Source organism: Methylobacterium currus, assembly GCF_003058325.1.
GTDB lineage: Bacteria > Pseudomonadota > Alphaproteobacteria > Rhizobiales > Beijerinckiaceae > Methylobacterium > Methylobacterium currus.
Genome location: NZ_CP028843.1, coordinates 769,284 through 826,538, shown reverse-complemented (window position 1 = coordinate 826,538; position 57,255 = coordinate 769,284). Strand labels below are relative to the sequence as shown.

The 57,255-nt window shown below is 72.4% G+C and carries 46 protein-coding genes (2 of these 46 running past the window's edge); 22 read left to right on the top strand and 24 right to left on the bottom strand.

The window, feature by feature from the left end:
• Positions 1–1,875 carry the 5' portion of a glycogen/starch/alpha-glucan phosphorylase gene (locus tag DA075_RS03760; protein ID WP_174800051.1) on the bottom strand. Its footprint begins 660 nt before the window's first position, so only the first 1,875 of its 2,535 coding nucleotides appear in the window; its start codon is at positions 1,873–1,875; its stop codon lies off the left edge, out of view.
• 710 nt (positions 1,876–2,585) lie between these two features.
• Here DA075_RS03760 and DA075_RS03755 point away from each other — a divergent pair.
• From DA075_RS03755 to DA075_RS03730, 6 genes are all read left to right on the top strand, one after another.
• Positions 2,586–4,256 carry an alpha-amylase family glycosyl hydrolase gene (locus tag DA075_RS03755; RefSeq protein ID WP_420813107.1) on the top strand — a complete coding sequence of 557 codons (1,671 nt, stop codon included), beginning with the start codon at positions 2,586–2,588 and terminating at the stop codon, positions 4,254–4,256.
• 205 nt (positions 4,257–4,461) lie between these two features.
• Complete coding sequence (gene glgA, locus DA075_RS03750; protein WP_099952072.1) at positions 4,462–6,006, top strand: glycogen synthase GlgA; 1,545 nt, start codon at positions 4,462–4,464, stop codon at positions 6,004–6,006.
• Positions 6,007–6,183: 177 nt separating this feature from the next.
• Complete coding sequence (locus DA075_RS03745) at positions 6,184–6,477, top strand: hypothetical protein (RefSeq protein ID WP_099952071.1); 294 nt, start codon at positions 6,184–6,186, stop codon at positions 6,475–6,477.
• 100 nt (positions 6,478–6,577) lie between these two features.
• Complete coding sequence (locus DA075_RS03740; RefSeq protein WP_232386380.1) at positions 6,578–6,922, top strand: ArsR/SmtB family transcription factor; 345 nt, start codon at positions 6,578–6,580, stop codon at positions 6,920–6,922.
• On the top strand, positions 6,919–7,092 hold the full coding sequence (locus tag DA075_RS03735; protein ID WP_099952069.1) for a metallothionein: 174 nt from the start codon (positions 6,919–6,921) through the stop codon (positions 7,090–7,092). The genes DA075_RS03740 and DA075_RS03735 overlap by 4 nt, the downstream gene beginning before the upstream one ends.
• Positions 7,093–7,190: 98 nt before the next feature.
• The gene (locus tag DA075_RS03730; RefSeq protein ID WP_099952068.1) at positions 7,191–10,736 is read left to right on the top strand and encodes a PAS domain-containing hybrid sensor histidine kinase/response regulator; all 3,546 of its coding nucleotides are present in this window, start codon (positions 7,191–7,193) and stop codon (positions 10,734–10,736) included.
• 152 nt (positions 10,737–10,888) lie between these two features.
• On the opposite strand, the gene DA075_RS03725 is transcribed toward DA075_RS03730, so the two are convergent.
• A complete protein-coding gene (locus DA075_RS03725) occupies positions 10,889–11,515 on the bottom strand; it encodes a S24 family peptidase (protein ID WP_099952067.1) in 627 nt (208 codons plus the stop codon).
• Between the two features lie 147 nt (positions 11,516–11,662).
• Between DA075_RS03725 and DA075_RS03720 the strand changes: the two genes are divergently transcribed.
• Both DA075_RS03720 and DA075_RS03715 read left to right on the top strand, forming a co-directional pair.
• A complete protein-coding gene (locus DA075_RS03720) occupies positions 11,663–12,010 on the top strand; it encodes a DUF952 domain-containing protein (protein WP_099952066.1) in 348 nt (115 codons plus the stop codon).
• Positions 12,011–12,012: 2 nt separating this feature from the next.
• Positions 12,013–13,086 (top strand): quinone-dependent dihydroorotate dehydrogenase, encoded by a 1,074-nt coding sequence (locus DA075_RS03715; RefSeq protein ID WP_099952065.1) that lies wholly within the window; start codon positions 12,013–12,015, stop codon positions 13,084–13,086.
• Between the two features lie 90 nt (positions 13,087–13,176).
• Here DA075_RS03715 and DA075_RS03710 read toward each other — a convergent pair whose 3' ends face one another.
• The 4 genes from DA075_RS03710 to DA075_RS03695 are packed head-to-tail and all read right to left on the bottom strand — an operon-like array spanning position 13,177 to position 16,230.
• Complete coding sequence (locus DA075_RS03710) at positions 13,177–14,001, bottom strand: class I SAM-dependent methyltransferase (RefSeq protein WP_099952064.1); 825 nt, start codon at positions 13,999–14,001, stop codon at positions 13,177–13,179.
• Between the two features lie 46 nt (positions 14,002–14,047).
• Positions 14,048–14,455, bottom strand: coding sequence for a GFA family protein (locus DA075_RS03705; RefSeq protein ID WP_244936498.1), 408 nt, complete (start codon positions 14,453–14,455; stop codon positions 14,048–14,050).
• A complete protein-coding gene (locus DA075_RS03700) occupies positions 14,452–15,825 on the bottom strand; it encodes an MATE family efflux transporter (protein ID WP_099952062.1) in 1,374 nt (457 codons plus the stop codon). The genes DA075_RS03705 and DA075_RS03700 overlap by 4 nt, the downstream gene beginning before the upstream one ends.
• Positions 15,826–15,840: 15 nt before the next feature.
• A complete protein-coding gene (locus DA075_RS03695; RefSeq protein ID WP_099952061.1) occupies positions 15,841–16,230 on the bottom strand; it encodes a DUF6460 domain-containing protein in 390 nt (129 codons plus the stop codon).
• Positions 16,231–16,498: 268 nt separating this feature from the next.
• Here DA075_RS03695 and DA075_RS03690 point away from each other — a divergent pair, with 268 nt between their 5' ends.
• Together DA075_RS03690 and DA075_RS03685 are read left to right on the top strand one after the other, a co-directional pair.
• Positions 16,499–17,449, top strand: coding sequence for an alpha/beta hydrolase (locus DA075_RS03690; RefSeq protein ID WP_099952060.1), 951 nt, complete (start codon positions 16,499–16,501; stop codon positions 17,447–17,449).
• Positions 17,450–17,481: 32 nt separating this feature from the next.
• The gene (locus DA075_RS03685; RefSeq protein ID WP_099952059.1) at positions 17,482–18,393 is read left to right on the top strand and encodes a DMT family transporter; all 912 of its coding nucleotides are present in this window, start codon (positions 17,482–17,484) and stop codon (positions 18,391–18,393) included.
• Between the two features lie 3 nt (positions 18,394–18,396).
• Here the strand turns inward: DA075_RS03685 and DA075_RS03680 are convergent, their stop codons facing one another.
• Positions 18,397–19,443, bottom strand: coding sequence for a CorA family divalent cation transporter (locus DA075_RS03680; RefSeq protein WP_232386390.1), 1,047 nt, complete (start codon positions 19,441–19,443; stop codon positions 18,397–18,399).
• A 128-nt stretch (positions 19,444–19,571) separates the two neighbouring features.
• Positions 19,572–21,440 (bottom strand): M3 family oligoendopeptidase, encoded by a 1,869-nt coding sequence (locus DA075_RS03675; protein ID WP_099952058.1) that lies wholly within the window; start codon positions 21,438–21,440, stop codon positions 19,572–19,574.
• Positions 21,441–21,736: 296 nt separating this feature from the next.
• Between DA075_RS03675 and DA075_RS03670 the strand changes: the two genes are divergently transcribed.
• From DA075_RS03670 to DA075_RS03650, 5 genes are all read left to right on the top strand, one after another.
• Positions 21,737–23,224 carry a sigma-54-dependent transcriptional regulator gene (locus DA075_RS03670; protein ID WP_099952057.1) on the top strand — a complete coding sequence of 496 codons (1,488 nt, stop codon included), beginning with the start codon at positions 21,737–21,739 and terminating at the stop codon, positions 23,222–23,224.
• 263 nt (positions 23,225–23,487) lie between these two features.
• A complete protein-coding gene (locus tag DA075_RS03665) occupies positions 23,488–25,641 on the top strand; it encodes a L,D-transpeptidase family protein (protein WP_244936497.1) in 2,154 nt (717 codons plus the stop codon).
• Between the two features lie 221 nt (positions 25,642–25,862).
• Positions 25,863–26,249: a response regulator transcription factor gene (locus DA075_RS03660; protein ID WP_099956381.1), complete on the top strand. Its 387-nt coding sequence runs from the start codon at positions 25,863–25,865 to the stop codon at positions 26,247–26,249.
• Positions 26,246–26,899, top strand: coding sequence for a chemotaxis protein CheX (locus tag DA075_RS03655; protein ID WP_099952056.1), 654 nt, complete (start codon positions 26,246–26,248; stop codon positions 26,897–26,899). The genes DA075_RS03660 and DA075_RS03655 overlap by 4 nt, the downstream gene beginning before the upstream one ends.
• 52 nt (positions 26,900–26,951) lie before the next feature.
• Complete coding sequence (locus tag DA075_RS03650; protein WP_099952055.1) at positions 26,952–29,381, top strand: PAS domain S-box protein; 2,430 nt, start codon at positions 26,952–26,954, stop codon at positions 29,379–29,381.
• A gap of 13 nt (positions 29,382–29,394) precedes the next feature.
• Here the strand turns inward: DA075_RS03650 and DA075_RS03645 are convergent, their stop codons facing one another.
• Together DA075_RS03645 and DA075_RS03640 are read right to left on the bottom strand one after the other, a co-directional pair.
• A complete protein-coding gene (locus DA075_RS03645; RefSeq protein WP_099952054.1) occupies positions 29,395–30,021 on the bottom strand; it encodes a Crp/Fnr family transcriptional regulator in 627 nt (208 codons plus the stop codon).
• A 12-nt stretch (positions 30,022–30,033) separates the two neighbouring features.
• Positions 30,034–31,605, bottom strand: a complete 1,572-nt coding sequence (locus tag DA075_RS03640; protein WP_420813106.1) for a peptidoglycan L,D-endopeptidase MepK — start codon at positions 31,603–31,605, stop codon at positions 30,034–30,036.
• A gap of 477 nt (positions 31,606–32,082) precedes the next feature.
• Here DA075_RS03640 and DA075_RS03635 point away from each other — a divergent pair, with 477 nt between their 5' ends.
• Both DA075_RS03635 and DA075_RS03630 read left to right on the top strand, forming a co-directional pair.
• On the top strand, positions 32,083–33,150 hold the full coding sequence (locus DA075_RS03635) for an extracellular catalytic domain type 2 short-chain-length polyhydroxyalkanoate depolymerase (protein WP_099952053.1): 1,068 nt from the start codon (positions 32,083–32,085) through the stop codon (positions 33,148–33,150).
• A 110-nt stretch (positions 33,151–33,260) separates the two neighbouring features.
• Entirely contained in the window at positions 33,261–33,788 is a 528-nt protein-coding gene (locus DA075_RS03630; protein ID WP_123834120.1) for a hypothetical protein, read from the top strand.
• Positions 33,789–33,920: 132 nt separating this feature from the next.
• On the opposite strand, the gene DA075_RS03625 is transcribed toward DA075_RS03630, so the two are convergent.
• Genes DA075_RS03625 through DA075_RS03600 form a run of 6 tightly spaced genes read right to left on the bottom strand, consistent with a single transcriptional unit; the run spans position 33,921 to position 41,548 of the window.
• Positions 33,921–34,184, bottom strand: coding sequence for a hypothetical protein (locus DA075_RS03625; protein ID WP_099952051.1), 264 nt, complete (start codon positions 34,182–34,184; stop codon positions 33,921–33,923).
• A complete protein-coding gene (locus tag DA075_RS03620; protein WP_099952050.1) occupies positions 34,181–36,232 on the bottom strand; it encodes a chemotaxis protein CheA in 2,052 nt (683 codons plus the stop codon). The genes DA075_RS03625 and DA075_RS03620 overlap by 4 nt, the downstream gene beginning before the upstream one ends.
• Entirely contained in the window at positions 36,225–37,085 is an 861-nt protein-coding gene (locus DA075_RS03615; RefSeq protein ID WP_174800050.1) for a CheR family methyltransferase, read from the bottom strand. Before DA075_RS03615 ends, DA075_RS03620 begins: the two co-directional genes overlap by 8 nt.
• The gene (cheB, locus tag DA075_RS03610) at positions 37,082–38,227 is read right to left on the bottom strand and encodes a chemotaxis-specific protein-glutamate methyltransferase CheB (RefSeq protein ID WP_099952048.1); all 1,146 of its coding nucleotides are present in this window, start codon (positions 38,225–38,227) and stop codon (positions 37,082–37,084) included. Before cheB ends, DA075_RS03615 begins: the two co-directional genes overlap by 4 nt.
• Positions 38,224–39,564, bottom strand: a complete 1,341-nt coding sequence (locus DA075_RS03605; protein ID WP_099952047.1) for a chemotaxis protein CheW — start codon at positions 39,562–39,564, stop codon at positions 38,224–38,226. Before DA075_RS03605 ends, cheB begins: the two co-directional genes overlap by 4 nt.
• A complete protein-coding gene (locus DA075_RS03600; RefSeq protein WP_099952046.1) occupies positions 39,557–41,548 on the bottom strand; it encodes a methyl-accepting chemotaxis protein in 1,992 nt (663 codons plus the stop codon). Before DA075_RS03600 ends, DA075_RS03605 begins: the two co-directional genes overlap by 8 nt.
• Positions 41,549–41,746: 198 nt before the next feature.
• Between DA075_RS03600 and DA075_RS03595 the strand changes: the two genes are divergently transcribed.
• Positions 41,747–42,067, top strand: a complete 321-nt coding sequence (locus tag DA075_RS03595; protein WP_099952045.1) for a DUF2934 domain-containing protein — start codon at positions 41,747–41,749, stop codon at positions 42,065–42,067.
• Positions 42,068–42,102: 35 nt separating this feature from the next.
• Here the strand turns inward: DA075_RS03595 and DA075_RS03590 are convergent, their stop codons facing one another.
• Positions 42,103–43,326, bottom strand: a complete 1,224-nt coding sequence (locus tag DA075_RS03590; protein ID WP_099952044.1) for an MFS transporter — start codon at positions 43,324–43,326, stop codon at positions 42,103–42,105.
• 53 nt (positions 43,327–43,379) lie between these two features.
• Complete coding sequence (arsC, locus tag DA075_RS03585; protein ID WP_099952043.1) at positions 43,380–43,805, bottom strand: arsenate reductase (glutaredoxin); 426 nt, start codon at positions 43,803–43,805, stop codon at positions 43,380–43,382.
• A gap of 262 nt (positions 43,806–44,067) precedes the next feature.
• Here arsC and gyrA point away from each other — a divergent pair, with 262 nt between their 5' ends.
• The gene (gyrA, locus tag DA075_RS03580) at positions 44,068–46,827 is read left to right on the top strand and encodes a DNA gyrase subunit A (RefSeq protein ID WP_099952042.1); all 2,760 of its coding nucleotides are present in this window, start codon (positions 44,068–44,070) and stop codon (positions 46,825–46,827) included.
• Positions 46,828–46,980: 153 nt separating this feature from the next.
• Here gyrA and DA075_RS03575 read toward each other — a convergent pair whose 3' ends face one another.
• Both DA075_RS03575 and DA075_RS03570 read right to left on the bottom strand, forming a co-directional pair.
• Complete coding sequence (locus DA075_RS03575) at positions 46,981–48,093, bottom strand: L,D-transpeptidase family protein (protein ID WP_099952041.1); 1,113 nt, start codon at positions 48,091–48,093, stop codon at positions 46,981–46,983.
• Between the two features lie 75 nt (positions 48,094–48,168).
• Positions 48,169–49,062 (bottom strand): extensin-like domain-containing protein, encoded by an 894-nt coding sequence (locus DA075_RS03570; RefSeq protein ID WP_232386401.1) that lies wholly within the window; start codon positions 49,060–49,062, stop codon positions 48,169–48,171.
• A 146-nt stretch (positions 49,063–49,208) separates the two neighbouring features.
• On the opposite strand from DA075_RS03570, the gene DA075_RS03565 reads away from it, so the two are divergent.
• A complete protein-coding gene (locus tag DA075_RS03565) occupies positions 49,209–51,266 on the top strand; it encodes a M3 family metallopeptidase (protein ID WP_099952039.1) in 2,058 nt (685 codons plus the stop codon).
• A 3-nt stretch (positions 51,267–51,269) separates the two neighbouring features.
• On the opposite strand, the gene DA075_RS03560 is transcribed toward DA075_RS03565, so the two are convergent.
• The 3 genes from DA075_RS03560 to DA075_RS03550 are packed head-to-tail and all read right to left on the bottom strand — an operon-like array spanning position 51,270 to position 54,113.
• Positions 51,270–52,037 (bottom strand): ABC transporter permease, encoded by a 768-nt coding sequence (locus tag DA075_RS03560; protein WP_099952038.1) that lies wholly within the window; start codon positions 52,035–52,037, stop codon positions 51,270–51,272.
• Positions 52,034–53,200 (bottom strand): ABC transporter permease, encoded by a 1,167-nt coding sequence (locus DA075_RS03555; protein ID WP_244936496.1) that lies wholly within the window; start codon positions 53,198–53,200, stop codon positions 52,034–52,036. The genes DA075_RS03560 and DA075_RS03555 overlap by 4 nt, the downstream gene beginning before the upstream one ends.
• 10 nt (positions 53,201–53,210) lie before the next feature.
• Complete coding sequence (locus DA075_RS03550; protein WP_232386405.1) at positions 53,211–54,113, bottom strand: glycine betaine ABC transporter substrate-binding protein; 903 nt, start codon at positions 54,111–54,113, stop codon at positions 53,211–53,213.
• 296 nt (positions 54,114–54,409) lie between these two features.
• On the opposite strand from DA075_RS03550, the gene DA075_RS03545 reads away from it, so the two are divergent.
• A complete protein-coding gene (locus DA075_RS03545; RefSeq protein WP_414468176.1) occupies positions 54,410–54,721 on the top strand; it encodes a response regulator in 312 nt (103 codons plus the stop codon).
• 484 nt (positions 54,722–55,205) lie between these two features.
• Here DA075_RS03545 and DA075_RS03540 read toward each other — a convergent pair whose 3' ends face one another.
• Positions 55,206–55,637, bottom strand: a complete 432-nt coding sequence (locus DA075_RS03540; protein ID WP_099952035.1) for a MarR family winged helix-turn-helix transcriptional regulator — start codon at positions 55,635–55,637, stop codon at positions 55,206–55,208.
• Positions 55,638–55,715: 78 nt separating this feature from the next.
• On the opposite strand from DA075_RS03540, the gene DA075_RS03535 reads away from it, so the two are divergent.
• On the top strand, positions 55,716–57,255 hold the 5' portion of the coding sequence (locus DA075_RS03535; protein ID WP_099956378.1) for a chloride channel protein. The gene runs 248 nt beyond the window's last position; 1,540 of the gene's 1,788 nt are visible here — the first part of the coding sequence; it begins with the start codon at positions 55,716–55,718; its stop codon lies off the right edge, out of view.

Below are 57,255 nucleotides of genomic sequence, written 5' to 3'. Positions count from 1 at the left end.
CGGGGCCGCCTTGCCGGCGAAGAGCTTGACCCGGGGCGTCCAGTCGCGGTGCGGCTCGGCCTTGATCGCCTGGTAGAGCGCGACCGTCTCCAGGATGTTGAGGAGCTGGCGCTTGTACTCGTGAATGCGCTTGATCTGGACGTCGAACAGGGCGTCCGGATCGAGGGTGATGCCGGTGCGGTCCTCGACCACCCGGGCGAGCGCCTCCTTGCGCTCGCGGCGCACCGCCGCGTAGCGCGCCTGGAAGCCGGCATCGTCGGCGAAGGCCGTCAAGCCCTCGAGGTGGCGCGGGTCGTCGAGCACCTTCGCGCCGACCGCCTCGACGGCGAGCCGGGTCAGGCCCGGATTGGCGTTGTGGAGCCAGCGCCGGAAGGTGATGCCGTTGGTCTTGTTGACGATCTTGTCGGTGTCGAGGGCATGGAGCGGCGCGAAGACCGTCTGGCGCATCAGCTCGGTGTGCAAGGCCGAGACGCCGTTCACCCGCCGGGCGCCGAGGAAGGCCAGGTGGCCCATCCGCACCCGCTTGCCGTGGCTCTCGTCGATCAGCGAGACCTCGGCGAGCTGCGCGACCGAGGCACCGTGCTTCGGCACCTCCTCCAGGTGCATCCAGTTGATCAGGTAGATGATCTGCATGTGGCGCGGCAGCAGCCGCTCCATCAGCTCCACCGGCCAGGTCTCCAGGGCCTCCGGCAGAAGGGTGTGGTTGGTGTAGCCGAGGGTCTGGGTGGTGACGTGCCAGGCATCCTCCCAGGACAGGCCGTGCCCATCGACGAGGAGCCGCATCAGCTCCGGCACGGCGATGGCCGGGTGGGTGTCGTTGAGCTGGATCGCCGCGTGGTCGGGCAGCGAGCGCAGGTCGCCGCGCTCGGCGACGTGCCGGCGCACCAGGTCCTGGAGCGAGGCCGAGGTGAAGAAGAATTCCTGGCGCAGGCGCAGTTCCTGGCCGGCCGGCGTGCCGTCGCTCGGATAGAGCACCCGCGAGATCGCCTCGACCCGGGCGCGCTCGGCCACCGCCCCGACATGGTCGCCGGCATTGAAGCGGGCGAGGTCGACGGGCTCGACCGCGCGCGCCGCCCACAGGCGGAGCGCGTTGACGTGCTTGGCGCCCCGGCCGATCACCGGCGTGTCGTAGGGCACGGCGCGCACGGTCTCGGCCGGGCGCCAGATGCGGCGCAGCGTGCCGTCCGGCTGCACGCTCATCGCCACGTCGCCGCCGAAGCCGACCTCGCAGGCGGCGTCCGCCCGCTCGAACTCCCACGGGTTGCCCTCGGCGAGCCAGGTCTCCGGCACCTCGCGCTGGACCCCGTCCTCGATCACCTGCCGAAACAGCCCGTGGTCGTAGCGGATGCCGTAGCCGTAGGCGGGAATGGCGAGGCTCGCCATGCTCTCCATGAAGCAGGCGGCGAGCCGGCCGAGCCCGCCATTGCCGAGCGCCGCGTCGGGCTCGGCGCCCGCCACCGCGTCGAGGTCGACGCCGAGGCCCGCCAGCGCCGCCCGCACCGTCTCGGCGACGCCGAGATTGCCAAGCGCGTCCGAGAGCAGGCGCCCGATCAGGAATTCGAGGGAGAGGTAGTGCACGCGCTTGGGCGGCACGATCCCGGCGGAGATCGCGCTGGCGGCGACCGCGCGGTCGCGCAGGGCCAGCGCCGTCGCCACGAACCAGTCGCGGTCGCGGGCGGTCGCGGGCGTCTTGCCCAGCGCATAGGCGAGCTTCGACAGGATCGCGGTGCGCATCACCGTGACCTCGTCGCCCGCAGGCGCGGCGGGCGCCGCCTGCGGCATCCAGGAGCGCGACGTATCGGCATCCTGCGGGGCTTGCGCCTCCCGCTGAGCCTCTTCGCGCTGGCGACCGGACAGAAGAACTTCGTTCAGCACCTTGGAACCCCCTTCCCTGCCGCAGGTCTTACGGTGCTGCAGCGCGATCTCACGTCGCGTGCTGTGCAGCAAACCTTCGGCCACGGCAGCATCGTGTGGCTGTGGGACGGCGATGTCGAGACGCCGAGACTAAGCTTGAGCACGCGGGACGGCACGTGTTGCTGCCCCGACACGTCTCATGGAAACGAGACTTGATTTTGGCGAAGCGGCCTGAAGCGAGTGTGAACGCTTTCGAGGCCACCCGCAGGCCGGACCTTCGGGTTAGGCAATGCCCTTGGGGAAGGAATAACCGTTAGGGCAGGGTTATGCCAAGAGCCTGACCTTCCGGAGCCTGACCTTCCGGTCGCGGCGCGTCGCTCTTCCGGCGGATCGGCCGCGGATCGTGCCGGCATGGGCGCGGCTGCGCCTCCCTCCCTGCCGACGACGTCATGATGATGTCGTGGCCACCGGTGATGCTGGCGGGCCACGCTTTGGGTTCCGCGCGCGGGAAGGCGGGAACCGGATGCGGCGAGACGGCTTCCCTGCGGGGCGCCCCACGCCGCGGGCGCTCATATAAGGGCGGCCGCCCGGCCGCTCAAGCCCAGTGCCGGCCTCGCCCGGCTCGCTCGCCCGGCTTGGCGGCGCCCTCCGGCGCCGATCGGACATTCCTCGTGCCGCCGATCGTCCCGAAACCGGCGGTCCTCGCCGCGAAACCTGCTCAGGAGCCCAGCATGACCGAGGACGCGAAGCCCGCACACCTGCTGGCGGGTGAGCTGTGGTGGAAGGCGGGAATCGTCTATCAGGTCTATCCGCGCTCGTTCCAGGACACGAACGGCGACGGCGTCGGCGACCTCAGGGGCGTGACCGCCCGGCTCGACTACCTGGCCTGGCTCGGGGTCGACGCCCTGTGGCTGTCGCCGGTCTGCCGCTCGCCGATGGCGGATTACGGCTACGACGTCTCGGATTACTGCGACATCGACCCGCTCTTCGGCACGCTCGCCGATTTCGACGCCCTGGTGGCCGAGGCGCATCGCCGACGCCTGCGGGTGATCATGGATTTCGTGCCGAACCACACCTCGCAAGAGCATCCGTGGTTCTGCGAGGCGCGGTCCTCGCGCGACAACCCGAAGCGCGACTGGTACATCTGGCGCGACCCGGCCCCCGATGGCGGCCCGCCGAACAACTGGATCAGCAACTTCGGCGGCCCGGCCTGGACCCTCGATCCGGCGACCGGGCAATACTATTACCACGCCTTCCTGCGCGAGCAGCCGGACCTGAACTGGCGCAACCCGCAGGTGCGCGCCGCGATGCACGACGTGCTGCGCTTCTGGCTCGACCGTGGCGTCGACGGGTTCCGGGTCGACGTGATCTGGCACTTGATGAAGGACGAGGCGCTTCGCGACAATCCGATGAACCCGGATTACGTGCCGGGCGAGCCCGAGATCAACACCCTCGTCCAGCTCTACTCCGCCGACCAGCCCGAGGTGATGCAGGTGATCGCCGAGATGCGAGCCGTGCTGGACGAGTACGACGCGCGGGTGCTGATCGGCGAGATCTACCTGCCGCTGGAGCGGCTGGTGGCGTATTACGGCGTCGACCTGTCGGGGGCGCATCTTCCGTTCAACTTCCAGCTGATCCAGACGCCCTGGCACGCCGCTTCCGTGGCGCGGCTGATCGCCGACTACGAGGCGGCCCTGCCCGAAGGCGGCTGGCCGAACTGGGTGCTCGGCAACCACGACCAGCCCCGCATCGCCGCGCGGGTCGGCGAGGCGCAGGCCCGGGTGGCCGCCGTGCTGCTCCTCACCCTGCGGGGCACCCCGACCCTCTATTACGGCGACGAGATCGGGCTCGGCCGGGTGCCGATCCCGCCCGAGCGCGTGCGCGACCCCTGGGAGCACAATGAGCCCGGCCGCGGCCGCGACCCGGAGCGCACGCCGATGCAATGGGCGCCGGGGCCGCAAGCCGGCTTCTCCACCGTCGAGCCCTGGCTGCCCCTCGACCCGGCAGCCCAGACCCGCAACGTCGAGGTGCTGCGCGACGATCCGAACTCGATCCTGACCCTGCACCGGCGCCTGATCGCGCTCCGGCGCGACCACCCGGCGCTCGGCATCGGGGCCTACCGGGCAGTGTCCTTGTCCGGCGACGTTCTCGTCTACGACCGCCTGCACGGCGACGAGCTGATCCGGGTCGCGCTCAATTTCGGGCACGAAGCTTGCAAGATCCCAGTGCCCTCCGAACCGGCGAGGGAGGGGCTTGCCTGGGAGGTGCTGCTGTCGAGCGCCGGCGGCCGGCGCGGCGAGGTCCCGCAGGAGGGGCACTTCGCACTTGCGGGAGACGAGGCCCTAGTGCTGATCCGGCGCGCTCCGGCGGCGAACGGCTCGACACACCCTTTACCCGCCTAAGCTCCGTACAGGGCACGGCGCAGCTTCGGGAATCGGCAAGAGACGGCATTTTTTCTTTCTGTTAATCTCTTTTGTCTTGCCGATCCCGTCGATCCTGATATTGTGCAGTGCACTGGAACCAGGGCAGGAATGGCGCGTTGTCGTGGCAGTACGCCGCGGCATCGTCCGATCGCAGTCCGTCCGGCTCGCGGCGTGGGGGCTCTTCATGACATTTCCGGCGTCGGCACGGTCGGCTTCACAGGCGCCGACTCTGCCGTCAGACAGTTCCCCCAGGGGAGCCGTCGAGGCGTTGCGCGGCTCGCTCAAGCCGCGGATCCTCTATGCCACGCCGGAGATGGCCGATTTCGTGAAGACCGGCGGCCTCGGCGAGGTCGCGGCCTCCCTGCCCCGGGCCCTGCGCCAGCACTACGACGTCCGCATCCTGATTCCGGGCTACCGCCAGGTCGTCGACCGCCACCCCGAGATCATGGTGGTCGCGCATCTCGCCGGCAGCGCCGACATGCCTCCCTGCGACCTCGGCCTGATCGAGACCGGCGACGGCCTGCCGGTCTACGTCATCCTCTGCTCGGCCCTCTACGAGCGCGACGGCTCGCCCTACGGCGACCAGGGCATCGATTTCCCGGACAACGACCTGCGCTTCGGTCGCCTCAGCCTCGCCGCGGCGGAGATCGCGCAGGGGATCGATCCCGAATGGCGCGCCGACCTGCTGCACCTCAACGACTGGCAGACGGCGCTCGCCCCGGCCTACCTGGCCTGGCGCGGCCAGCGCGTGCCGAGCGTGCTCACCATCCACAACCTCGCCTATCAGGGCCTGTTCTCGTGGGAGAATCTCGGCCGCCTCGGCGTGCCGGAGAGCGCCTTCCAGATCGACGGGGTCGAGTTCTACGGCAAGCTGTCCTTCCTGAAGGCCGGCCTGTTCTACGCCTCGCACGTCACCACGGTGAGCGAGACCTACGCCCACGAGATCACCACGCCGGAATTCGGCTGCGGCCTCGACGGGCTCCTGCGCACCCGCGCCCACCAGGGCCGGCTCGCCGGCATCCTCAACGGCATCGACGAGAGCTGGGATCCCCGCACCGATCCGCACCTCGCCACCCGCTTCGAGCCCGATGACTGGAAGGGCAAGCGCGCCAATGCCGACGCGGTGCGCACCCGCTTCGGCCTCGGCGTCTCGCGCGGGCCCCTCTTTGCCATCGTGTCGCGGCTCGTGCACCAGAAGGGCGTCGACCTGACGCTCGCCGCCGCCGAATCGATCGTCGCCGAGGGCGGCCAGCTCGTGGTGACCGGCCAGGGCGAGCCGCGCTTCGAGGCCGCCTTCCTCGACCTCGCCCGGCGTCATCCCGGCTCGGTCGGGGTGCGGGTCGGCTTCGAGGAGACCGACGCCCACCGGATGTTCGCCGGCAGCGACTTCCTGCTGATGCCGTCGCGCTTCGAGCCCTGCGGCCTCGCCCAGATGTACGCCCAGCGCTTCGGCTCCCTGCCGATCGCCCACCGCACCGGCGGCCTCGCCGACACGGTCGAGGACGGCGTCACCGGCTTCCTGTTCGGCGAGTCCTCGCTCAAGGGCCTGAGCGGCGCGATCCGCCGCGCCTTCGACGTCTTCGCCTCGAAGCGCCGCCTCGGCGCGATGCGCCGCAACGCCATGGCCCGCGAGTTCGGCTGGGACAGGGCTGCCGACGGCTATTCCTCGCTCTATACCCGCGTCGTCGGCAACGGGGCCGACCTGATGCGCGGCCGCGCGGCGGCCTGAACCGGCTTCCGCCTCCGACACGCGCCACCATCGACCCCGCGGTGCCGACGGCATCGCGGGGTCGATCGCGTTCGGGCGCCGCAGTGGCACCACCGAATGGGGCGGCAGACGGCCGTGCCGCCACCAGGCAGAGTGCGGGCTGCGGGGCGGCGCGCCCGGGCAGCCAGGGAGTCGGGGATGAGGGCGATGGTTGCGGCAGCCCTGCTCGGCGCGCTCTGTGTCGAATCCGCTTCCGCCCTGCTCGCGCAGGGATCGGACGACGTTCCGGTGCAGCGCGATCTCCGGCGCGAACGGCGCCTCGAGCGCCGGCTTCAGGACGGCCAGCCTCCCGCCTTCGACCCGAATGTCACCCCCGACAACCCGGACGGGGTCGTGGGGTTCGACGGACCGCCAGGCCTCTTCGACGACAACGACGTCGAGGAGAGCGGCCCGATGGCGCCGGGGTCGCCGGCCGATCTCGACGACGACTGAGCCTCGCGGTTCCGGCGTCCCGCCGACCCTGCCGCCCTTGACATCTGCCCGTGCGTCACAACACATGAGCATGTGTTCATGTGTTGAAGAGAGAACGGGCGTGCGGCTCCTGTCCCCGGAGCAGGTCGCGGACGTGGCGGAGGTCTTTCGGCTCCTCGGCGAGCCGAACCGCCTGCGCATCGTGCTCGCCTGCCTGGAGGCGGACCGCACGGTCGGGGAGATCGGCGAGGGCCTCGGCCTGTCGCAATCGCTGACCTCGCATCACCTGCGCCTGCTGCGGACCGCCCGCATCCTGCGCGCGATCCGCCACGGCCGGCACGTCGCCTACGCGATCGACGACGATCACGTGCGCGACGTGCTGCGCAACATGGTCGCCCATCTCACCGAGCCGCACGATCACCCCCACCCCTCCCACGACAACGCCGAAGAGGAACCGGAACCATGACCAGCACCACCGCCGAGACCGTGAAATGCGCCTGCGAGGACTGCGTCTGCGTGGTCCCGGTGGCGAAGGCCGTGTCCCGCGACGGCAAGGCCTTCTGCTGCGAGGAATGCGCCGAGGGCCACCCCCACCACGCCGGCTGCGACCACGCCGGCTGCACCTGCCACGGCTGAACGAGAGAGCGGGGTCGCGCTTCGGCCCCGACATGCTCTAAACCCCCGCATACGAGCAAAGCCCGGGCCCCCGCCCGGGCCGGGGATGGATTTCGCCGATGATCGCGGGCTGGACGGTGGTGCTGGCGGCCCTCGTCTATATCTGCGCCCTGTTCGCAGTCGCTCATTGGGGCGACGTGGCCGGGCGGACGCTGATGCGCGACGCGCGGGTGCGGCCGACGATCTACGCCCTGTCGCTGGCGGTCTACTGCACCTCCTGGACCTTCTTCGGCTCGGTCGGCCTCGCGAGCCATGCCGGCCTCGATTTCCTCACCATCTATGTCGGCCCGGTCCTGGTGGTGGGCTTCGGCTACCGGCTCGTCGCCCGGGTGGTGCGGATCGCCAAGGCCCAGAACTCGACCTCGATCGCCGACTTCATCGCCGCCCGCTACGGCAAGAGCGAGCGCATCGCCGCCCTGGTCTGCCTGATCGCGGTGGTGGGCGCGGTGCCCTACATCGCCCTGCAATTGCGGGCGGTGGCGGCCTCGCTCCAGGTCTTCCTTCGCGCCACCGACGGGGTCGGGGCACCGGCCGGGATGCTGGGCGATCTCGGCCTGTTCGTGGCCCTGGTGCTGGCGGGCTTCGCGGTCGCCTTCGGTACCCGCCATGCCGACGCCACCGAGCACCAGGACGGACTGACCCTGGCGGTGGCGCTCGAATCCCTGGTCAAGCTGCTCGCTTTCCTCACCGTCGGCGGCTTCGTGGTCGGGTGGATGCTGGGCGACCTGCCGGAGGCCTCGAGCGCGGTGCACGGGGTCGGGGCGCTGGTCGGGCAGACCTCCGGCCCCGCGACGCTGATCGTCCAGACCCTGCTCTCGGCGGCGGCGGTGCTGCTGCTGCCGCGCCAGTTCCACATGGCGGTGGTGGAGAACCGGTCGGTCGCCGATGTCGGGCGGGCGGCCTGGACCTTCCCGCTCTACCTCGTGCTCATCAACCTGTTCGTGGTGCCGCTGGCGCTCGCAGGACTCGCCCTCTTCCCGGAGGGGACCGTGCAGCGCGACATGACGGTCCTCGCCCTGCCGCTGCACGAGCGGGCCGACGGCATCGCCCTCATCGCCTTCATCGGCGGCCTCTCGGCGGCGACCGCGATGGTGATCGTCGAGTCGGTCGCGGTCGCGATCATGATCTCGAACCACCTCGTCATCCCGGTGGCCCTGCGACGGCGCAACCTCGTTCCGGGCGCCGCCCCCTCCCCCGAACCCGGCGCGCCGGATCTCGGCGGCTACGTGCTGGTGGTGCGGCGCGTCGCCATCGTGACGGTGGTGCTGGTGGCCTATGCCTATTCGCGGGTCGCCGGCGAGGTGGCGCTCGCCTCGATCGGGCTCCTGTCCTTCGCGGCGGTGGCGCAGATCGGCCCGGCCTTCGTCGGCGCGCTCTACTGGGGCCGGGGCACGGGCTTGGGCGCCGCGGCGGGGCTGATCGTCGGCTTCACGGTCTGGCTCTACACCCTGCTGCTGCCGAGCCTCGTGACGGGAGAGGGCTGGGCGGCGACGTTCATCACCGAGGGTCCGTTCGGCATCGCGGCGTTGAGCCCGACGGGGCTGATGGGCCTCGACGACGTTCCCCGCCTCGTCCACGGCACGCTGTGGAGCCTCGGCCTGAACACGCTGGCCTACATCGCCTTCTCGCTTCTGCGACCGCCGAACGCGATCGAGCGCCTGCAGGCCGAGGCTTTCGGCCAGGTCTCCGGCCTCGACGAGGCCGGGCTCGTGGCGCCGAGCTTCCGGCTGTTTCGCAGCGCCGTGACCTTGGCGGAGCTGCGCGCCACGGTGGCCCGCTTCCTCGGCGAGGAGCGGGCGGTGCGGGCCTTCGAGGAGTTCGCGCAGGCGCAAGGCCGCGGAGCCCTGGCCGACGACGCGATTGCGGGCCTGCCCGAACTGCGCCACGCCGAGCACCTGCTCGCCTCGGCGATCGGCGCCTCCTCGGCCCGGCTCGCCCTGTCGCTGCTCCTGCGCAGGCGCAACGTCTCGCCCAAGGCGGCGCTCAAGCTCCTCGACGATGCCTCGGCGGCGTTCCAGTACAGCCGCGACATCCTCCAGCACGGCCTCGACCACGCCAAGCAGGGCATCACGGTCTTCGACCGCGACATGAAGCTGATCGTCTGGAACCGCGCCTTCGCGGATCTCTACGACCTGCCGCCGGACATGATCCAGACCGGCATCGGGCTGGAAGCGATCGTGCGCTTCAATGCCGGCCGCGGCGCCTACGGGGCGCGGGACGCCGACACCCTGGTGCGGGAGCGCATCGCCGCCTTCCGGCTCGAATCCGGGCCGCAGCGCCTGCGGCTGCATCCGAGCGGCCGGGTGATCGAGATCCGCGCCAACCTCCTGCCCAATGGCGGCGTGGTGGCGACCTATACCGACGTGACCGACTCGGTCGCCGCCGAGGAGGCCCGCACCCGCCTCAACGAGGAGCTGGAGACCCGGGTGCGCGAGCGCACCGAGGAGCTGACCCGCCTCAACGCGGCGCTGACCCGCGCCAAGGCCGAGGCCGAGGAGGCCAACGCCTCGAAGACCCGCTTCCTCGCGGCGGCCAGCCACGACATCCTCCAGCCGCTCAACGCCGCGCGGCTCTATGCCAGCGCGCTGGTCGAGCGCGACCGGGGCACCGACCCGACGCTCGCCGAGAATGTCGACGCCTCCCTCGACGCCGTCGAGGAGATCCTGACCGCCCTGCTTGAGATCTCCCGCCTCGATACCGGGGCGCTCAAGCCCCAGCTCTCGATCGTGCGGGTGTCGGAGCTCTTTCGCCAGGTCCAGCGCGAGTTCGGCCCGCTGGCGCAGGAGAAGGGCTTGAGGCTGACCGTGATGCCCTCCTCGCTCGCCCTGCGCTCCGACCGGCAATTGCTGCGCCGGCTCCTGCACAACCTCGTGTCGAATGCGATCAAGTACACGCCGGAAGGACGCGTGCTCGTCGGCGCGCGGCGGCACGGCGACCGGGTGGTGCTGATGGTGCTGGATACCGGGCTCGGCATCCCGGCCGCGCAGCAGAAGCTGGTCTTCCGCGAGTTCCAGCGCCTCGACCAGGGCGCGCGGGTCGCCCGCGGCCTCGGCCTCGGCCTGTCGATCGTCGATCGCACCGCGCGGCTCCTCGACCACCCGGTGAGCCTGGCCTCGCGGCCCGGCCGCGGCTCGGCCTTCTCGGTCGCGGTGCCGGGCGCTCCCTTGCGGCCGGTGGTCGAGGCGCAGGGCGAGGCGCCGCGGCCGGCCACCGTGCCGCTCGCCGGATTGACGGTGCTCGCCGTCGACAACGAGCCGGCAATCGTCGACGGGATGCGGGTGCTCGTCGGCAGCTGGGGTTGCGCGCTGCACACCGCCGGCTCGCTCACCGAGGCCCTGGCCCTGGTGCTCGGCGGGTCCTTGCGCCCGGACGTGATCGTGGCCGACTATCACCTCGACCAGGGGACCGGCCTCGACCTCATCGCGGGCCTGCGGGCGGCGCTCGCCGCCGACATCCCGGCGGTGCTCCTCACCGCCGACCGCTCGCCGGGCGTGCGCGACGCCGCGAGCGCGCAGCGGGTCCAGGTGCTGAGCAAGCCGCTCAAGCCCGCCGCGCTCCGCGCCCTGCTGACCCGGTGGCGCAACCAGCGGGTGGCGGCGGAATAGCGTCTGATACCGCCGCGCCTGAGAGCGCATTCGTTCGGAGGCGCGGCGGTATCAGACCGTTGATCCAGCTCGAATTTTCGACGCCAAGCCAAGGGCTTGGCGACGATTCGGGAACGGAGCCAGAGGTCGTTGTCGACGACCGTCGGTCTGAATTAGTGCCGCACCCACATCACCCGGGCCATCCAGGCGATCTCCGAGGCCAGGACGATCCGGTCCGGCTCGCCGGGGACCGGCCCGCTCAGCTCGGCGGCCCGGGCGGTGCGCCGCTTCAGCTCGGCGACCATGATGCCGCCGTCGCCCAGGCACGTCACCACCCGGTCGCCCCTGCGGATCGCCGCGGTGGGGGAGACCACCAGCACGTCGCCGTCGCGGTAGAGCGGGGCCAGGGCGCCATCCCGGACCTCGATGGCGAAGCAGCGCTCCTGCCCGAGGCCCGGCAGCTCCACCTCCGCCATGGGGCTGCCGTTGCCCGGCAGGCCGTTGGCGCCGATATGGCCCGCCGCCCTCTCGCTGCCGATCAGCGGCACCGCGATGCGGGCCTCGGCGTCCCGCGGCTCGATCAGGCGCAGGAAGTCGTCCAGGGTGGCGCCGGTGGCGGCCAGGATCTTGGCGACCGATTCCGTCGAGGGCCAGCGCTTGCGCCCGTCGGGGCTGACCCGTTTCGAGCGGTTGAAGCTCGTCGCGTCGAGCCCGGCGCGTTTGGCGAGGCCCGACGCCGTCAAGTTGTTGCGCTGCGCAAGGTGATCGATGGCGGACCAGATTCGGTCATGGGACAGCATGGGGGCCTGGCCTGAGGCGGTGGGCGTTCACCACCGAACTAACAAATGTAAACTACCGAACCTTCGCCGAAAGGCAACGGGCGTTGCCGGCTCGCCCCGGCGCGGCTATCGCTCGCCCGCACCCCGCCGAGGAGGCCTGCGGCGCCCATGATTCTCATCTACAAGATATGCCCGGCAGCCCTGTGGCGTGAAGCCGAGGTTGCCGGCCGGTTCGACGGCGCGCCGGTCGATCTGGCCGATGGCTTCATCCACTTCTCGACGGCCGCCCAGGCCCCCGAGACGGCGGCCAAGCACTTCTCGGGACAGGATAATCTTCTCCTCATCGCGGTCGACGCGGAGGCGCTGGGAGAGGCCCTGCGCTTCGAGCCCTCCCGCGGCGGCGCCCTGTTTCCGCACCTCTACGGCCCGCTGCCGCTCTCCGCCGTCCGGAGCGTCGCACCATTACCCGCCGGACCCGGTGGAATCCATATTTTTCCAAATTTAACAGGGGCTTGATCTTGCTTTCGACCGTCTTCCCACTCGTCCGCCCCCTGTTGCACGCCCTAGATCCCGAGACTGCCCATAGCTTGACTGTTAGGGCAATCGCGCAGCTTCCCTTACGGGATCCGCCGGCCGATGACCCTCGCCTCTGCGTAACGGTTATATCGAGAACTTTTTCCAACCCGATCGGTTTGGCGGCGGGATTCGACAAGGGTGCGCAGGCGCCGGACGCGCTGCTCGGCCTCGGATTCGGCTTCGTCGAGGTCGGCGGCGTGGTGCCCCGGCCGCAGCCGGGCAACCCGCGCCCACGGGTCTTCCGCCTGCCGGAGGACGGAGCGGTGATCAATCGCTATGGCCTCAACAGCGAGGGGCTGGCGGTGGTGCGGGCGCGCCTCGAGGCCCGTCGTGGCCGGCCGGGGATCGTCGGGGTCAATATCGGGGCGAACAAGGACTCGACCGACCGTCTGGCCGATTATGTCGCCTGTACCCGCGGCCTCGCCGGCCTCGTCGACTTCATCACCGTCAACGTCTCCTCGCCCAACACCCCGGGCCTGCGCGATCTCCAGGGGGAAGCGTTCCTCGACGACCTGCTCGCCCGGGTGGTGGCGGCCCGGGATGAATCCTCGCCGGGCACGGCGATCCTCCTCAAGATCGCCCCCGACATCGGCCTCGACGGCCTCGACGCGATGACCGCCACCGCGCGGCGCCGCGGCGTCGATGCCCTCGTCGTCTCCAACACCACCGTGGCGCGGCCGGCAAGCCTCGCCGGGGCGGCCAGGGGCGAGACCGGCGGCCTGTCCGGCCGGCCACTCTTCTCGCCCTCGACCCGGCTCCTGGCCGAGACCTATCGGCGGGTCGGGACCGCGCTGCCGCTGATCGGCGTCGGCGGCGTCGACTCGGCGGAGGCCGCCTGGACCAAGATCCGGGCCGGTGCCAGCCTGGTCCAGCTCTATTCCGCCCTGATCTATGCGGGTCCCGGCCTCGTCGGGGAGATCAAGACCGGGCTTCTGCGCCGGATGGAGGCGGAGGGCATCACGAGCCTGGCGGGCGTCGTCGGGCGCGACGCGGCGGAGCTGGCCCGCTCGGCGTGAGGCACGGGCCGAGTCGAAGCCCGCGCCCGAACCCTCCCCCGCAGAGGGGGGAGGGTTCGGGCGCGTCTTTCACATCGTTCGCCCGTCGGCTCACAATTCCGGGTTCGTCGGTTCCGTCCGCCGCGCCACCACGGTGTAGCAGAGCCGCTTCTGCCCGAGCAGCAACTGCCGGTGATAGGTCACCGCCGATTCGCCGAAGCCCAGGATCGCCAGGAGCTCCTGCATCGTGGTCGGGGCAATGGTCCACCAGGCGTCGAAGCGGATCCGTTGGTCGGTGCGGGGCAGGAGGAAGAGCGGCAGCCCGATGCGGCGCGGCAGGTAGCGCAGGAATTGCAGCGATTTCGGCAGCATCTCGGTCACCACGACGGTCTCGCGGGTGAGCCGAAGGGCACCGTGCAGGGCCCGGAACGGGTCGCGCAGGCGCGCCAGCGCGTTGCCGAGGACCGCGACATCGACGGGACCGATCGCCTCCGGCACGTCGTAGAGCGAGCCTCCGGCCCGGCGCGCCCGGGAGTTCAGCGCAGCATGGGAGTACCAGTAGGCGTTCTCGAACCGGCGCAGGTGGTTGCGGATCTCCGGCGCGATCACGGCGCGCTCGAAATCCGGATACGGCACCATCTCCCAGCAGGCGTCGCCAGCGAAGTCGTAGGACACGACCTCGGCACCGCGAGCCTCCATGGCGAAGCCGAGGAAGCCGCTGGTGGCACCGAAATCGAGCGCGCGCTTGCCCGCCACCGCGACGTGGCCGAGGTAATCGTCGAGCCCGGCCCGCAGGTCCCAAGCCCCCGCCATGGTGCCGTGGCCGGGCAGGTCGATGGTATGGTTGAAGGCGCAGGTCGCCGGATCGTCGACCGCACGGGGCGGAAGGTACGACGCATCGGTCTCGAGCTGAGCGGTCGGGTCCGCCATCGTCATGCGGGATCGTCTCGTGCGGCGGCGGAACGGGAATTCGATGAGGGCTTCAGGACCCGCGCGCCTGCGGGTAGCAGGGCAGCCCAGGTGGCAGGGCGACCCAGGACAGGCGGCGCGAGACCCAGACATGGTCGCGCGGCGGAAAGCGCTCCGGGTCGTCGAGGCTCGCGAGGGTCAGGTCGATCTCGTCGGGCAGGTCATCGGCCCGGTAGGCGAGCGGCGTGCCGCAGGACGGGCAGAAGGCGCGCTCGGCCCGTGGGCTGGAGCGGAACCAGGCCGGATCGGCCGTGACGCGGCAGGAATCCCGCCGCACGGTGAGCCAGCCGACCATCGGCGCGCCGGTGGCGCCGCGGCAATCGGCACAGTGGCAGACGGTGACGTTCCGGGGCTTCCCTCGCGCCTCGTAGCGCACCGCGCCGCACCGGCATCCGCCCGAGATCACCGCATCCATGCTCATCGCGTCGCCTCCGTCAGGGGGCCGACCCGCGGCTGCGGGAAGGCGCCGGCCGCGAGCCGCGGGTAGAGCACGGCCTGGCCGAGGCCGCGGGCCGCCAGGAAGGTCAGCATGGCGAGCCACAAGCCGGTATTGCCGAGCTCACGCGTCGCCGCCAGCATCGCGGCGTCGACCGCCAGCGCCGCCAGCATCAGGTTGCGCATCGCCCGGGTCCAGGTCGCCCCGATATAGACCCCGTCGAACGCGAAGGCGGCCGCCGCCGCGAGCGGCGTCAGGGCGGCGTAGACGAGGAAGTCGCGCGCGAAGGCCCGCACCTCCGGCGCGGTGGTGATCGCGTCGATGAACGGACCGCCGACGGCGAGGAACAGGCCGGAGACTGCGAGCCCGAAGCCGAGGCACCAGCCTAGGCAGAGGCGCACCGCACCCCGGAAGGCGCCCTCGTCGCGGGCGCCGAGCGCCTGGCCGCACAGAACCTCCGCGGCGGTGGCGAAGCCGTCGAGGAAGAAGCTGCCGATCAGGAAGAGGTTCTGGAGGACGGCATTGGCCGCCAGGGTCACGTCGCCGGCCCGCGCTCCGAGACCGGTGAACAGCGCCAGTGCGGTGATGAGCGCGAGGGTGCGCACCATCACGTCGCCGTTGACGGAGAGCATCCGGGCGAGGCCGGCACGCTCGACGACCTCGGCGACGGGCACGCGCCACGGCCGGGAGCCGAGGCGGTGCAGCACGGCGAGCCCGAGGGCGGTGCCGGCGATTTCCGCCAGCACGGTCGCGAGGGCCGCCCCGGCGACCCCGGCGCCGAGGCCGAGGACGAGCAGGAGGGTGAGCGCGACGTTGACGGCGTTGATCGCCACCTGCAGGCCGAGGCCGAGATCGGTGCGGCCGCGCCCGAGGGTCGAGCCGAGGATGGCGTAGTTGGCGAGCGTGAAGGGGGCGCACCAGATCCGGACGGCGAAGTAGGCGGCGAGTGCCTCGGTCACCGCCGGGCTGGCGCCGAACAGCCGGAAGGCCGCCGCCCCGAGCGGGCCCTGCCCTGCCACCATGGCGAGGCCGACCGTGAGCGCCACCGCGAGCGCCCGGGCGAGGGTCCGGTCGATCTCCGCGCGATCGCCGGCCCCGGTCGCCTGCGCGGTGAGGCCGGCGGTGGCCATGCGCAGGGCTCCGAAGGTCCAGAACAGGTAGTCGAAGACCACGGCCCCGAGCGCCAGCGCCCCGAGCAGGGCCGCGTCGCCGAGCCGCCCCACCGCTGCCGTCCCGACGAGGCCGAGGAGCGGCGTCGTGACGTTGGCGAGCGTCATCGGCAGGGCGAGCGCGAGGATGCGGCGATGCGTGACCTCCGGCCTCGCGCCGGGCCGGATCGGGGCGGCGTGATGCATCGATCCGGGCTCCGGTCAGCGGCCGCGGGCGAAGAGGCGCGAGAGGAACCAGAGCGGCACCACCACCACGGCGCCGGCGACGAACCAGCGGCCGGCATCGTGGAAGGTGTCGAAGCCCAGCGCGATCAGCGCGTGGATGGTGTCGTAGGCCTGGGCGAAGAGCAGCCCAGGCGTCACCCCCATCATCGCCATGCCGGCGCCGACGAGGAGCGAGAGGAACACCAGCCGCACCAGCACCGCCCCCGGCGAGCCGCCGAGGAAGCGGTGCAGGTTCGACGGCCTGTCCCGGTATCCCGGATCGTGGCCGCCGGAGCCCTGACCGTAGGGATCCTGCCCGAAATCGCCGCTCCCGCGGGGGCCCGGACCTTGCCCGCCGAAGGGGCGTTGGAATCTCTGCTCGCTCATGCTTCCTCGCGGCCCTGCCGTGGCGGATAGACGGTCAACCGTGACGCGGCGCAACCCAAGCGTTGCGGGATTGCCACATCCCGGACGAAACCCTGCGTGGCCTGACGCATTGCACCGTTTGGCAATCCGGACCTGAGATGGCAACCTTTGCGGATTATCCCAAGATACCCGGTGTGCCATACCGGGCTGGACGGTGGCCCGCCCGCAACCCCGAGACGCTCCGCCGCCCGCGCCGGCGGCGCAGCGCCACGAGATTGATACCCCGAGCATGATCGACCACGCGCTCTTCGACCCGGCGAAAGCCGACCCCGAGGCCGAGCGGCTGAACCGGGAGATCATCGCCGCCCAGGCCCAGGCGCCGGATCCCTGGTCCATGCCGGTGGAGGAGGTGCGCGAGCGCCGCCGGCGCGGCAGCTTCGCCTATCCGGCGATGCCCCGCAGCGCCCGGGCGGAGACGATCACGATTCCGGGCCCCGGCGGGCCGTTGGCCCTGCGGGTGATCCGGCCGCAGCGGAAAGCCCGGGGCGCCTACCTGCACATCCATTCCGGCGGCTGGGTCTGGGGCGCCGCCGACGAGCAGGATCCCTGGCTCGAGCGCATCGCCGAGCGCTGCGGCTTCGTCTGCGTCTCGGTGGGGTACCGGCTGGCGCCCGAGCACCCCTACCCGGCCCCGATCGACGATTGCGAGGCGGCGGCGCTCTGGCTCTACCACGAGGGCCGCAAGCTGTTCGGGGTCGAGGCGCTGACCATCGGCGGCGAATCGGTCGGCGCGCATCTGAGCGTGATGACGCTCCTGCGCCTGCGCGACCGCCACCGGCTGCCGAAGGCGTTTCGCGGCGCCAACCTGTTTTCGGGCCTCTACGACCTCGGCGTCACCGCGAGCGCCCGCAACTGGGGCGAGGAGCGCCTGGTCCTCAACTCCACCGACATACGCCGCTTCGCCGACGGCTTCGTGCCGGAGGGCGTGGCCCGGCGCTCGCCCGACGTGTCGCCGCTCTATGCCGACCTCGCCGGCCTGCCCCCGGCCCTGTTCTCGGTCGGCACCCGCGATCCCCTCCTCGACGACACGCTGTTCATGTCGATGCGCTGGGCGGCGGCCAACAATGGCGGCTACACGTCGGTCTATACCGGCGGCTGCCACGTGTTCATCCGCTACAACCTCGCCATGACCCAGCGGGCCCTGGAGCTGATCGAGCGCTTCCTGATGGCCTTGGCGTGAGGAACCGGGCGTGAGGAACCGGGCGTGAGGAAATCGGCGTGAGGCACGGCCGTTCGGCCGCGACCGCCTACGCGCTTCTCGCCTTCGCGACCCTGCTCTGGGCCGGCAACGCGGTGGCGAGCAAGGTCGCCGTCGGCCTCGTCTCGCCGCAGGCCCTGGTCGCCTTGCGCTGGTCGATCGCCCTCACGGCGATCGCGCTCCTGGCCGGGCGCGAGACATGGGCGCACCGTCGCGCCCTGCTGGCGCATTGGCCGCTGATCCTGCTGATGGGCGGCTTCGGCTATACCGGCTTCAACGCGCTGGCCTACGAGGCGGGGGCGCTGACGAGCGCCGTGAACCTGTCCTTGATCGAGGGCACGATCCCGGTCCTGGTGCTGCTCCTGAACTTCCTCGTCCGCGGCGTCGCGGTGCGGGGCGGCCAGTTCCTCGGCGCCGCCATCACGCTCGCCGGGGTGGTGCTGGTGGCGAGCCACGGCGACCTCGCGCGGCTGCGCGCCCTCGACGTCAACCGCGGCGACCTCCTGGTGCTGCTGGCCTGCCTGTTCTACGCCGGCTACACGGTCGCCCTGCCCCTGCGGCCGGCGGTGCCGGCCCTGGCCTTCTTCGCCGCCATGGCGGTGGCGGCCTGGGCGACCTCGCTGCCGCTGCTCGCCGGCGAGTGGGCGGCCGGCCGCATCCTCTGGCCCGGCGCCGCCGGCTGGGCGCTGATCGCCTTCACGGCGCTCGGGCCGTCGCTGGTGGCGCAGCTCGCCTATATGCGCGGGGTCGAAACGATCGGCCCGAACCGCGCCGGCCTGTTCAACAACCTGGTGCCGGCCTTCGGGGCGATCCTGGCGGTGGGTCTGGTGGGCGAGCCCTTCGGCCTCGTCGAGGCCTCGGCCCTCGCCCTCGTGCTCGGCGGCATCGCGGTGGCGGAGCTGTCCGGGCGCCGCAAGCTCGGCTGAGCCTCACCCCCTCTGCCCGCCGAGCCCGAGCCGGCGGATCAACAGGAAGGCCGCCGCGGCGGACAGGACGGCGATTCCGATCGCCGCCGTCGAGCCGTCCTCCCAGTCGGCGAAGGGCAGGTTCTTGGTGTTCATGCCGAACAGGCCGGTGACCAGGGTCGGCGGCAGGAACAACGCGGTCAGGATCGACAGGGTGTGGAGCTGGCGGTTCGACTGGCGGGCGAGCAGGCCGGAGAGCTCTTCCTGCAGGAGCCGGCTGCGCTCGGCCAGCACCACCATGTCGCGGTCCAGCGCGTCGAGGCGCTGGGCGATGCGCGCGGCGGCCTCCAGGGTCTCCTCCGGCAGGTCCTCGCCATCCTCCTCCAGGCGGTGGAACACCGCCCGCAGGCCGTTGAGCTGGCGGTGCAGCCGCACGGCGTCGCGGCGGATCGGCCCGAGCTGGCGGGTCTCCGCGCGGATGCGCTCGTCGAGGATGTGGTCCTCGATCCCGTCGAGGCGCTCGGACAGGATCGCGCCCCGGGCGCCGATCGCCGCGGCGACCCGGTCGATCAGCGTCTCGAGCAGTGCCACCGGCCCTGGCAGCGCCCTCCCCTCGGCGATCGCCTCGCGCACCGCATCGGGCCCGACGATCGGGTGCCGGCGCCCGCTGACGAGGTAGTTCGGCCCGAGCACGAAATGCAGCCGCCCGGCGGCGTCGGGCAGGCGCTCCGGTACGGCAGGCGCCTCGGCGTCGCGGGCGAGGTCGGCGTCCCGGGTGAGATCGGCGATGACGCCGCCGACCTGTCCGTCCTCGACGGTGACCCGCTGGTGCGGATCGCTGGCGAAGGCCGCCGCCGCGAGGTCGGGCGGGCCGAACCGCCCCTCCGCCACCAGGGCCGGCACCCTCGCGTCGTTGAGGTTGACGTGGAGCCAGACGAAGCCCTCGCCGAAGCGGCCCAACGCCGGAATCTCCTCGCCGGGCCCGACCAGCCGCCCGCGCCCGGCCGCGTCGAACCGCATCGCCCAGATCAGGCCCGGCAGGGCGGGTTCGTCGCTGAGGAGGGGGGGCATCGGGCGTCCTTCGCGTCCCCGCTTGTCCAAACGGGGAACGACCGGGACGCCGCCGCACCCGGTCGCCGTCGCTAGGGGCCGGTTACGACGGTTCGATGACGCTTTGGCGCTATGCCACCCTCCGGGGCCTACGCCTCCATCGCCTCCAGCTCGGCGATCATCCCCTCGATCATCGACAGGCCGATCTGCCAGAAGGCCGGGTCGCGGGCGTCCAGCCCGAACGGCGCCAGCAACTCGCCATAGGGCTTGCTGCCGCCGGCCGAGAGCAGCGCGAAGTAGCGCTCGACGAAGGCTTCCTCTGCCGCCTTGTCGCCGCTCGCCCGCTGGTAGACGCCGTAGAGCGAGTTCACCAGGCAGTCGCCGAAGGCGTAGGCGTAGACGTAGAACGGCGAGTGGATGAAGTGCGGGATATAGGCCCAGTACGGCTCGTAGCCCTCGTCGAGGCGGATCGCCGGCCCCAAGCTCTCTGCCTGCACCGACATCCACAGGGCGTTGACCTTGTCGGCGGTCAGCTCGCCCTCGCGGCGGGCGAGGTGGACCTTGCGTTCGAAGGCGTAGAACGCGATCTGGCGCACCACCGTGTTGATCATGTCCTCGACCTTGGCAGCCAGCATCGCCCGGCGCTGCACCGGGTCGGTAGTGGCCTCCAGCACGCGGCGGAAGGTCAGCATCTCGCCGAACACGCTGGCGGTCTCGGCCAGCGTCAGCGGCGTCGGCGCCATCAGCGCGCCGTTCGGCGCCGCCAGCACCTGGTGCACGCCGTGGCCGAGCTCGTGGGCGAGCGTCATCACGTCCCGCGGCTTGCCCTGGTAGTTCACGAGCACGAAGGGATGGGCCGAGGGCACGGTCGGGTGCGCGAAGGCGCCCGGCGCCTTGCCGGGCCGCACCGGCGCGTCGATCCAGCTGCCGTCGAAGAAGCGCCGGGCGATCTCGGCCATCTTCGGCGAGAAGGCGCCGTAGGCGGACAGCACGGTCTCGCGCGCCTCGGCCCAGGGGATCGTGCGCTGCTCGACCTTCGGCAGCGGCGCGTTGCGGTCCCAATAGGCCAGGTCGTCCCGGCCGAACCACCGCGCCTTCAGCTTGTAGTAGCGGTGCGACAGGCGCGGATAGGCCGCCTGCACGGCGGCGACCAGGGCCTCGACGGTGTCGCGCTCGACGCGGTTGGCGAGGTGGCGGGCATCCGCCACGTCGGTGAAGCCGCGCCAGCGGTCGGAGATCTCCTTGTCCTTGGCGAGCGTGTTGGTGATCAGCGTGAACACCCGCAGGTTCGCCCGGAATACGGTGCTGAGCGCCCCGGCGGCGTCCCGGCGCAATGTCTCGTCGGGATCCTGGAGCTTGTTGAGCGTCGGCTCCAGCGTCAGCTCCTCGCCGCGCAGGGGGAAACGGAGGGACGCGATGGTCTCGTCGAACAGCCGGTTCCAGGCCGCGCGCCCGGTCACCGACTTCTCGAGGAAGAGCTTCTCCGCCTCGTCGCTCAGCTGGTGCGGCTTCTCGCGGCGAATATCCTCGAGCCAGGGGCGGTAGCGCGCGAGCGGCGGGTGGGCCGCGGCCGCGTCGATCAGCGCATCCTCGATCCGGTTGAGCTCGAGGGTGAAGAACAGGAGGTCGCTGGCCGCATTCGTCAGCCGCTCCTGGGTGTCGCCGTAGAACTTCGCCCTCGCCGGGTCGGTGGTGTCGCCCGAATAGACGAGGCCCGCATAGGACATCAGCCGGCCGAGCCGGTCCTCGATCGCCTCGTAGGCGGCGACGGCGGTGCCGAGACCGTCGGACGCGCCCTCGCCGGACACCAGGTCCCTGACGCGGCCGCGATAGCTGTCGGCGAAGCCCCGGCACTCGGACTCGGCTGTCGCAAGGTCGTCGGCGAAGGCCGGGTCGTCGAGGCCGGCATAAAGGTCGGACAGGTCCCATTCCGGCAGCGGCCCGAGATCGACGGCGCGGGCCGTGGCCTGGGCGGTGCTCAGGGCGCTGTCCGACGGCGCGGCGGCACTCAGCGGCATGGACGATATTCCTTTTAGGCCAGACGATCGCTGGCGAACCATCTCTGGCAGACGATGCCGAGGACATATCGGCCGCCGCCGGCCCGCGATCAACCGAGCCCGCGGCGATTGCCGCGCGAGGCGCCCCGCCGCCGGTAACCTCTCGTTGGCGTTAAGAGCCACTTTACGCTTGTGACGCAGCATACGGCTCGAAACGAAACAGCCGCGTGATTCGCCGGGAGCCCGCTCGCCGGGGCCGGGCGCCGCGACGGCTTTCAGGGCGGTGCTCCCCGGCGCCGGTCCTCCGAGGAGAACAGATGACCACCACGGTCCTCATCGTCGACGACGATCCCGTGCAGCGCCGGCTGGCGGAGGCCATGGTGCGGCGCCTCGGATACGAGGCCGTGGTGGCCGAGAGCGGAGCCGCCGGGCTCGACGCCATCCGGTCGCCCGATTCCAGCATCGACGTGGTGCTGCTCGACCTCGCGATGCCGGGCGGCCTCGACGGGCTCGGGGTGCTCGCCGAGCTGCGCAAGGCCGGCATCGACACGCCGGTGATCGTCCAGACGGCGAACGGCTCGATCGACGCCGTGGTCAACGCCATGCGGGCCGGCGCGGTCGATTTCGTGGTCAAGCCCGCCGGCCCCGAGCGGCTGCAGGTCTCGATCCGCAACGCGCTCCAGGTCGACCAGCTCCAGGACGAGATCCGGCGCATGCGGCGGCGGGCCTCCGGCGCCCTCAGCTTCCGCGACCTGACTTCGAAAAGCCCGGACATGGGCCGGGTGATGCGGCTCGCCGAGCGGGCGGCGAAGTCGACCATCCCGGTCCTGATCGAGGGCGAGTCCGGCGTCGGCAAGGAGGTGCTGGCCCGCGCGATCCAGGGATCGGGCGAGCGGCGCGGCAAGCCCTTCGTCACGGTCAATTGCGGGGCGATCCCCGACAACCTCGTCGAATCGACCCTGTTCGGCCACGAGAAGGGGGCGTTCACCGGCGCCACCGAGCGGCATCTCGGCAAGTTCGTCGAGGCCTCCGGCGGCACGCTGTTCCTCGACGAGATCGGCGAACTGCCCCTCGACGCGCAGGTGAAGCTCCTGCGCGCCCTCCAGGAGGGCGAGGTCGATCCGGTCGGCGGGCGCAAGAGCGTGCGGGTCGACATCCGGCTGATCTCGGCGACGAACCGCTCGCTCCTCGACCTCGTCAAGCAGGGCCGCTTCCGCGAGGACCTGTATTACCGCCTCAACGTCTTCCCGATGACCCTGCCGCCCCTGCGGGCCCGGCGCGAGGACATCCCGGACCTCGCCCGCTCGTTCTGCGCCCGCTTCGCGGCGGAGGAGGGCAAGCGGGTCCGCGGCATCGCCGCCGAGGCGATGGCGCTCATCACCCGCTACGACTGGCCCGGCAACGTGCGCCAGCTCGAGAACGCGCTGTTCCGTGCCGTGGTGCTCGCCGACGGCGACGAGCTGACCGTGGCGGAGTTCCCGCAGATCGCCGCCCAGGTCCAGGGCTTCGACGTGCGCATTCCCCCGGCTCCGGCGGCGCCCGAGCCCGGCACCGCTCCGGCCCCGGTGCGAGAGATCGTCCGTGTCGAGGTGCGCGATCCCCACGCCCTCTCCCTCGTCGCCGAGGAGACGGGCGAGATGAAGACGATGGAGGGGTTGGAGGGCGAGATCATCCGCTACGCCCTGCAATTCTATCGCGGGCGGATGTCGGAAGTCTCGCGCCGGCTCGGCATCGGCCGCTCCACCCTCTATCGCAAGTTGAAGGAACTCGGCCTCGACGACGAGAAAGCCGAGGACGCCGCCTGATCTTCACGCCCGCGCACGGTCCGGTCCGAAGAAAACCGCATTTCGCGGGTCTTGGGCGGGCGGCGGGCGGAGCAGCAAGGTCACCATTCCGGGTTTCGCACCGCGATCACCGCCGTGGTGCGCCACAACACACCGCGGACGCCCAAGGTTGCATGCCGCCGGAGTGTGGCTGCCGTGCGATGGCACGGCATGCGCCGACGTGTTTACTAGTCTAGATTGACCAGCGTGGCCGCTCTCCCGGCCGCGGCTTCGAGGAGAGGACCATGGCTCCCAAGCGCAGGACCGGCCGGAACGCGGGCGCGGCAGCGGCCCTCGCGGTGCTGCTGGCGGCGCAATCCGGGCTGCCGCCAGCGCGGGCCGAGGGCGCCGCCGCGGCGCCGGACGCCGTGGCGGGCGTGCCTGCGACGCCGCCTCCCGCGATCACCGCGATCCCGGACGGGCCCAAGCCCGGCACGGAGATGTCCAAGCCCGTCACGGAGATGTCCGAGCCCGGCACGGATACTCCCAAGCCCGGTACGGACGCTCCCCAGGCCGAGGCTCCGCCGAAGCCTGCCGCTGCGACCGAACCCTCTGCCGCCCCGCCCGAGGCCGCCCCGGTCCAGCCTGCGGCCCTCCCGGGCAGCCCGGCACCGCCGCCCGCGGATGCGCCGGCTGCGCCGGCGGAGGCCTCAGGCCCCGCCCTGCCCCCGCCCGCCCCCGGCGACCCGGTCGCCGAGGTGGTGGCGGCGCGCCTCGCCGACCCGAATTTCAGCCTGATCCGCCGCCTGAACACGAAGCAGCGCGAGGCGATCCAGGCCTTCTACGCGCTCGGCGCCTTCAAGTCGGTCTGGCTCACCGAAACCGGCTGGACCGAGGCCGCCAAGGCGGTGATCGCCCGGCTGCAGGCGGCGGGCGAGGACGGGCTCGACCCCCTCGCCTACCCGATCCCGCTCCTCGACCCGCCCCACGCCAAGCCGGCGGACCGGGCCGAGGCGGACCTGAAGCTCTCCGCCGCCGCCGTGCTCTATGCTCGCGACGCCCGCGGCAGCCGCATCGAGCCGTCGCGCCTGTCGCGCTTCATCACCCCGAAGCTCGATCTGCCGGCCGCCGACGCGGTGCTGGCCCGGCTCACCCCGGCGGCCGCGAGTGCCGGCGGCCTGCTCCAGGCCTACAATCCGGCGCAACCCGGCTACCTCGCCCTCAAGGCGAAGCTCGCGAGCGTGCGGGCCCAGCAGCCGAACCGCGCCGTGCCGATGGTGCGCCTGCCGAAGGGCCCAGCGCTGAAGACCGGCATGCGCGACCCGCGGGTGCCGCTGATCCGCGCCCGGTTCGGTCTCGGCGGCGCGCAGGATGCTACCGCCTACGACGAGGGCGTGGCGACGGCGGTGGCGAGCTTCCAGCGCGAGCGCGGCATGAAGGCCAGCGGCGTCCTCGATCCGGCCACCGTGGCGGCGCTCGCGGGCTCGAGCCCGGGCAAGCAGGAGGCGGACATCCTGGCCAACATGGAGCGCTGGCGCTGGCTGCCGGCGGATCTCGGCCGTACCCACGTCTTCGTCAACATCCCCGAGTACAAGGTGCGGGTGATGCGCGACGGCCGCGTCCTCGACGAGGCGCGGGTGATCGTCGGCAAGCCCGATTCCCCGACACCGATCTTCTCCGGCGAGATGACCTACGCGGTGGTCAACCCGTCCTGGACGGTGCCGCCCTCGATCCTGAAGAGCCAGTTCCTCCCGGGCCTCGCCCGCGACCCGAACTACGCGGCGCGGCTCGGCTACCAGGTGGTGAAGCGCGGCAACGGCATCGCGATCCGGCAGCCGCCGGGCGAGCGCAACGCGCTCGGCTTCATCAAGTTCATGTTCCCCAACGACCACGCGGTCTACCTGCACGACACGCCGAACCGCAGCCTGTTCTCCCGCTCGGAGCGGGCGCTGAGCCATGGCTGCGTGCGCGTCGACGATCCGTTCCGCTTCGCGCAGGTGGTGCTCGGGCCGCACTGGCCGACCGAGCGCCTGCAGAAGCTGATCGGCAAGGGCGAGCGCACCGTGATGCTGCCCGAGAAGCTGCCGGTCCACCTCGCCTACTTCACCCTGGAGGCCGATTCGACCGGGAGCTTGCGCAGCCTGCCCGACCTCTACGGCGTCAATGCCCGGGTGAAGGTGGCGCTCGGCCTGTCGAGCGAAGCGCTGCCGCCGGAAGCCGGCCACAAGCCGAAGGTCGCCGGGCCGAAGGTTGCCGGGCCGAAGCCCGCCGGGGCGCCTGCCTCGGCTCCCGGCGCGGCCCCGCGCCCGCACCGCGACCTCGCGCAGCAGCAGGCCGCGCCCCGCTCAGGCCACCGCCGCCCGGTCGCCGCCGCGACCGAGCCCGAGGAACCCGCGGTCGTGCAGCCTGCGCCGGACTACTTCGGCGAGACGGGGGCGATCCGGCGGGGGTGGTGGTAGCGGGATCCGGCGCCTCGCCAGGTCCGCGGCAGCGGGAGCTGTCCGGGCCCGGGACGGGGACCGGGCCGTGGTCCAGGCATGGTCCGGCGATGCAAGTCGGCCTCTCCGGTGGGCAAAGCGGCGCTGCATCGCGCGAGGCCGCCGGGAGGGCGGGACTTTCCATTCCCCTTTCGGCCAAAACCGCCTAGATGCTGGTCATGTCGCAGCCTTCGACCGCTCCCATGCCCGTCACCGTCCTCGTCGTGGACGACAGCAAGCTCGCCCGGGCCGTCGCCGCGAGGCTGCTGCGGCAGGCCCGACCGGACTGGGCGGTGCGCGAGGCGGCCAATGCCGACGAGGCCGCGACCATCGTGGCGGCCGAGCCGGTCGACGTGGCGCTCCTCGACTTCAACATGCCGGGCAGGGACGGGCTCGCCCTCGCGGAGCAGCTGCGCGCCGAGCGGCCGGGAATGCCGATCGCGGTGATCTCGGCCAACATCCAGGACGAGGTGATCGCCCGCGCCCGCGAGCTCGAGGCGACGTTCCTCGCCAAGCCCCTCACCGGCGAGGCGCTGGCGGGCTTCCTCTCGGGCGCGGCCCTGCGCCTGCGCCGGGGCGGTACGCCATGAATGCCGACGCGACGATCGGCCTGACCGAGCTGCAGCAGGACGCCTTCACCGAGCTCGTCAATATCGGGGTCAGCCGCGCGGCCGCGAGCCTGCGCCAGATGATCGGCACCCAGGTGCTGCTCTCGGTGCCGTCGGTGGAGATCGTCTCGCGCGAGGCCGCCGCGCGGTTGATCGGCGAGCGCGAGGCGGCGCCGCTCGTGGTGGTGCACCAGGATTTCGCGGGCGCCTTCGCGGGCCGCGCCCTCCTGATCTTCCCGCAGGAGAACGGCCGCGAGCTGGTCCGGGCCGTGGCCGGCGAGGAACTCTCGCCCGAGGAGGTCGCCGCCCTCGAGGACGAGGCCCTGGCCGAGACCGGCAACATCATCCTCAACGGTTGCCTCGCCACCATGGCGAACATGCTCCAGCGCACGCTGACCATGTCGCTCCCCGGGATCGTGCGCGGTGACGGCCCGCGGATCTTCGGGATGGAGACGGGCGAGGCGCCGACGGGCGCGGAGGCCCTGGTGCTGTTCCTCTACATCGACTTCTCGGTGAGCGAGCGCGACATCCGCGGCTACCTGGCGATGCTGATGGACCTGCCGTCGCTGGAGAACCTGCGGGTGCTGGTGGACGAGTTCATCGCCCGTGCCCTCGGCGATCTGGACGCGTGATGGCCCGCCCCCGCGACGGACAGGCGGCGTGAGCGCGCCCGACAGCGACGGGATGGCCGCGCTCGCCTCGGCCATCGCGGCGGCGCGGACCCGCGCCGGGCCGCTGCTCGCTGCGCTGGAGCATTCGCGCCAGCCGATGCTGATCAGCGATCCCCGGCTCCCCGACAATCCGGTCGTCTTCGCCAACCAGGCCTTCCTGACGCTCACCGGCTACGAGGCCGCCGAGGTGCTGGGCCGGAACTGCCGTTTCCTCCAGGGGCCAGAGACCGATCCGGGCGCGATGGCGGCGATCCGCGAGGGCCTGCGCGAGGGGCGCGTGGTCCGGGTCACGATCCTGAACTACCGTCGCGACGGCAGCCGGTTCTGGAACCAGCTGCTGATCTGCCCGATCCGCGACGAGGCCGGCCATCTGGTCAATTTCTTCGCCTCGCAGGTGGACATGTCGCATGTCCACGAGGCGGAGACCGGGCGCGAGCGACTCGCCGATATCGAGCGGCGGCTGGCCGAGGCGCAGCGCCAGCTCACCCTAACCCTGTCGTCGGCCGGCATCGCCGGCACCTGGGACTGGGACATCCCGGCGAAGCGCCTGCACGTCGATGGGCGCTTCGCGGCGCTCACCGGCCTCACGCCGCCGCCGCGTCCCGGCACCGTGCCGCTCAGCCCCGGCCCGCTGCCGGTGAGCGCCTTCTTCTCGGGCATCCATCCCCTCGACCGCCTGCGGGTCCGCCTCGCGGTGAGCGGCATCCTCGGCGGGGCCGAGGTGTTCGACAAGGAATACCGCCTGCTCGCCGCGGACGGCGCGGTGCGCTGGGTCCATGCCCGCGGCCGCTGCCATTTCGGCCCCGACGGGCGGCCTGCCCGCTTCACCGGGGTCCTGGTCGAGGTCACCGAGCAGAAGAGGGTCGAGGAGCGGTTACGCATCGCCCAGTCGGCAGGCCGGGTCGGCGCCTTCGAGCACGTGCCGGGATTCGCCACGGTGGCGGCCTCGCCGCAATTCTGCAGCCTGCTCGGCCTGGTGCCGGCCCGGACCGTCGCGGCGAGCGCCGTCAACGCCCTGGTGGTCGAGGGCGATCCGCCGCTGCTCGCCCCCGACCAGCGCCACGAGGGCGAGCTGCCGCCGATCGAGACCCGGGTGCGGCTGGCCGATACCGGCGAGGTGCGCTGGCTGGTGCGCCGCGGCGAGGCGATCCGCGACACCGAGACCTCGGGCCTGCGCCATGTCGGAGTGATCTACGACGTCACCGAGTCGAAGCGGGCCGAGGTGGCCTTGCGCGAGCTCAACGACACCCTGGAGGCGCGGGTGCGCGAGGCGGTGGCCGAGCGCGAGCGGGCGGAGGAGCAGTTGCGCCAGTCGCAGAAGATGGAGGCGGTGGGCCAGCTGACCGGCGGCATCGCCCACGACTTCAACAACCTGCTCACCGGCATCGTCGGATCCCTCGACCTGATGCAGACCCGCATCAACGAGGGCCGCACCGAGAACCTCACCCGCTATGCGGGCCTCGCCATGGCCTCGGCCCAGCGCGCCGCGGCGCTGACCCACCGGCTCCTCGCCTTCTCGCGCCGCCAGCCGCTGGAGGCACGGGCCGTCGACGCCAACCGGCTGGTGAGCTCGATGGACGAGCTGATGCGCCGGACGCTCGGCGAGCGGGTGCAGCTCGAAGTCGTCGTCGCCGGCGGCCTGTGGCTGACCTTGTGCGACCCGAACCAGCTCGAGAACGCGATCCTCAATCTCGCGATCAACGCCCGCGACGCGATGCCGGAGGGCGGGCGCCTGACCATCGAGACCGCCAACGCCCATCTCGACGACGTCTACGCGTCCCGGGAGATCGGGGTGCGGGCCGGGCAATACGTCTGCATCAGCGTGACCGATACGGGCACCGGCATGCCGCCGGACGTGATCGCCCGCGCCTTCGACCCGTTCTTCACCACGAAGCCGATCGGCCAGGGCACGGGCTTAGGGCTCTCGATGATCTACGGCTTCGCCAAGCAGTCGGAAGGCAACGTCAAGATCTACTCGGAGGCCGGCCAGGGCACGACGGTCAAGCTCTACCTGCCGCGCTATCACGGCGAGATCGAAGCGGCCGCCGAGATGCGGGGCGAGGCGCCGCGGGCCGAGCGCGGCGAGACGGTGCTGGTGGTGGAGGACGACCCGACCGTGCGGGCCCTGGTGATCGAGGTGCTGCACGAGCTCGGCTACAGCACCCTCGAGGCGCCCGACGGGCCGGCGGGCCTGCGCCTGCTGCAATCGGCTTCGCATATCGACCTCCTGGTGACCGATGTCGGCCTGCCCGGGCTCAACGGCCGCCAGCTCGCCGACCAGGCCCGGCTGGTGCGCCCGACCCTGAAGGTGCTGTTCATGACCGGCTACGCCGAGAACGCGGCCTTCGGCAACGGGCATCTCGGCCCCGGCATGCAGATGATCACCAAGCCGTTCCCGGTCGAGGGCCTGGCGACCAAGATCCGGTCGATCATCGAGGGATGACGGCAGCCCTGCCTCAGATCACGTCCGTGCCCGCCGGGGCGCGGGCGGGGGCTGCCTGCGCCGCCTGGAACAGGCGCTCGCTCGTCAGCTTCAGGAAAGAGAAGCCGAATTCCGGGTTCTGGTAGTAGAGCTGCTTCACGTCCGCATAGGCGACCCCGAGGACGATGCCGGGCTCGGTGCAGACCAGGGTGCCGGTGCGGAGGTTGCCGGGCGAGAGCATGCCGAGCTCGCCCACGATGGCGCCGGGCCGGATGTCGAGGTCCAGCTCCTCGATGCGGAAGCGGCCGCTCTCGATCAGGAACATCTCGCCGGCCGGGTCGCCCTTGCGAAACAGCACCGCGCCGGCGGCGACGCGCCTGGACTCGCCGAAGGGCCGGAGCCAGTCGAGGGAGAGGTCACCCCCGGCCGCCCGCTTGACGTCGCGCACCAGCCGGACCATCTGGTAGAGCCGCCAGGCGTTGAACGGAATCTGGATCGCTTCGGTCAGCACCACCGGCATGCTGCCGGTCAGGAGCCCGTAGGTCATCACCGCCACGCTGGCGAGGATCGAGACGACCCGCAGCGGGATCATGGTGCTCATCGCGGTCGACGCGATGGTGAGCCCGGTCCCGAGATAGCCGATCGCCTCGACCCAGTTCACCGCCTGTCGCGCTCAGCGCCGCCCGACCGCCGAGCCGCTGAAGCGGCCGGCACTGGGCGTGGTCTCGGACGAACCGGCCTGGAAGCGGGTCGCCACGGCACCCGCGGGGGCGGCGACGAGGCCGGCGGGCGGGGTGCCGCTCCTGGACCGCTGGACGATGCGGACCGTCGCGGCCTCGGCTGCCGGCGCGGCCGTCGCCGCGCTGAACAGGGCGCGCAGCTGCGCCTTCGAATCGGTGGGAGCCGGCGCGGGCGGCACGGGAATCGTCCGGGGGCGCGGCTGGAGCATGGCGCCGAGGGCCGCCGGATCGGCCTCGGCCGAGGCGACCTGGATCGAGGCCGGCCGGGCGGGCGGCAGCGGCACGGTGAGCGGCGGCGGCGCGGCGACCAGAGCCTCCGCCAGGGCGGCGAATTCCGAGGGACGCCGGGGCGGCAGCGGGGTGGATCCCAGGGTGGTCCGGGACGGCATCTCCGGCGCCGGCTCGGCGCTGCGAAGCTCGGGCTCAGGCGCGGCGGCCGCCGCCGGGGCGGCCTCCGGCTGCGCGGGTACCGGCTCCGGCAGGGCGGCCTGCCGGGATGCGGTCTGCGGCAGCAGGGCGGCGGGGGCGGCCGGCGCCGCGTAGGCCAATGCATCCCGGGCGAAGGCCTCGCGGGTGCCGGCATCCTCCGGCTGGGCGCTGGCGAGCGCCACCGGGCGGACGCGGCCGGCGCGTCCGGACAGGACCACCGGCGCCGGCGGCGGGGCGGCGGGCTTCGATCCGCCGAACAGCATGGCGAAGAACTGGCCGACGACGTTCGGGCTGTCCTCCTCGTCCGCCGCGGCGATCGCCTGGCTCACGCCCATCACGCTGCCGCCGCGCGCCAGGATCTCGGCCTTGGCGCTGTCGTAGCCCGGCATCGGCCGGCCGTCGGCGGGCAGATGGACGGTGCGGCCGTCCGGGAAGAGGCGGGCGAGCTGGTCGTGGCTCATCCGCGGCCAGGACCGCACCGAGCCGACGTCGAGATGGACGAAGGGGCTGTTGGCCTGCGGGTACCAGCCGACGCCGCCGCGCTGCATCCGCATGCCGATCGCCCGGATCTGGTCGATCGAGACGTCGGCGAGGTAGAAATCCATCGCCTTGCCGAGCATGTGCTGGCTGTGCTCGGCCACCGCCCGGGAGCGCCGGCGTAAGGCAGCGTTGGTCTGGGGCGAGCGATAGGCCGAGACGACGTGGATCGCGTCCTGCGAGCCGACGGCGCGGTGGGCCTCCCACACCACGTCGAACAGGCGCGGGTCCATCTTGGTCGGCTCGTCGAGGCGCCAGTCGCGCAGCAGCCAGTTCAGCTGCTCGAGGGCGGCGCGGTCGTAGCGCCCGTCACGCTTGAACGTGATCGCGGCGCTCTCCTTGGTGTGCTCGTGGAAGATCGAGATCGTCCGGGTGTCGCCGTTGGCGACCGCGTCCTGGGTGCCGCTGGTCGAGCCGAAGACGGCCGTCAGGCAGGCGAGCAGCGCCAGCGCGCCGCGACGGCAGGAGCGGGATCGGCAGGAGAGAAAGTCCCGGGCCGGGTCGGCCGCCCCGCGGCCGGCACGCTTGAGCGCTCGCACGATCCCTCTTCCTCGCTCGGGCCGCGTGGCCACCATGGTGAACGCAAGGTTGCCGAGAACCGTCAACAAACGGTTACCGGGTCCTCGCGACGGGGTGGACGGCAGGGCTAGGCCGCAACCATGGCAAAAATCGGCCCGGCTTCACGATCCCGTGCGCCCACCTGGAAAGGGGGCACGGGAGAGGGAGAGGACCGGTCGGACGCCCGGGGCGGAACGCGTTCTCATCCCCTGGGCGATACAGAACCACAGTCATGCGACATGGGCCGGAACTGAGCCGCACCGTGATACGCGTTTCATCACCGATACGCGTTCATCGCCGCACCATCACGTTTTTTGGCGCCGCAAAAAACTTCCTCTCATTTTTCGCACTTGCGAGATGGACCCTGTCGTGCTCTGGTCCGGCCTGACCTCGGGGCATAACAGATCCCAAGTCTGAAAGACATGTCGGGCAAGCATGACGTGTCGGGAGATCAGGACATGGGCAATCAGAGCCAAATGGCCGAACGTCTGTCGGGATACGATGTTCGGCGCGGCGAGAGTTCTATTTCTGGCTTGTCTTCCGGGGCGTTCATGACGGTGCAGATGCACCTGGCCCATTCGCGCAAGTTCAAGGGGGCCGGCATCATCGCGGGCGGGCCGTTCCGCTGCGCCGAGTCGTTCCGCGGAGCCGCCGTCCTGGCGGCCGACGCCTTCGAGCTGGGCGCGCTGGCGATCGGGATGAACCCGCTCATTCCGCAGATGGCGCCGGATGCCGGGGATCTCGCGGCCCTGGCCCGGGACGCGGCGGGCAACGGCCTGATCGACCCGCTCGACACCCTCCCGGATCATCGGCTGTACATCTTCACCGGCCGATCCGACTGCGTCGTCTATCCGGATGTGGTGAACCGCACGCGGGAATTCTACCTGCGCCTCAATGTCAATCCTGCCAACATTCTGTACAACGATACGGTCAACGCAGGTCATTCGATCATCACCGACAATCTCGAAGACTCACCTCTGGCGGAGAATCGGCCGCCTTACATCAATAACGGCAACTTCATGCAGTCGCATGCGATTCTCCGCCATATCTACGGCGAATTGAACGCGCCGCTGGAACATCTGACGGGGCGGCTGATCCGCTTCGACCAGAGAGAGTTCTTCGACGGCAACACGCGCGCCAGCATGAGCGACTTCGGCTACGCCTACGTGCCCTCGGCGGTGCTCGCGGGGCGGGCACAGGCGCGGGTCCACATCGCGCTGCACGGCTGCAAGCAGGGCTACAATTACGTCAACTACGTCCGGGGCCTGCCCGATACCGCCAACCAGCCGCCCTACGGCAACCGCTACATCACCACGACCGGCTACAACCACATCGCCGAGAGCAACGACATCATCGTCCTCTACCCGCAGGTGGAGGGGAGCGACGGCGGCGACCTGCAGAATCCCGACGGGTGCTGGGATTGGTGGGGCTACAGCTCGCCCACCCCGCGCAACCCCGACTATTATTCGAAGAACGCCGTCCAGATCAAAGCGATCAACGCCATGCTGGAGCGCCTCGGCGGCTGAGGACCGGCGATCCGCGGACCGGCCGCGCGTCCGGGCCATGGATCGCACTGCCCGAACGGAGCCGATCCCTGCGTCGCGACGCGATCGGCCGGACATCCTATGAGGAATTCGTGATGATACCCCAGACCACCACGCCTGCATCCGTCCTTCCGGTGCCGCTCGCCGCCTTCGTGCAGACGGCCCTGACCGCGACCGAGCAACTGCCGGCACCGGCCGTCGCCGCGACGCCGGTCGGCGCACCCCTGCGCCGCACGGTGCTCGTCGGCGAGATCGCGACGCGCAGCGCCGCCAACGCGGTGGGAACCGCACAGCTCCTGTCGGAAGGCCCCGATTCGGATACGATCGGCGAACTCTACGAGATGCAGGGTGCCTTCGTGAAGCAACTCTGGAAGATCGACCAGGACTGGCGTGCCGGGCTGATGCGGATCTACGAAGGCTCGCTGTCGCTGCGCAAGGCCAACACCCTGTCGAAGGTCATCGAGCAGGACTTCAACCTGATCGGTCAGTACGGCGACCTGGCGACGAACTACATGACCAGCGTGGCCACCCTGGTCGAGAACACGAATGTCGGCTATTCGTACTGGCTGAGCAAGAAGATCAAGGCGGCACAGGCCGCGAAGGCCGCCGCGGCGTCTTGAGATGCGCGGCCTGTGGCGACGGGATCGGCAGGCCGCTCGCCCGTCCCTACGGCGCCGTCGGAAGAAGGATCGATGTCGTGTCCCCGGACGGTCCTGCGGAGGATGGGTGGCGGGGACCGCGTCCGGGGCCGCTCAGTCGGTCCGATCCTGCCCCGGGAGTGACGGGGTCATGAGCGGTGCGAGCCAGCGGGCCGCGAAGGGATCGCCGCAGGTGCCGCGGAGCGGCGGGCGCAGCCGCAGCAGCACCTGGATCACCGCCGTGTGCAGCCTGGTGCAGGCGCTCCACTCCACCCCCGCGCCCGGATGGGCGAGGAGCAGGGCAGCCAGGGTCTCGGCCTCCTCGACCGGGCAGGGGCCTTCGAGGCGGATCAGCTCTCCGTCGCGGCGCACGCTCACGGCGTCCCCTCCCCTCGCTCTCGCCCGATCACGGTGTCCGGATCGAGCACCAGCAGCACCCGGCCGTCGCCGGTGAGCGTGGTTCCGGCGAGGCCCGGCAGGGCGGCGAGGCCCGGCAGCGGCCGCACCAGCCCGTCGAGCCGACCGGCGAAGCGGTCGACCTCGATGGCGACCCGCTCGTCACCGAGTCGCAGGACGACCAGCTGCGCGGCGGCTGATGGCGTCGTGGGCGCCGCCTCGCCGGGCAGGTCGAGCAGGGTCGCGAGGTGCAGAACCGGCACCGTGCGGTCGCGCAGGATGGTGGCGGCGCCCAGGCCGTGGTCGCCGATGCGCTCCCGCTTCACCCGGGCGAGCTCGTCCACCGCCTCCATCGGCAGGCCGTAGAGCTCCGGGCCGACCCCGACCAGGAGCAGCCGGGCGAGGGACTGGGCCCGCGGCAGGGCCAGCCGGACCGTGGTCCCCGCCCCGGCCCGGCTCTCGACGGTGCAGCGGCCGCCGAGGCGCGTGACGGCCTCCCGCACCGCATCCATGCCGACGCCGCGGCCGGAGACGGCGCCGACCTCGGCGGCGGTCGAGAAGCCGGGGGCGAAGATCAGGTCGATCACCCCGGCCTCGTCGAGGGCCGCGAGGGCGGCAGGCGCCAGGAGGCCGCGGGCGGCGGCGCGGGCGCGGATGAAGGCGGGATCGAGGCCGCGCCCGTCATCGGCGACCGAGACGACCACCCGCTCGCCCCGGCTCTCGGCCCGCAGGACGATCCGGCCTCCCGCCGGCTTGCCGGCGCGGGTCCGCGCCTCGGGCGGCTCGATGCCGTGATCGACGGCGTTGCGCAGGAGGTGCAGCAGGGGCTCGAACAGCCCCTCGGCGACGTCCCGGTCGATGTCGGTCGCCTCGCCCTCGAGGGTCAGCGTGACCTCCTTGCCGAGCCCGCGGGCGATGTCGCGCAAGGGCCGTGGAAAGCGGCGGAAGACCCGCGTCAGGGGCTGGAGCCGCAAGCCGACAGCCTCGCGGTGCAGCTCGGCCGAGAGCCGCCCGATGCGCTCGTCGCTCGCCCGCAAGGCCGGCAGCAGGTCGGCGAGGTCCGCCCCGGTCGCGGCCTGGGCGACCGCCGCGCCGAGGGCCGTGCGGGCGGCGGCGAGGTCGTCCGCCAGGGCCACCAGGGCCTCGATCCGGCCCGCATCGACCCGCAGGGTCTTGTGTGCTGTGTCGGCACCAGATGCCGTGTCGGCAGCGGGTGACGTTTCGGGATCGGGAGCCGGCTCGCTGTCTTTCGCGGCGGCGGGCGGCGGAAGCGTTGCCACCGTGACCTGGTCGCGCACCAGGCGAAAAACCGCGTCGACCTCCGCCCGCGGATCGGTGGTGAGCAGCGCGACCGCGAGGTTGCAGGCGAAGACGTCGATCGTCTCCGCCGGCGGCCAGGGTGCGGCGGGGGCGAGATGCAGGGCCAGCAGCCCGGGCAGCCGGCGCACCAGACCGAGGGGATCGTCACCGGCAAAGAAGCTATCGGCCCGCGGGACGTAGCGGACAGCCGTGAGGGCGCCGTCCGGCCGCTCGCGCAGGTCCGCCAGCAGGTCGGCGGCCCAGTCGGGCAAGACGCCGGGAGCCCGGCCGGGCATCGGGCTGGCCGGGACCGCATCGGGCGTCCCTCCCGCCGGTGCCAGCAGGCTCCGGTAGCTCTCGACGATGCGGGCCGATTCCGCCGCGGCCCCGACCGGGAGCGCCCCGGTCGCGGCGACCGCCTCGGTCCAGCGCGCCGTGGCGTCGAGGGCGGCGAGCGACGCATCGACGAGGCCGGGTCCGGTCCGGAGCCGGCCGGCCCGGGCGGCGTCGAGCCCGTCCTCGGCAGCGTGCAGGACGGCGAGCATGTCCGGCCAGTCGAACAGGGCGGCCGAGCCCTTGAGGGTGTGGACGGACCGGAACACCCGGTTCAGCACCGCGGGATCCGGCGCCCCGTCGAGGGCGAGCAGATCCTCGGCGGCGGCCTGGACCAGCTCGCGCGCCTCGGCGACGAAATCCGCCACCAGGTCGTCGGTCGGGAGCGCGTCAGGCATGGGCGTCCTCCGGGCGCTGGTAGACGATCGCCTCGGGGAAGCGGCGGGTGCGGAACCGCGACGGGATCCGGGCCATCGATTCGGTGTGGCCGAGGCAGAGGAAGCCGCCCGGCCGCAGGGCGGCGAACAGGCTGTCGGCCGCGGTCTTGCGCGAGGCGTCGTCGAAGTAGATCAGGACGTTGCGGCAGAACACGATGTCGAAGCGGCCCTCCTGCGCCATCCCGGCCGCGTCGACGAGGTTGCGGCGGGTGAAGCGCACCGAGCCGCGCAGCTCCGGCAGGATGCGCCAGGACGGAAACCCGGCCGTCCCCTCCTCCGCCGTGAAGTAGCGCGAGACCAGGGCGGGCGGCAGCCGGCCGAGCGCCCGGGCCCCGTAGCGCCCGGCCTCCGCCGCGGCGAGGGCCCGCGTGTCGATGTCCGAGCCGACGATCTCGATCTCCCACTCGTCGACCGTCGCCCAGTGCTCGAGGAGCCAGATCGCCACCGAGTAGGGCTCCTCGCCGGTCGCGCACGGCATCGACCAGATCCGGATCGGATCGCTCCGGCTCCGCCCGGCCGTGACGGCGGGGAGAAGCGAGCCGGTGAGGCAGTGCAGCTGGTGCTCCTCGCGGTTGAAGTAGGTCTCGTTGACCGTGAAGGCATTGACGAAGAGCTGGATCTCGCCGTCCGCATCGGCCCGCAGCCGGGCGAGATAGGCCGGCAGGGCGTCGGCGCCGGTGGCGCGCATCCGCTCCAGCACCCGCCGCTCGACGAAGGCGCGCCGGTTCCCCGGCACCAGGATCCCGGTCTGCCGGTAGAGCAGGTCGCAGACCCGCGCCAGATCGGGCTCGTCGAGCGTCATGCCGGGAGTCATGATGCGGGGATTCCTGCAACCAGCGCCGTCAGTTCGGCCGCGATGGCCTCCAGGGGAGCGACCACGCTGGCGCCGCCGGCCCGCACCAGCTCGCCCGGCATGCCCCAGACCACCGCCGTCGCCTCGGCCTCGGCGATGGTGCGCCCGCCGCGGGCCCGCAACGCCGCCATGCTGCGGGCGCCGTCCCGGCCCATGCCGGTCATCAGCACCCCGACGAGCCGGCGCGGCGGCACGAGGTCGAGGGCGCTCTCCACCAGGCGGTCGACGCTCGGATGCCAGGGATAGTCGGCCTGGGCCGGAGCCGGGGCCGCCATCAGGCCGCCGGGCCGGCGCACCACGATCACGTCGGCGTCGCCGCGCCCGACATAGACCCGGCCGGGAACCAGGGGCGCGGGCGCCGTCACCTCCTGCACGGTGAGGGCGCAGAGCCCGTCGAGCCGCCGGGCAAGCGGCCCGGTGAAGGTCGCCGGCATGTGCTGGGCGACGACGATCGGCCAGGGAAAGCCGGCGGGCAGCTCGCTCAGCAGGGCAGTCAGGGCGGGAGGGCCTCCCGTCGAGGCACCGACCAGGACGAGGCCGCCGGCCGGATCCGCCGGTACGGACGGGCTCTGGTCGGGGTCGATGCCCGTGGCGACCGCGTCCGGTGGGCCCAGATCCGGCGGGCGAGACGCCGGGCTGGGCGCCGGGCGCGGGGCAAGGGCGGCATGGCGGGCGCGCAGGCGGGCCGCGAGCCCGTGGGCCGTGCGCGGCCGGGACCGGGCCGCCGCCCGCACCGTCCGCACCAGCACCGGCGCGAACCGGTCGATCTCCAGCGACACCGCGCCGACGGGCTTTTCCAGCACGTCGACCGCGCCCCGCGCCAGGGCGTCCAGGCTCGCCTCGGCGCCCTCCCCGGTGAGCGAGGACAGCATCACCACCGGGCAGGGCCGCTCCAGCATGATCCGATCGAGGCAGGCGAGCCCGTCGAGGCCCGGCATGGTCACGTCGAGGGTCACCACGTCCGGCGCGAAGCGGGGCAGGAGGTCGAGGGCTTCCAGCCCGTCGCGGGCGAAGGCCAGGTCGAAATCGCCCTCGGCGGCGAAGATGCCGCCCACCACCTTGCGCATCAGCGCCGAGTCGTCGACCACCAGAAGGCGGATCATGCGGTGGGCCTCCCGGCGAACGATGCGCGGCTCAGCAGCACGGCGGGGTCGATGAGCGTCAAGGGCCCGTCCGGCAGGTCGGCCACCCGGTTCAGCGCGGCATCCCGCGCCGCGGGCACCGGCCGGATCGCCCCGGCCTCCGGCCGCACCAGCCGCGCGGCGCCGTCGACGAGGAGGCCGGCCCGCACGCCCCCGGCTTCGACCACGACGAGACGCCTGCGCCAGCTCTCGTTTCCCGGCGCGGACGGCTCCGGTTCGTCGAGGCCCGGTTTGTCGAGGCCCGGTTCGTCGAGGCTGAGGCGCCGGCGCAGGTCGAGGACCGGCAGCGCCCCGCCGCGGACGGCCAGCATGCCGGCGAGACCGTCGGGGGCCCGGGGCAGCCGCGTGAGCGCGTCCGGCGCCCGCTGCACCCGGCGCACCGCCCCGGCGGGGAGGCCGTAGGCGCTCCCGCCGACGGCGACGACCACGATCGGCTCGAGATCGGCGGCGACAGGGGCTTTTCGCGGCGGCTCTTCGGCACTGCCGGCGAGGGCCTGCGGCGACAGCAGGCACACGAGAGCCCCGTCGCCGAGGCGGACGAAGCCGGCGGCCAGGTCGGTGGCTGAGCCATCGCGGCGCAGGGCCCGGGGCACCGGGTCGATCGCCCCGGGGCTCACGCGCAGCACCGGCCCGACCTGCTCGACCGCCAGCCCGAGGCCGCGGAGCACCGCGACCCGGCGGCCGGCGGTCACCCCCAGCCCGAGCCGGGCGGAGAGGGAGACGAGCGGCAGCGCCCGCCCGCGCCACGGCATCGCGCCGAGGGAGCCGGCGCCGGGAGCCGGTGCGACGGTGTCCGGCAGACGCGTCACCGCCTCGACCGCGTCGAGCGGCAGGGCGTAGGACCGTCCCGCGACCGTGAGGGCCAGGAGGGCGACCCGCGGCGGCGGCGGCGCGGCCCCGCTGCGCCCGGCTTCGGCCTCGGCGGATCGTGCCGAACGTGGCGGACGGAGACCCGCGACGAGGCCCGGCAGGTCGAGGATCGCGGCCCCGCCCGGATCTGCCGCGAGGCCCACGACGCGGGAGACCAGGAGACCGACCGGCTCGCCCGCCTCGGCCACCAGCAGCCGGCTCGGGATCACCGGGTCCGAGGCCGGCGCGAGCAGCCGGGCGAGGTCGAGGACCGGGAGCGCGGCGCCGCGCCGGTCCGCGAGGCCGGCGAGGGAAGCCGGCGCCCCCGGCACCCGGGTCAGGGACGGGACGGGCGCCAGGGCGCGCACCCGCTCCGCCGGGAGGGCGACGCGCGTGCCGCCTTCGTCGAGAGCGACGACGAGGAAGCGCTCCCGACCGGCCTCAGGCATCCGCGTCCTGCAGCTCGTCGGCGAGGAGCGCGATCTCCTCGACCGCCGCCGCCAGGTCCTCGGCCCCGCGGGCCTGCTGGCGGGCGGCGGTGGCGGCCTCGCTCGAGGCGCGGTCCGCCTCCTCGGCCGCCATGGCGATCTGGCGGGCGCCCGCAGCGATGCCGGCTGCCGCGTTGAGAATGTCGTCGGCCCCGCCGGCGATCTCGCGGTTGGCCTGTTCCAGCTCCGCCACGTCGGACGCGACCGCGGCGAGGCCCGCATTCAAAGCCCGGTTCTTCGCCACCTCGGCCTCGGCGGCAGCCACCGAGCGTTCGAGGGCGCGCCGCAAGGCGGCGGCGCCGTCCCGGATCGTGCGCAGGGTGAGGCGGATCCGCTCGGCCCCGCCGGCGGCGTCGCGCGACAGGGCCCGGATGTCGCCCGAGACGAGGGCGAAGCCCTGGCCCGCCTCGCCGGCGCGGGCGGCCTCGATCGCGCCGCTCACCGCCAGCATGCCGATCTGCACCGCCACGAGGGCGATGCCCTCCATGATCGTCTCGATGCGCCCGGTGCCCTCCTCGATCGTGCCGAGACGGTCGAGGGAGGCGCGCATCCCGTCGAGGGCCTGCTCGACTCCGTCGGCGAGAGCGGCGAGGGTAGCGCGGGCCTCCCGCAGGGTCTCGGCGAGGGCAGAGACCTGCGCCAGCGCGCGGTCGGCGCCGGCCCGGGCGCCTGCGGCGGCGCGCTCGACCTCCGTCATGGCGGCGGCGGATTGCCGGGCGGCAGCGCTCTGGAGGGTCAGCCCGCGGCTGATCTGGTCGACGGCGGCCAGGATCTCGGCGGCGGCGCCGGACAATTCCTGGATCGAGGCCGAGAGCGCGTCGGCGGCACCCGCGATCGCCTCGGGATCCAAGCGGGCCGGAAGCGGGATCTCTTCAGCGGTCGCGCGGCCTGCGGCCGCGGTTGGTTGGGGATCCGCGCGGCCTGCGGCCGCGCCCCGCAGAGTTTCGGCGAGGGCTGCCAGGGCCTCGGCGGTGGCCTGGCCCTGATCGAGAGCCTCCGTCTGCTGCGCCACCGCGCGTTGGGCCTCCTCGGCTGCGGCGGCCTGCTGCTCGGCCGCGGCCGCGACCTGCTCGGCGCCTCTCTGCGCCTCGCGGGTGGTCGCCTCCGCCTTGAGGGAGGCCGCCAGAATCGCCTGAGCACCCTCCGCCAGGGTGCCGAGATCGGCCCGCGCCGCCTCGAGCTGCCGGGCGATCCGCGCGCCTGCGGCGGCCTCCGCCACCGCCCGCGCGGCGGCGTCCCGGATCACGGCGCCCAGCGCCCGGATCTCGGCCCGGATCGCCTCGGCCCGTTCGCGCACCTCCCCGGCTCCGGCCTCCGCGGTCTCGGCCAGCGCCCGCACCTCGTCGGCGACGATGGTGAAGCCGCGGCCGTGCTCCCCGGCCCGGGCCGCCTCCAGGGCGGCGTTGAGGGCGAGGAGACCGGTCTGGTCCGCGATCTCCCCGACCGTGCCGGTGACCTCGCCGATGCTCGCCGCCCCGCGGTCGAGCGCGTCGACGATGCCGACCGTGACGGCCTGCCGCCCGGCTTCGGCCTCGATCGCCGCGACCGACTGAGTCGCCTGGACGCTGGCCTCCGCGAGCACCGATTGGAACGCGGCGGTGCGCTGGCGCGAGAGGTCGGCCCGCTCCCGCGCCTCGCCGAGGCGCCCGACGATCGCCGCCACCGCGGCGAGGGATTCCTGCGCCGCGCCGGCCGCCTCCTCGGCGCCGCCGGCGATCTGCTCCATGGCCCGGCGCAGCTCCTCGGCCGCCGCGGAGGCCTCGGTGACGCCGGCCGCCAGCTCCTCGGTGGCGGCGCCCAGGCGCTCGGTCGCCTTCTGCCGGCGCGTACCCGCCCCTTGTCGGGTCCGGTCCTGCCGGGCGGACGGTGCGGAGGCCCCTCCCGCCTCCGGCGCCACGGGCGCACCGTCCCGGGCCGCGAGCTTCGCCTTCTTCACCAATGCCATCGCCGCCCAAACCCGCTCGCGCCCGCGCCGGTGTGCCGGAGGCGGCGACCAGGGGCAAGCGCCGTGGGAGTATCGGCTTGGGGAGGATGGCGCGGGCTCCCCCCCTCCCCGCCGCAGGCCGACCCCGGATCCGCGGATTAGGGCTTCCTTAACCATGAGCCGCGATGGTCCGCTCAACTGAACACCGAGGAGGTCGGGATGGATCACTTCGAGACGAGCATCCGTGAACGGGCCTACGCCCTTTGGGAGCGGGACGGCCGGGCGCCGGGCCGCGACGAGCATTACTGGCGTCTCGCCGAGCAGGAACTGGCCGCGCAGGCGCTGCCGGCCGTGACCGAGGCGCCGGCCGCCGCGGAAGCGACCGCCGCCAAGCCGGTGCGCAAGCCGTCGGCCCGCAAGCCGGCCGCGGCCAAGATTGCCGCCGCCAAGGCCGTGGCCGAGGTGGCCGAGACCGTGGCGAAGCCGGCCCCGCGGCGGCGTCGCGCCACCGGGGCGGCCGAGACCGTCACCACGCACTGAGCGCCCGTCGGGCGCGAGCCGCGCCCGAACGCCTTTCAGCCCCTTCCGCCCTGCGGGAGGGGCTTTTCTTCGATGGCCCGGACCGTCACCCCGCCGCGGCGGCGGACCCGCCACAGGGCGGCGACGAGGGCGACGTCGATCATCCCCAGGATCGCCAGCGCCATGAGCGTCGCGTCGGCGCCCGCATGGGCGATGAGGTAGGCCGCGGCGGACGGCGCGAGGGCCTGGGCCGCGAGGCTCGGCTTCGCCAGCCGGCCGAGCAGGGCCGCGTAGCGGTCGGGCCCGAACAGGGCGAGCGGCAGGGTGCCGCGGCCGATCGAGTAGAGGCCGTTGCCGGCGCCGTAGATCACCAGCACCAGGCCCGGCGCCGGGAGCCCGCTCCACAGCAACCCTAAGCCGATCGCCATCAGCACCACCGCGACGGTCAGCGTCCAGATCGGATGGTGCCGGCTGCGATTGGCGACCTCCAGGAGCCGCGCCCCGACCTGCGACGGCCCGACCAGGGTGCCGAGGGACACCGCCGCCGCGAGCGACAGGCCGCGATCCTGCAGCAGGGTCAGCAGGTGGACGGAAAAGATCGAGGTGGCGATGCCGGTGCAGGTCACGATGGCGGCCAGCACCAGGAAGACCGGGCGCTCGGACGCATCGAGCGACAGCGTGTCGGACCGGCCGCCGGTCGCGACCGGCCGCGGCGCGGCGCGCGGGATCGCCCCGAGGATCAGCGGCAGGCACACGCCGAGCTGAAGGGCGGCGTAGGTCAGGCAGGTGCCGCGCCAGCCGAGATGCGCGAGCAGGAAGGCCGAGAGCGGCCAGCACAGGGTGCTGGAGAAGCCGCCCCAGAGTGTCAGCGCCGTGATCGCCGGGCGGGCATCGGCGCCGTAGAGCCGCCCGAGCGTCGCGAAGGCGGCATCGTAGAGGCCCGACCCCATCCCGGCGCCGATCACCAGCCAGCCGAGGCCGAAGACCGGCAGGTTCGGCGCGAGGCTCAAGGTCACCAGCCCCGCGGCGAGGAGCAGCGCCGAGACCGTCAGGACCGGCCGTCCGCCGAGGCGGCCGATCGTCCGTCCGGCGAGCGGCGCGACGGCGCCCGCCGCCAGCATGCCGGCGGTGAGGCTGCCGAAGATCCAGGGCAGACCCCAGCCGGTCTCCGCCGCGATCGACGGCCCGAGCACCGTCAGCAGGTAGTAGCTGCAGCCCCAGGCGAGGATCTGCACGATGCCGAGGGCCGAGATGACCGGCCAGCGTCCTTGGACGATCATGGAAATCGGAAGGTCATGGAAACCGGAAGGTCATGGGACTCGGGCCCAGAGCGTCAGGTAGAGGCGACCCGGCGTCCGTGCTCGTCGATGACGCGCTCGCCGTCCTCCTTGACGAACTCGCCCTGTTGCGGCGGCAGCAGGTCCAGCACCCGCTCGGAGGGGCGGCACAGGCGCACGCCGCGGGGGCTCACCACCAGCGGGCGTTCGAGCAGGACCGGGTGGGCCGCGACGGCGTCGAGGAGCTGGTCGTCGGTGAGGGCGTCATCGTCGAGGCCGAGCTCGATGTAGGGCGTCCCCTTCTTCCGCAAGCCCTCGCGCACGGTGAGGCCGGCCCGGGCGAGGAGGCGGCGCAGCAGCTCCCGTGCCGGAGGGGTCTTCAGGTACTCGACGACGTGCGGCTCGATGCCGGCATTGCGGATCATCGCCAGCACGTTGCGCGACGTGCCGCAGGCCGGGTTGTGGTAGATCACGACGTCCATCGGCGGCCTCCCGCAGGCGGGCGGGCCGCCACCGGCGCCGTCCTCCCGCATCCTTTGCCAATCTCTAACGAGTTCGCGGGACACTCGTCCACCGGTATCGGGCGGGCTTGTGGAACATCTCCGGAACGCCCATCTAAGATGCTGATTTGCTTCGCCTTCCGCTCTCCGTGCCGGGCTTTGGCGCTGGCACCCGGAGCGCAAATCGGCTAAGCCGTCCGGCGAGAGAGTGTGAGCCCGCGCGGGCCGCGACGAGAGACAGACCTTGGCAGAGAACGACCCGACCGGCGCCCCCCCGCCCGCGACCGACATCAAGCCCGTCTCGATCACCGACGAGATGCGCCAGTCCTACCTGGCCTACGCGATGAGCGTCATCGTCAGCCGGGCCCTGCCGGATGCGCGCGACGGCCTGAAACCCGTGCACCGCCGCATCCTGTACTCCATGTACGAGAACGGCTACCTGCCGGACCGCAAGTACGTGAAGTCGGCCCGCATCGTCGGCGACGTGATGGGTCAGTATCACCCGCACGGCGACCAGTCGATCTACGACGCCCTCGTCCGCATGGCGCAAGACTTCGCCATGCGGCTGATGCTGGTGGACGGCCAGGGCAACTTCGGCTCGATCGACGGCGATCCGCCGGCGGCGATGCGCTACACCGAATCGCGACTGGCGAAGCCCGCGATGGCCCTGCTCGAGGACATCGACAAGGACACCGTCGACTTCAACCCGAACTACGACGAGTCGAAGGACGAGCCGGCGGTCCTGCCCGCCCGCTTCCCCAACCTCCTCGTCAACGGCGCCGGCGGCATCGCGGTCGGCATGGCGACCAACATCCCGCCGCACAACCTCGGCGAGGTGATCGACGGCTGCATCGCCCTCATCGACGACCCGGCGATCACCATCGAGGGCCTGAACGACATCATCCCGGGGCCGGACTTCCCCACCGGCGGCTCGATCCTCGGGCGCTCGGGCACCCGCTCGGCCTACATGACCGGCCGCGGCTCGGTGATCATGCGGGCGAAGTCGCATATCGAGGAGCTGCGCAAGGAGCGCGAGGCGCTGATCTTCACCGAGATCCCGTATCAGGTGAACAAGGCGTCGCTGGTCGAGAAGATCGCCGACCTGGTGCGCGAGAAGCGCGTCGAGGGCATCGCCGACCTGCGCGACGAATCCGACCGCGACGGCATGCGCATCGTCGTCGAGCTGAAGCGCGACGCCGTCGCCGACGTGGTCCTGAACCAGCTCTACCGCTACACCCCTTTGCAGACGAGCTTCGGCTGCAACATGGTGGCGCTGAACGGCGGGCGCCCCGAGCTCCTCAACCTCAAGGACCTGATCCAGGCCTTCATCGACTTCCGCGAGGAGGTCGTCTCCCGCCGCACCAAGTTCCTCTTGAACAAGGCGCGCGAGCGGGCCCACGTGTTGTGCGGGCTGGCCATCGCGGTCGCCAACATCGACGAGGTGATCCGGCTGATCCGCACCTCGCCCGATCCGAACACCGCCCGCGAGGCCCTGATGGCCCGCGACTGGCCGGCGGAGGACATCGCGCCGCTGATCGCCCTCGTCGACGACCCGCGCCACCGGGTGAGCGAGAACGGCACCTACCGCCTGTCCGAGACCCAGGCCCGCGCCATCCTCGACCTGCGGCTGCAGCGCCTGACCGCGCTCGGCCGCGACGAGATCGGCGACGAGCTGAAGCGGCTCGCCGACGAGATCGCCGACTACCTCGACATCCTGCGCTCGCGCGCCCGGATCATGGGCATCGTCAAGCACGAGCTGGCGGAGGTGCGGGCCGAGTACGCGACCCCGCGCAGGACCGAGATCCTGGACTGGGATTCGAGCGTCGAGGACGAGGACCTGATCCAGCGCGAGGACATGGTCGTGACCGTGTCCCACGCCGGCTACATCAAGCGGGTGCCGCTCTCGACCTACCGGGCCCAGCGCCGCGGCGGCAAGGGCCGCGCCGGCATGTCGATGCGCGACGAGGATTTCGTCACCCGCCTGTTCGTGGCCAACACCCACACCCCGGTGCTGTTCTTCTCCTCGCAGGGGCAGGCCTACAAGGAGAAGGTGTGGCGGCTGCCGCTCGCGGCGCCGAACGCCCGCGGCAAGGCGCTCGTCAACATCCTGCCCCTCGACCAGGGCAAGGAGCGCATCACCACCATCATGCCGCTGCCCGAGGACGAGGCGTCCTGGGAGACCCTGGACGTGATGTTCGCCACCGCCTCCGGCAGCGTGCGGCGCAACAAGCTGTCCGACTTCGTGCAGGTCAACCGCAACGGCAAGATCGCCATGAAGCTCGACGAGGGCGACCACATCGTCCATGTCGAGATCTGCACGGAAGCCGACGACGTGCTGCTGACGACCGGGGCGGGCCAGTGCATCCGCTTCCCCGTCACCGACGTGCGGGTGTTCAAGGGCCGAGACTCGACAGGCGTGCGCGGCATCAACCTGGGCAAGGACGACCAGGTCATCTCGATGACGATCCTGCGCCACTTCGAGGCCTCGCCCGAGGAGCGCCAGGCCTACCTCAAGCGCGCCAACGCCGACCGGCGCGCCACCGGCGAGGCGATCGAGCTGCCGGCGGCGCCCGAGCCCGAGGCCGAGGAGGCCGCGGCCTCGATCGACCTGGAGCAGGACCGCTACATCGCCATGGGGGCGGCGGAGCAGTTCGTCCTCACCCTGTCGGAGCGCGGCTACGGCAAGCGGACCTCGTCCTTCGAGTACCGGACGTCGAATCGCGGCGGCAAGGGCATCAAGGCGATGGAGGTCAATGCCCGCAACGGCACCCTCGTCGCGTCCTTCCCGGTCGAGACCAGCGACCAGATCATGCTGGTGACGGACGCCGGCAAGCTGATCCGGGTTCCGGTCGACGACATCCGGGTGGTCGGCCGCGCCTCGCAGGGCGTCACGGTGTTCAACACCGACAAGACCGAGAAGGTGGTGTCGGTGGAGCACATCGAGGGCGAGGGCGAGGCGGACACCGAGGTCGAGGGGGATGGGGGGGAGGTCGAGGGAGCCTGATCGGCCTCTCTCTCCCGCCGCATCCGCCACGCCGTTTCCGTGAGCCGATCAAGCTCACGGACACGGCGTTTGTGTTTCGCAGAGGATGTTCTCCCGCTTCACCGAAGCCCATGGGGTCGTGACCAGGAGAGTTTCAACTCGGCAGGACGCCGCTCACTTCCCGAAATCCACCGTCGCGCCCTTCGCGACGTGCTTCGCCAGGTCGCGCGCGTCCCAGTTGGTGAGCCGGACGCAGCCATGCGACTCGGTCTTGCCGACCTTCTCCGGCTCGGGCGTGCCATGGATGCCGTAGCCGTCATCGCCCGAGAGGTCGATCCAGACCACGCCGACCGGGCTGTTCGGGCCGGGCTTGATGGTGAACTTGTGCTTCGCCTCGACGCCCTTGAACTCGTATTTCGGGTTATAGGTGTAGGTCGGGTCGAAGGCGACGCTCTCGACCTTCAGGACACCGCTCGGCGCCGGCTTCTCCTCGCTGCCGATCGAGGCCGGGTAGAGGTGGATCAGCGCTCCGTCCTCGCCATAGGCCCGGACCTGGAGCGCATCCTTGTCGACCTCGATGCGGGTGACCTTCGGGGCCTGCGGCAGCTCCTTGCCGGGGATGCGGCCGGTCTCCAGCGGCGGCACCGCCGCGACCGTGATCACCGTGCCGGCCTTGGTCAGGGCTGCGTCAGGGTTGAGGGCCTCCAGCAATCCCTTGCTCATGTGGAAGCGCTCGGCCAGCATCTCGGCCGGCGACGTGTAGGACAGCGCTTTCAGGTCGGCCTGCTCCTCCATCTTCGGCGGGATCTCCTCGACGAACGGGCCGGCGACGTCCTGCTCGGTCAGCGTGTACTGCGTCACGGCCGGGTCCTGGCTGGTGCCGGACAGGGCCTGCCACACGGGCGCGTCGAGCTGGCCGGAGGAGGTCAGGCCCTTGGCCTTGGCGAAGCCCGTGAGCGCCCCGCGCAAGTTGTCGCCGTCCCGCCCGTCGATGGCGCCGGGCGAGAAGCCGGCCCGGTCGAGAAGCACCTGCACCCGCACGGTCAGCGGGTCGGCGCGCTTCCCATCAGGCTTCTCATCGGCCTTCTCCGTGGCCTTCTCCGTGGCCTTGGCGGGCTTCGTCTCCTTCTTGCCGGATTCCCTGGCGCCCTTCTCCTGGCTCGCCGCCCCGGCGCCGAACTGCGCCTGATTGATCGCCTCCGGCGTCAGGGGAGCCTCCGCGGCACCGGCCGCGCCCGACAACCCCACCACCAGCAGAGCCGCCCCGAGCCTCGCCGTCTTCCACATCCGACCCTCTCCTGACCATGAAATCAGCAAGGCCTAAAGCGCCGGACGCCTCCCCCGTTCCCGCCCTTGTCGCGCTCACTGGCACAGGCGGTGGCCGGCCTGGCGCTCGCGCTCGTCGAGATGGAGGTGGTTGGCGTGGGCGGCGTCCGAGCCGGGCCCGAGCACGGTGCGGAAGAAGCCGCAGGCACGGGCCCTGATCGCGGCCTCGAACGCCGCCTCGGGCGTGCCCTCCCGCGTCGCGCCCACGGCGACCGGCGCCCTGCCCTCGAAGGTGAAGCCCATCACGTCGACCCCGTTTGCGTAGGCGTGCTCGCTGAGCTTGGCGCTCGGATCGTGGTTCTGGCCGCGGCACTCGTAGGAGCCGCCGATCTTGAACGTCTGAGCAGCCTTGCCGAGGGTCCGCTCGGCGATCACCTGCACCTCGGTGCTCCAGCGGCTCAAGGCCTCGGCGGCGACGCAGGTGAGGGTGGCGGCGGGCGCGAGCGCGACGCCGTCGGGCAGAGCGGTCACCCGCAGGGGCTTGGCCGCCCCGCACAGGCCGTCGGCGAGGGGCGCCACCGGCTCGGCCTTGACGCCGAGGCGTTCGAGCCGGCGCAGGCAGGCGGTGTCGTCCGGCACGACCGTGGCGGGGGTGGGTGCCGGGCCGGAGGGCAGGTCGGCGGGCCGCTCCGGCGGCAGCGGCGCCGGCTCGGCGGCGGGCGCAGCCGGACTCTCCTTGGCGGCGTCCTTGGCGGCGTCCTTGCCGGTCTCTTTGGGGTTCGCCTCCTTGCCGGACGGCTCCTTGACGGCTGGATCGGTGGCGGCCGGGCCCTTCGCCTCGTCGGGCCGGGGCGGCGGCAGAGGCACCTGATCGGCGGGAACCCGGCTCAAGGGCGGCGGGACCGCCGATGTCTGGCCCGCCGCCGGGCCTGCAACGACGGCCGCGCCCAGCAGCGCGGCGAGGATCCGCCCCATATTCGTCCCCGCCATCGCGCCCTCCCCCGGTCCCGCTCCTCCAACGGGCGGCCAAGCGTGACCGTTCCCGCGCACCATGCCGCGCTCGCGCGATCCCGGCCGCGCTTGCGCGCCCCGCCCCAGGGTCTATCGTCGCGCGCCCTATCAGCGAGAGGACCAGCATGCGCGGCGTCACGGCGGAGCACGAGCCCAACCCCTTCTCCGAGCCGGCCTGGACGACGCCCCACGGGCTGCCGCCCTTCGAGCGCATCTCCCCTGCGCATTACGAGCCGGCCTTCGAGCGGGCACTGGCCCAGCACGTCGCCGAGATCGAGGCGATCGCCGGCAACCCCGAGCCGCCGACCTTCGCCAACACCATCGAGGCGCTGGAGCGCTCCGGCCAGGCCCTGCGGCGGGTCTCCTCGACCTTCTTCAACCTCACCGGCAGCCACACCAACCCGGATCTCCAGGCCGTCGAGAGGGCGGTGGCGCCGCGGCTCGCCCGCCACGGCAGCGCGATCTACCTCAACCCCGACCTGTGGGCGCGGGTCTCCGCCATCGGCGAGGAGGGATTGAGCGACGAGGCCAAGCGGGTGCGCGAGCGCTACCGCCTGCGCTTCCGCCGCGCCGGGGCCGAGCTCGATGCAGAGGCCAAGGAGCGGATGGCGGCGATCGCAGCCCGGCTCGCCGAGCTCGGCACCGAGTTCAGCCAGAACCTGCTCGCCGACGAAGGCGCCTTCACGCTGGAACTGGCCAGTGAGGACGACCTCGCCGGCCTGCCGCCCTTCCTGCGCGCCGCCGCGGCGCGGGCCGCCGAGGAGCGCGGGCTTCCCGGCCGCCACGTCATCACCCTGTCGCGCTCGCTGATCGACCCATTCCTGGTCTTCTCGACGCGGCGGGACCTGCGGGAGCGCGCCTACGCCGCCTGGATCCGCCGGGGCGAAAACGGCGGCGAGACCGACAACCGGGCGATCATCACCGAGACCCTGCGCCTGCGCGCCGAGCGCGCCCGCCTCCTGGGTTATCCGAGCTACGCCGCCTACCGCCTCGACGACACGATGGCGGGCAGCGCCGAGGCGGCCGTGGGACTGCTGGAGGAAGTCTGGGCGCCGGCCCGCCGCCGGGCGGAAGCTGAGCGCGACCGGCTCCAGGCGCTCGCCCGCGAGGACGGGCACAGCTTCGACCTCGCTCCGTGGGACTGGCGGCACTACGCCGAGCGCCTGCGCCGGCGCGAGCACGCCCTCGACGAGGGCGAGATCAAGCCTTACTTGGCCCTGGAGGGCATGATCCAGGCCGCCTTCGACACGGCGCACCGCCTGTTCGGCCTCTCCTTCACCGAGTTGCCGGACGTGCCGCGCTACCACCCGGAGGTGCGCGCCTGGGAGGTCGCCGACCGGGACGGGCGGTTGATCGGCCTGTTCCTCGGCGATTACTTCGCGAGGGCCAGCAAGCGCTCGGGCGCCTGGATGAGCGGCTTCCGCTCGCAGGAGCGCCTGACCGGCGAGGTCACGCCGATCATCGTCAACGTGATGAATTTCGCCAAGGGGGGTAAGGGCGAGCCGGCGCTGCTTTCCTTCGACGACGCCCGCACGCTGTTTCATGAATTCGGCCACGCCCTGCACGGCCTGCTGTCCAACGTGACCTACCCGCTGCTCGCCGGCACCGCGGTGGCGGGCGACTTCGTCGAGCTGCCCTCGCAGCTCTACGAGCACTGGCTGGAGCAGCCGGAGGTGCTGCGGGCCCATGCCCGCCACTACCGCACGGGCGAGCCGATGCCTGAGGACCTGCTGGCCCGGCTGCTTGCCGCCCGCACCTTCAACCAGGGCTTCGCCACGGTGGAATATACGGCCTCGGCCATCGTCGACCTCGACCTGCATCTCTCGCCGCAAGCCGAGAGCGGCATCGACCCGCTGGCCTTCGAGGCCGAGTCGCTGCGCCGCATCGGCATGCCGGCCGAGATCGCGATGCGCCACCGCACGCCGCACTTCCAACACGTCTTCGCCGGGGAGGGCTACGCGGCCGGCTATTACAGCTACCTCTGGTCCGAGGTGCTGGATGCCGACGCCTTCGACGCCTTCCGGGAGGCCGGCAACATCTTCGATCCGGCCACCGCCGAGCGCCTTCGTGCTTACGTGTACGGCGCCGGCAACCTGCGCGACGCGCGCAGCGCCTACACGGCCTTCCGCGGCCGCCTGCCGAGCACCGCGCCGCTCCTGCGCAAGCGGGGCCTGGCGGCCTGACGCCTATCGCAGCAGCCGGCCCAAACCCGTTGCTGCGGCGAGCCAGGCCGCATCGGCCAGGAAGGCGAGCGCCGCGGCCGCCGCGGCGCCCTGGACCAGGGCGAGAGTGTTCTGGTTCTGCAGGCCGACGATGATCGGCGTGCCGAGGGTCTGGGCGCCGGCGAGCGCCCCGATCGCGGCGGTCGCCACCGCCAGCACCAGCACCACCCGCAAGGCCTCCAGGATCGGCCCGGCGGCGAGCGGCAGTTCGACCCGCAGGAGCGTTTGCGTGGGGGTGAGCCCCATGCCGATCGCCGCCCGGCGCACCTCCTCCGGCACGGTGGCGAGCGCCCCGACGGTGCCGCGCATCACCGGCATCAGCCCGTAGGCGGCGAGGGCCAGGAGAATCGGCGGCGCCCCGAAGCCGATCACCGGGAGTGCCAGGGCTACCACCACCAGGGGCGGGACGGCCTGGGCCGCCGCCGCCAGGGTGTCGAGGGTGGCGCGCATCGACGCACCGGCGGCGCGGGTCGCCAGGATGCCGAGGCCGAGCCCGGCCCCGCCCGCGAGGCAGAAGCCCGCGAGCGCCAGGGCGAGATGCTGCCGGGCGAGCCAGGCGAGGCGCCCGGCCGGCACCGGCGTGCCGGCCTGAAGGCCGAGGGCCCGGACCACGAACCCGGCGACCTCCGGCAGGCTGAGCAGGGCGAGGCTCACCGCCAGCAGCAGGGGCAAGACGGCTGGGCTGGAGAGGGCTCGGCCGGAGAGGGCACGCTGTGCAGGGGTGCGGGTCATGCCGCCTCCGTCAGGCTGGCCAGGAGCGCGAGCCCGGCATCGACCGCGAGCGCGAGGCCGATCACCGGGAGCGCCCCGAGCAGGATCAGGTCCTGGGCGAACTGCGCCATGCCCTCGAAGATCAGCGCCCCGAGCCCGCCGGCCCCGACGAGGCCGCCGAGGGTGGCGAGGCCGACGCTCTGCACCGCCGCCACCCGTAGCGCTCCCATCAGCACCGGCGCGCCCAGCGGCAGGCGCACCCGCCACAGCACCTCGCGCGGCGTGAGGCCGTTCGCCCGGGCGGCGACGAGCACGTCGGGATCCACGGCGGCAAGGCCGGCGGCGAGCCCGCTGACCAGCGGCAGGGCCAGATAGGCGGCCGTGCCGATCACCGCCGGCACCGGCCCGATGGCGGCGAGGCCGAGGCTGCGCAGGGTCGGCACCAGGGTGAGCAGGCCGGACAGCCCCGCCACGAGAGCGGCGAACAGCGCCAGGGCCGGCACGACCTGGATCCCGCCGATGAGCCCGTCGACGAGGCGCGAGGCCGGCCCGTCGCGCAGGCGCAGGAGCGCCAGGGGCACGGACAGAACGAGCGCGATCAGGAGCGAGGCCCCGGCGAGGCCGAGATGCTGCACGATGGCCGCCGCCACGGCGCCCGCCCGCGCCCGGTACTCGACCGCCAGCGAGAGGGAATCGAGACATCCCGCCCCAGCGAGCAGCGCCGCGAGGCCGAACAGCAGCAGGGCGGCGACGAGGCCACCCCGGCGCGGCAGGGCGACCCGGGCCGCCTCCGCGGCGAGGCCCGCCAGCGCCACGAGGGCGAGCCACGCCCCCGACCCGAGGGCGGCGCGGGCGGCCGGGGGTTTTCCGGCGAGAAGGCCGGCGGCCCCCTGCCCGGCTCCCAGCAGCAGCACGCACCAGGCGGCGAGCGCCGCCGCGAGGGCGATCCACGGGCGCCACGGCCGCGCCGGGCCGGCGAGCAGGAGAGCCGCCGCGACCGCGAGCGCGCCGGTTGCGGCTCCGGCGAGGCCGCATCCGACCGGGCTGCCCGGCACGAGGCGGTTTGGCGCCAGGGTGAGGAACGGCAGGCCCGCGAGCGCCGCGACGGCGAGGCCTGCCGCGGCCGAAGGCAGCCAGGCGGTCGGCCGGGTGGGGGCGCGGGGCATCGTGGCGCCGGAGGTCATGGTGCATCGATCATGGTGCGAGCGATCCGAGGTAGCGGCGGGCGACCGCCTCCGGGGTGTCGCCCTCCACCGCCACCTGGGCGTTGAGCCGCCGCAGGGTCGGCAGGTCGAGGCCGGAGACGATGCGATCGAGGGCGGGCGCGATCTGGGGATAGCGGTCGAGGATGGCGGTGCGGAACAAGGGCGCCGGCTCGTAGACGATCTGCGCGCCGGCCGGATCGCTCATCACCGCGACGTCGAGGGCCGCGATGGCTCCGTCGGTGCCGTAGACCATGCCGGCATTGACCCCGCTGATGCCCTGCGCGGCCGCCCGCAAGGTGACGGCGGTGTCGCCTCCCGGCAGCATCACGATCCGCTCCCGCGGCATCACGAAATCGTAGGCGCGCTCGAAGGACGGCAGGGCCGCTGGGCTCTCCACGAACTCCGCCGAGGCCGCGAGCTCGATCAGGCCGCGGCGGACCGCGCCGGCGAAATCCGCCATCGTGGCGAGGTGCTCGGCCCGGGCGAGGGCGCCCTGCACGGCGATCTGCCAGGTGTTGTTGGCGGGTGCGGGCTTCAGCCAGGTGAGGCCGTTCCGGGCATCGAAGGCCGTCGCCGCCGCATAGGCCGTGTCCGCCCGGCGCCAGACCGGATCGGCGTCGGTCCCGGAGAAGAAGGCGGCGTTGCCGGTATATTCCGGATAGGCATCGATCTCGCCGGCGGTGAGCGCCGTGCGCACGATGCGGGTCGGGCCGAGCTGGAGCCGGGCCGTCACCGGCACGCCGAGCCGCGCGAGAACCATCACGAACACATGGCCGAGAAGGATGCCCTCGCCGTCGACCTTCGAGGCGACGACGACCGGGCGGTCGGCCCGCGCCGCGGCCGGAAGGGCCAATCCGGCGAGCCCCCCCGCGATCAGAGTCCGTCGATTCAAGGGGTGGGGGGTATCTGGCTGCCGCTGCATCGCGTCCCAGGTCCGTGCGCTTGACATGACTGGCGTTCCGGGCGACGGCTCACCGGCGCAGGTCTTGGCTGCCGGCGCGGACCCGCCTGGGTTGCGGGCGGATGGAACCCCTGACGGTCGAGCGGTTGCCGCTTCGGCAGGGACAGGTCGGTCGGGCCTCGATTCGGGGCGTTGAGGGAAAGAACTCCGGCGTGGGCACGGAAACAAGCGAAGACCTCCTGAACGGTGCCCGCGTCCTCGTGGTGGAGGACGAAGCGGCGATCTCGATGCTGCTGGAGGACATGCTGCTCGATTTCGGCTGCGAGGTCGTGGGTCCGGCGGCCCGGCTGAGCAAGGCGCTCGAGATGGCCGAGAGCGAGAGCTTCGTGGTCGCGATCCTCGACGTCAATGTCGCCGGCGAGCCGATCTACCCCGTCGCCGAGGCGATCGTGCGCCGCGGCCTGCCGCTCGTCTTCTCCACCGGCTATGGCGGCGCCGGCATCCGCGAGCCCTTCCGCGACCGCCCGGTGGTGCAGAAGCCGTTCAGCCAGCAGGATCTCAAGCGCACCCTGATCGCCGCGATCGCCGCGGCGGGTTGAGGAGCCTACCCGGTGGGTCGGCAGCGTCGGAGCTGCGCATCCGGGGTCGTCGACGCGACGGTATCGTGCGGAACGCGGTGACCGTCTCGGCACGTTCGACGCTCCCTCCGTCACCCGTCGGGCGCTCCAACAGAATTCCTCCTGATATCGAGCGCGGGATCCGCTTTCCCAGACGGGCGGGGGAAACCCGCGTTCCTGTCTTGTGCACGGACAGCCCTGCCGCCGCGGGGCCACAGCCGATGCGGGTGTTTCGGTCTCTCGAGCGCGAAGGGCGCCGACGGCCCGTCGCAGGTCCTGGCACTCAAACCCCGACGACGCTGAAGCTCGGCCACGTCGGCAACCCTCCTCGTCCGGGTCGCGCTGGCGGGCCCCTCCCCGCTCCTGGCGCCAGTTCGGCGCCACATGAGGGCGCGTCGCCAGGGCCCGGTCACGCCCAGGGGTGTCCCCTGCGCATCCGACCGTCCTGCCCGGGAACGGGGCCCTCTCATTCCTCGATCATGCGGCGCTGCATGCGGCCGAGCGCCTTCGTCAAGGCCGGCTCCAGCGTCCGCAACTCCTCCAGATGCGCCGCGGTCAGCCGGGCCAGCAGCGCCTCGGCCTTCGGCGTCGGCGTCAGGGCCAGCCGGCGGCGATCCTGGGGCGAGGCGGCCTTCGTCAGGAGGCCCGCCTCGACCATGCGTGAGACGAGCTCGGCCGCGGTCTGCGGCGTCACCAGGAGCTGCTCGGCCACGAACCCGACCGTCGGCGGGCCGTCATGGCCGGCGATGGCCAGGAGCGCCTGGTGCTGCTGGGCCGGCAGCCCGACCTTCGCGGCCGCCGCCTCGCTGAAGGCGAGAAACCGCCGCAGCTCCAGCCGGAATGCCGCGATCGCCGCATAGTTCTCCCGCGACAGCCGTTCTCCCGCGTCCTCGCTCATCGGCTCCCCGTCCCGTTTGAAAATATCGTATCACGATATATATTGCATCGCATCGCAACCTCTCTCGACCATCGCCGCATGTCCGTTTACCGCAACGCCGCGCCTGCCCGGCGCCGTGCCCTCGCCGATTTCCGGGCCGACCGGCGCCTCCTCGTCCTCGTCGCCATGGCTGTGGTGATCGGGCTTGCCGGCACCGTGGCGGCCTGGGGGCTTCTCGCCCTGATCGCGCTCGTCACCAACCTCGCCTGGTTCGGACGGTTCGATGTCGGCATCGCCTCCCTGGCCGGGGCGAAGCCGTCCTTATGGATGGTCTGCCTGCCGCCGCTCGGCGGCCTCGTGATCGGCTTGATGGCGCGGTTCGGCTCGGAGAAGATCCGCGGCCACGGCATCCCGGAGGCGATCGAGGCGATCCTGATCGGCGGCAGCCGGATGTCCCCGAAGGTCGCGGTGCTGAAACCCGTCTCCTCGGCGATCTCGATCGGGACCGGCGGTCCGTTCGGCGCCGAGGGACCGATCATCATGACGGGCGGCGCCCTCGGCTCGCTCTTCGCGCAGTGCTTCCACCTGAGCGCCGCCGAGCGGAAGACCCTCCTGGTCGCGGGGGCGGCTGCCGGCATGACGGCGATCTTCGGCACGCCGGCCGCCGCCGTGCTGCTCGCCGTCGAGCTCCTGCTGTTCGAGTGGCGCCCGCGCAGCTTCATCCCCGTGGCGGCCGCCGCCATCGCCGCGACGGTTCTGCGGCCGTCCCTGTTCGGTGCGGGACCGCTGTTTCCCTTCGCCGCCGATCCGGCGCTGCCGTGGTGGGGCCTCGTCGCCTGTGCCGGCCTCGGGGTCGCGGCGGGGCTGCTGTCGGGCCTCCTCACCCGGCTGCTCTATGCCTGCGAGGACGCGTTCGAGCGCCTGCCGGTCCACTGGATGTGGTGGCCGGCGCTCGGCGGCCTCGCCGTCGGCCTCGGCGGGCTGATCGAGCCCCGGGCGCTCGGGGTCGGCTACGACGTCATCGCCGACCTGCTCGGCGGCCATCTCGCGCTGAAGGCCGTGCTGCTGATCCTGGGCGTCAAGGCCGCGATCTGGCTCGTCGCCCTGTCGTCGGGCACCTCGGGCGGCGTGCTCGCGCCGCTCCTGATCCTCGGCGGGGCGATGGGCTGGCTGATCGGGACCGCGATGCCGGGCGATCCGGGCTTCTGGGCACTTCTCGGCATGGCGGCGATGCTCGGGGGCACGATGCGGGCTCCGCTCACCGGCGCGCTGTTCGCCGTCGAGCTGACCGGCGACGGGCACGCGCTCCCCGCCCTGCTCGCGGCCTCGGCCGCCGCCTACGCGGTGACGGTGCTGCTGCTCAAGCGCTCGATCCTCACGGAGAAGATCGCCCGGCGCGGCCAGCACATCACCCGCGAATACGGCATCGACCCGCATGAATTCACCCGGGTGGCCGACGTGATGGCGCGCGCCGTCGACACCCTGCCCGGCGCCATGCCGGTGCCGGAGGCGGTCGCGGTGCTGGAGGCCGGCCAGCACCGGATCTACCCGGTGGTGGACGAGGCCGGGCGCCCGGTCGGCCTCGTCTCCCGGGAAGACGCGCTCGTGTGGACGACCGAGGGCGGGCATGAGGGCGAGC

What these genes read in the sequence shown, in the direction of transcription:
- DA075_RS03755 (WP_420813107.1), top strand. Translation starts at nt 2,586, where the DNA reads ATGACCGAGGACGCGAAGCCCGCACACCTGCTGGCGGGTGAGCTGTGG.
- glgA (WP_099952072.1), top strand. Translation starts at nt 4,462, where the DNA reads ATGACATTTCCGGCGTCGGCACGGTCGGCTTCACAGGCGCCGACTCTG.
- DA075_RS03745 (WP_099952071.1), top strand. Translation starts at nt 6,184, where the DNA reads ATGAGGGCGATGGTTGCGGCAGCCCTGCTCGGCGCGCTCTGTGTCGAA.
- DA075_RS03735 (WP_099952069.1), top strand. Translation starts at nt 6,919, where the DNA reads ATGACCAGCACCACCGCCGAGACCGTGAAATGCGCCTGCGAGGACTGC.
- DA075_RS03730 (WP_099952068.1), top strand. Translation starts at nt 7,191, where the DNA reads ATGATCGCGGGCTGGACGGTGGTGCTGGCGGCCCTCGTCTATATCTGC.
- DA075_RS03725 (WP_099952067.1), bottom strand. Translation starts at nt 11,515, where the DNA reads ATGCTGTCCCATGACCGAATCTGGTCCGCCATCGATCACCTTGCGCAG.
- DA075_RS03720 (WP_099952066.1), top strand. Translation starts at nt 11,663, where the DNA reads ATGATTCTCATCTACAAGATATGCCCGGCAGCCCTGTGGCGTGAAGCC.
- DA075_RS03710 (WP_099952064.1), bottom strand. Translation starts at nt 14,001, where the DNA reads ATGACGATGGCGGACCCGACCGCTCAGCTCGAGACCGATGCGTCGTAC.
- DA075_RS03705 (WP_244936498.1), bottom strand. Translation starts at nt 14,455, where the DNA reads ATGAGCATGGATGCGGTGATCTCGGGCGGATGCCGGTGCGGCGCGGTG.
- DA075_RS03700 (WP_099952062.1), bottom strand. Translation starts at nt 15,825, where the DNA reads ATGCATCACGCCGCCCCGATCCGGCCCGGCGCGAGGCCGGAGGTCACG.
- DA075_RS03695 (WP_099952061.1), bottom strand. Translation starts at nt 16,230, where the DNA reads ATGAGCGAGCAGAGATTCCAACGCCCCTTCGGCGGGCAAGGTCCGGGC.
- DA075_RS03690 (WP_099952060.1), top strand. Translation starts at nt 16,499, where the DNA reads ATGATCGACCACGCGCTCTTCGACCCGGCGAAAGCCGACCCCGAGGCC.
- DA075_RS03680 (WP_232386390.1), bottom strand. Translation starts at nt 19,443, where the DNA reads ATGCCCCCCCTCCTCAGCGACGAACCCGCCCTGCCGGGCCTGATCTGG.
- DA075_RS03675 (WP_099952058.1), bottom strand. Translation starts at nt 21,440, where the DNA reads ATGCCGCTGAGTGCCGCCGCGCCGTCGGACAGCGCCCTGAGCACCGCC.
- DA075_RS03670 (WP_099952057.1), top strand. Translation starts at nt 21,737, where the DNA reads ATGACCACCACGGTCCTCATCGTCGACGACGATCCCGTGCAGCGCCGG.
- DA075_RS03665 (WP_244936497.1), top strand. Translation starts at nt 23,488, where the DNA reads ATGGCTCCCAAGCGCAGGACCGGCCGGAACGCGGGCGCGGCAGCGGCC.
- DA075_RS03660 (WP_099956381.1), top strand. Translation starts at nt 25,863, where the DNA reads ATGCCCGTCACCGTCCTCGTCGTGGACGACAGCAAGCTCGCCCGGGCC.
- DA075_RS03655 (WP_099952056.1), top strand. Translation starts at nt 26,246, where the DNA reads ATGAATGCCGACGCGACGATCGGCCTGACCGAGCTGCAGCAGGACGCC.
- DA075_RS03650 (WP_099952055.1), top strand. Translation starts at nt 26,952, where the DNA reads ATGGCCGCGCTCGCCTCGGCCATCGCGGCGGCGCGGACCCGCGCCGGG.
- DA075_RS03635 (WP_099952053.1), top strand. Translation starts at nt 32,083, where the DNA reads ATGGGCAATCAGAGCCAAATGGCCGAACGTCTGTCGGGATACGATGTT.
- DA075_RS03620 (WP_099952050.1), bottom strand. Translation starts at nt 36,232, where the DNA reads ATGCCTGACGCGCTCCCGACCGACGACCTGGTGGCGGATTTCGTCGCC.
- DA075_RS03615 (WP_174800050.1), bottom strand. Translation starts at nt 37,085, where the DNA reads ATGACTCCCGGCATGACGCTCGACGAGCCCGATCTGGCGCGGGTCTGC.
- cheB (WP_099952048.1), bottom strand. Translation starts at nt 38,227, where the DNA reads ATGATCCGCCTTCTGGTGGTCGACGACTCGGCGCTGATGCGCAAGGTG.
- DA075_RS03605 (WP_099952047.1), bottom strand. Translation starts at nt 39,564, where the DNA reads ATGCCTGAGGCCGGTCGGGAGCGCTTCCTCGTCGTCGCTCTCGACGAA.
- DA075_RS03600 (WP_099952046.1), bottom strand. Translation starts at nt 41,548, where the DNA reads ATGGCATTGGTGAAGAAGGCGAAGCTCGCGGCCCGGGACGGTGCGCCC.
- DA075_RS03595 (WP_099952045.1), top strand. Translation starts at nt 41,747, where the DNA reads ATGGATCACTTCGAGACGAGCATCCGTGAACGGGCCTACGCCCTTTGG.
- DA075_RS03590 (WP_099952044.1), bottom strand. Translation starts at nt 43,326, where the DNA reads ATGATCGTCCAAGGACGCTGGCCGGTCATCTCGGCCCTCGGCATCGTG.
- arsC (WP_099952043.1), bottom strand. Translation starts at nt 43,805, where the DNA reads ATGGACGTCGTGATCTACCACAACCCGGCCTGCGGCACGTCGCGCAAC.
- DA075_RS03575 (WP_099952041.1), bottom strand. Translation starts at nt 48,093, where the DNA reads ATGTGGAAGACGGCGAGGCTCGGGGCGGCTCTGCTGGTGGTGGGGTTG.
- DA075_RS03570 (WP_232386401.1), bottom strand. Translation starts at nt 49,062, where the DNA reads ATGGCGGGGACGAATATGGGGCGGATCCTCGCCGCGCTGCTGGGCGCG.
- DA075_RS03565 (WP_099952039.1), top strand. Translation starts at nt 49,209, where the DNA reads ATGCGCGGCGTCACGGCGGAGCACGAGCCCAACCCCTTCTCCGAGCCG.
- DA075_RS03560 (WP_099952038.1), bottom strand. Translation starts at nt 52,037, where the DNA reads ATGACCCGCACCCCTGCACAGCGTGCCCTCTCCGGCCGAGCCCTCTCC.
- DA075_RS03555 (WP_244936496.1), bottom strand. Translation starts at nt 53,200, where the DNA reads ATGACCTCCGGCGCCACGATGCCCCGCGCCCCCACCCGGCCGACCGCC.
- DA075_RS03545 (WP_414468176.1), top strand. Translation starts at nt 54,410, where the DNA reads ATGCTGCTGGAGGACATGCTGCTCGATTTCGGCTGCGAGGTCGTGGGT.
- DA075_RS03540 (WP_099952035.1), bottom strand. Translation starts at nt 55,637, where the DNA reads ATGAGCGAGGACGCGGGAGAACGGCTGTCGCGGGAGAACTATGCGGCG.